The organism is Rhodovulum visakhapatnamense, assembly GCF_004365965.1.
In the GTDB taxonomy this organism is placed as follows: domain Bacteria; phylum Pseudomonadota; class Alphaproteobacteria; order Rhodobacterales; family Rhodobacteraceae; genus Rhodovulum; species Rhodovulum visakhapatnamense.
Map to the genome: position 1 here is coordinate 1 of NZ_SOEB01000013.1, position 57671 is coordinate 57671.

Consider the following 57671-nt stretch of genomic DNA (forward strand, 5'->3'; position numbering starts at 1 on the left):
TGAAACGCGCCCCTCGCAGCCGTCAACGCCATGATTTATATGCGAAATATCACGATTACGACAGCGAAATCAGCGACTTACTTGGAGAATGTGGGCTGAAAGAGGCCTTCAACCAGATCAACCGCTATCACCGCCACAGCTTTGGTGCGGGCAACGCGCTGTTCCAATATGTACAGCTTTTCGTGATCTCGAACGGGGTGAACACGAAATACTACGCCAACAACCGGCATCAGGATTTCAAGCAGACGTTCTTCTGGGCGGATGAGGACAACACCCCGATCACGCGGCTGGAGGCCTTTGCCGACGCCTTCCTTGAGAAGTGCTTCGTGTCCAAGATGATCGCGAAATACGTGGTCCTGCATGAAAGCGACCAGCTGCTGATGGTGCTGCGGCCCTATCAGTATTACGCGGTCGAACGGATCCTCGACCGGGTGATGAAGGGGCGCAAGAACGGCTATATCTGGCACACGACCGGATCGGGCAAGACGCTGACCAGCTTTAAGGCCAGCCAAGTGATCGTCGAGAATCCGAAGGTGGCAAAGGTTGTCTTTGTCGTGGACCGGGCCGATTTGGACTATCAGACGACCAAAGAGTTCAACTACTTCTCGCCCGGCTCGGTCGATGGCACCGACAACACCACAGCGCTTGTGAGCCAGTTGGCCGATCCTGATACAAAGCTGGTCGTGACCACGATCCAGAAGCTGAACACCGCCATCACGCGCGAACGGCACGCGGCGACGATGGAGGCACTGAAGGATGAGCGGATCGTGTTTGTGTTTGACGAATGCCACCGCAGCCAGTTTGGCGACACGCATAAGAACATCGTGGCCTTTTTCGCGAAGGCGCAGATGTTCGGCTTCACCGGCACGCCGATCCTGAAGGAAAACGCCATCGGCAAGCGCACGACCGCGAAGCTGTTCGAGGAATGCCTGCACCGCTATGTCATAACCGACGCAATCCGTGACGAAAACGTGCTGCGTTTCTCCGTCGAGTATTGGGGCAAGCTGCGCCATAAGGACGGGACCTCCATCGCGGAGGAGGAGGTTTCCGGCCTCGATTTGAAAGAATTCTTTGAAAGCGACAGGCGAATTGACGGTGTCGTGGACTGGGTCATCGAGAACCACGACCGCAAGACGCACAATCGCGATTTCGCTGCCATCATGTGTGTGGGATCCGTCGATGCGCTGACCAAGACCTACGAGGCATTTCAGCGCAAGAAGGCCGAGGGAAAGCATGACCTCAAGGTCGCCACGATCTTCACCTTTGCGGCCAATGAAGAAGACGAGGATGCCAACGGCCTGATCGGCGAGCCAGATGTGACTGGCGGTCCAGTTAGCGCGGCGACCCAGCACAGCCGCGACAAACTGGCTGGCTATGTGGCCGACTACAACGCGATGTTCGGAACCAACCACAGCGTGAAGGACGGAAAGGCCTTCTACGTTTACTACAAGGCGCTGGCGAAGCGTATGAAATGGCGAGATCGCAAGGACTACATTGGTGGCCAGGGCATCGACATCCTGCTGGTGGTCAACATGTTCCTTACCGGTTTCGATGCCAAGACCTGCAACACCCTCTATGTCGACAAGAACCTGCGGTATCATGGGCTGATCCAGGCATTTTCCCGAACGAATCGTATTCTCGGTCAGAAGAAATCGCAGGGCAATATCGTCTGCTTCCGCAACCTCAAGGCCAAGGTGGACGAAGCGATTGCATTGTTTTCGAACAAGGATGCCGACGAGACGATCCTGATCGCGCCCTACCAAGAGTACGTTGACCGGTTCAACGAGGCGGTGATGGAATTGCTCGAGATTGCACCGACACCGTCGGCCGTGGACAAGTTGGTTTCAGAGGACGACATCCTCGCCTTCGTGCGCGCCTTCCGTGAGCTGATCCGCATCCGAAACGTGCTGACCAGTTTCACCGAGTTCTGCGATGACGATCTTGCTCTGGACGCACAGCGCTTCGAGGATTTTAAAAGTAAGTATCTCGACATCCATGACCGGATGAAGTCCGACCGCGACGATGACCACAAGGCTTCCATCTTGGATGAGGTTGATTTCGAGCTCGAACTAATCCGCCGCGACAATATCAACGTCGCCTATATCCTGGCGCTCTTGGCTTCTATCGTTGCCGAGCAGCAGGAGGCGGAGGACGCAGTGGACACTGCAAGCAAAACCAAGACGATCCTCGATTTGCTGGGCTCTGAACCTCGCCTGAGGAGCAAACGTGAGCTGATCGAAGAGTTCATCACGACCTATATGCCTGCAATGAAAAGCCCCGAGCAGACGCACGAGGCATTCCAAGGTTTCTGGGCTGAGAAACGTGACAAAGAATTTGATGAAATTTGCGCCGCCGAGAACCTTGATCGAGCAGGGTTCGCGCATCTTCTTGAAGTATACCAATTTTCGGGAAAACGCCCTTTGACCGACGAAGTTGTTGCGATCATGAACGTTTCTCCGGGTATCTTACAGCGCAAAGCATCCGCCGAGCGAATAATGTCCAAGCTTGAGAGCTTTATCGAGACTTTCGATGAAGGGATCGGCGAGATGGAAACTGCTTAGGCCACCCCGCACGGGGCTATGGCAGAGCTGACAAGATACCGCCGGTCATAGCGGACACCAATGCCCCACCTCTGGCTGTTGGGAAGTCTTGCAGGGTTCGCGCGGGACAAATTCCCTGACGATAAAGGGCATTTCAGTTTTGAGCTCAAAATCGCCCCGATAGTTTTCAATGGCTTATCCCAAGCCAAAAGGACAAAATCGGTGACTCTCGACACACTATGCTGCCAATGCACCATAAGCTTGCACGATTTGGCGTTTTTCATGCACACCCCCTGTCAAGAGGCTTGGGGCGCCGTGTCGAAGGTTTCTTCTAGCACACTGGGGTAGAACGGTATTTCAGCATACCCCGTGGCTAGCGGTCACTTACCTCCCTGAGATTTCAGGAGTGCCACAACCGGCTCAACAGCGTTGCGAAGATAGACCGGTCCCACATCCAAGCCGTTCGGACGGAACGGCTGGATACCTTCGTTCTGCAGAACGGCCCGAATCGTGTTCAAATGCGCAGCGGTTTCGGCCGACAGCATCGATGGCGTCGTATAGCTGGCCTCGAACGCAGCGATGTCGTCGCGGCTCATGCGCCATTCCCGACGCCTGGTCGTAGGATTCAAAACCAACATCGCAGGCGTGTAACCACCTTCGATCAGAGCCAGGAATTGACCTTTCCCCCGAATACCCGCCGACCGGGCGAAGGCCGCTGCGGTCACCTCTCCTTGGCTGATCGATGGCTTGCGCTTCGGCGCGACCTTCGCCTTCAACGCTGCAACTTCAGTGATTTCCACCACAAGCCCGTGGTAACCGAACACATCAGGATGCTGACCAAGGCGCAGAGAACCCGTCCGGATGGCCGCAATGATCTCTCCAACAGGAAGGTCCAGCCGCTTGTGAACGCGCTGGATCGTCTCCCACCCTGGCTCCTCTGGGGCAACCGGCTGCGCATAGGCCTCCAACTCCTCGAGAAGAGCGTGGCCGTCCGCAATCCGCCAAGGCGATTTGATCGTTGCGACATTGGTCCTCGGGACGAGGACACCGTCTGCCTTCAACCCGTTCAGTTCGGCCAGGGTTGCGCCGATTGCCTTTCGCAGCGCAATGGGACCAACCAGTGTCGGGATTTCATCAAGAATGTGCTGCCAGGCCTTCGCATCAAAGGTCTTGCGGGCATCGGCACGCTTGTCACCGGGCGCAAACGCGCCCGCTTCTGTCAGGAAATCATCCAGCACAGCCGGGCCGATGCCGGTTTCCTTGGATGCTGACGTGAGGGAGTGGAGGCGCCGCTCTGTCACGGCCTGCCCGAGAAGGTCATCCCCTGGCGCCAACGGCCATATTTCCAGAAAATAGTCACGAAGGATGCTGCGAAAGCCCGCAAAGGTATCGTCATCAAGATAGCTGCCCCTAAGGTGTCGGAGGAGCGGACCCAACTCTCCCTGCGTTACGATGTGGCCTCCGTCCTCCGATCGCATAAGAATGTCCAGAGCCGCTCGGACCCCATCAGGGCCTTGCGAGACATAGGCAAAGCCCGTGGCCTTGGCGCGCCGATCGTCCGGGGCCTTGCCCTGTTTGCGCAGCAAGGCGGAACCGATGAACTCACAGAGTGTGATTGCCGGAAACACCGACTGTGACGCCAGCCATGTGTCGTCCGCAGCGATACCCTGCGATAGACGCTTATCAAGCCAAAGGTCATAGTCGGTAGGATCAATGCGCGCGCAGTCGAATGATCCTGCTCGCAGGTCCGGCAGGATTTCCGCCAATCTCGCTCCAATGTCATCCCGCTCAATGGGGCGCGAGCTAGACCACAAGGGAACCAGCGGATGGTGGTGCTGGTGGCAAATATCAACGCCCCTGCAGAGCCAGTCCCCCCGCAAGGCAATGTGCCGCAATGGATGGGGCTGATCAGCTGCCTGCTCACGCATGCAGTGTGGACAGCCCCGAATGATCGGGTTTCGTAGCGCCCGCGAGACGAAGACTTCCTTCCGAAACCGCATCCGGACGTCTCCAATGCGTTCACCTGTCCAGGAGAGCAGCTCGACGAGCTGCGTGGCCGACACCCCTGCGCGTTCTGCAAAAATCGCGACGGCCTCTTCGTCCTGCTCCAGGATACGCCGAAAGGTGATCCCGAGATCGAGGGCGAAGTTGGCAGCGTCGGTTCCATTCAGGATTGCAATGCGCGAAAACAGCGACGGGAGCGTCTCGCGGTCTACCGGCTCCACCGTAAGGGCAAGTCTCCGCAGCAAATACACCTCCTGTGTTCTCAAACGCCCTATGTGTTTGGATATGCGGTTCCATAGCCGTTTCGGGATCGGAAGCGAAGTCGCCATTCGCTGCAGCCGCGGATGAGACATGTGCAAAGCCGGAGGCTGCTGTGACCTCTGATCGAGCGGCAATTCACGCCTCCCCAGCGACGAAGCAGGTCGGTAACGAACTTTATGATAAGAGGTTTCGGAGAAGACTCGTGTCTATTTCTCCGTCTCCCTGGCGAGCAGATCGCCAAGTGCGGAGCGGCGGATGCGTCCAGCTTTCTTCTTGAACCAGGTCGCAAGACCGGTTGCGACGAGGTCCGGCCCGATGTCGACAAGATCGGCTCCTGCGTGATCGCGCAGGATCTCGTTGAAAGTGTCAGCGTCTTCGTCATCCCCCATGTCGAGAATGGAAAGGGCTTTGCCCAGGGTGCCATTGAGAAGTCCTGCCGGCATACGGAAAGACACCTTCCATTCCCGAGCGACTTCCAGCGGGTCTTCCGCCACCCGCATCGCGGAGATCAGCTTGATGGTTTCGGAAGGGATGCCGCCGGCCGCCGCAAGAATGGCGGACCGCATCGGCTTGGTATCGAGCTCCACCTTTTCGATATGGCTCAGGTGGATTCGGATCATCTCCGCCCCCCAGGCGGTGAGAAACTGGCTCTGTTCGGGCCGCCGCGTGGCGATGTCGCGCATCTCCGTGTTGGCGGCATCGAGAAGGAGAAGCGGGCGAACCTGCTTATTGAGAACCCGCGGCTGATGTTCGAGCCAGGTCAGCGCATCATGCGCCTCCTTGCGATCTTCCGGTGTGAAGACGAGGATCACCGGGTTTTGCGAGGCGCCCTTGCGTTCGACGGGTGCGCGCAATTCGCGCTTGCTGCGCACGATCTCCACGTTGATCCCCTGCTCGGGGGCTCCGGGCAGGTGGCCGGATTCGGCAATGCGCTTGAGCGACGAGCCGACCTTGGAAAGCCCGAGGGCCTCAAGGCCGCAGACGATCTGTCCGGTCGCATCCTGGGGCTGGACGATGCGCTCGATCTGGAGGTCGGTGAGCGGGCAGTAGGAAAACTCGCCCTGGTTGCCGGAGGTGTTCAGTTTGTAGCGCCGCCGATGGACGGAGCGGTCATAGGCTACCTCCGGATCCTTTTCCTCGATTTCGGCGAGCGCATGGTAGATGTCGTCCTCGGAGCCGAGCATGGTCGCGACCTGGCGCGAGCCCAGCAGGTAGCGGAAGCGCTTGGTTCCGGGGATCGGAACGCGGCCGAGAACGCCAAGGTCGAAGAGTTCCTCGAGCAAGGCTTCGAAGGCGGCGAGGGCCGGGATCTCGGAACTGCGCGGCCAGAAGGTGCTCGCCTCGTCGAGAAGCTCGCGTGGATCGAAGCCGGTGACCCGGGCCTTGTCTTCCTGGCCCTCGACGTTGAGCCTGCCGAGCGTATAGGCCACGAGCGCGTAACGTGGATCGAGATTCAGCGTGAGGTGGAACTTGAAGCGGATCCGGTTCTCGATCTCGCCAAAGCCGCGGTGATCAAAGAGGGTGTCGCTCGAGATCGGCCAGAGGGGATCGCCCTCGGGCAGTCGATAGGGCTTGCCCGAACCGCTGCCGTGGAGAGTGGAGAGAAGCCCCTTCATGTATTCCTGGATCAGAGAGGGGTAGTAGTTGGCCCAGGCCAGAATTTCCTCGATCGCCTCGTGATTCTCGAAACGGAAGCCCGCGGCGCGCATCGGCGAGACGACGAGATCATGCGCGGCGCGCTTGTCGTCCTCGGTCCGGTTCAGCGGACCGATGCAGATGGGCAGGCCGAGATGGGCGAGCGGAGAGTTCGGCTGGTGAGACATCCGCTGGACGTTGTGAAGGCCGGCGAAGACGACCTTGAACGCGCGCCCGCTCTCTTCCATCAATTTCTTGAGGCGGGCGAGCTCGGGGTAGTCGTCGCGGGTATCAGCATCCATGAAGTTGTCGGCTTCGTCGAACATGGCGACGATGTGACCCTGTCGATGGTGCATGAGCCAGGCCTTGATGTCACGCGAGACATCCTCGGCGTTGCGGCTGGCGGGACGCACGATCTCGGGTGAAAGCATCGAGGCGAGATGGGACCAGATCTCCGAAGGCTTCTCGGATTTCCCAAGCGGTCGGACCTCGCGCGTCACGACGATCCGGTCCTTCTCGGGGGCATGCTCAGTACGGGCGATATGGCCCAGAAGGGCGGACTTGCCGAGCTGACGCCCGCCGTAGACGAGGCAGCCGTCAGCCGTTTTCGACATGATGAGGCGGATCTCTTCGCTGCGCCCGAAGAACATCTCGGGCGGCAGCTGGCCCGCGTCCGTTGTGTAGGGCTCGACGCGGCCATAGGGCAATCCGCATTCGAAGATGGTCCGGGCCCTGGCCTGACGGCGGGTTCCCGCGAAGGTAATGAGGGTCTCGTCGATGAGGAGTGCGGGGATCGCGTTGTCGCGCAGATGTTCGGCGAGTTCACGCCGCCGCTGGGCATCAATGACGCCGGCGAAAAGAAGGATCGCTGGCATGTCCGAAGAGAGAGTCTTCACGAGGTTCTCGGGAAGGGTATCGCGTCCGATTAGCACGAGATGAGCGCCGGCCCCGTTTGCGGCCTGCGAGCCGAAGACCGGCGGCAGGAACCAGTCGCCGGAGCGGAGGGGTTGGATCCGGCCGCCAAGCTGGGCCTGCCACAGTCCGGAACGGCCGACCGGCCGGGGGTTGTGGATCTTCACGCTGTCGTAGCCGATCTCCTCGAAGAGCACTTTAACCTTCGGCAGGTCGGGCTGCTTCGATTGCATCGAGGTGCCGATGGCGCGGTAGAGATGGATGAGATCAAGGCCGGCGCCGCGACGATCTTCCTCGATATGCAGAGGCCCCGCCGCGGCGACGGTGCGCTCGAGCGCTTCGCTGGTCGTGGGCCATTGCGCAGAGTTCGCATAGGCGAGGAAGTCGGGCAGGAAGTCGGACACGAGCCCGCCAAGTTCGGTCTGGAAGATCGCAGCGGAGCGACCATCGCGAAGTTGCGCGATGCGGTCTTCGGCCGCCTCGACCGTGATGCCGTCGAGAGCCCCGAGCAGGGTGTCGGCTTCTTCCGAGTTGCGGTCGTTGCGGTATTGGTCGATGCGCTGGACCTGGTCAGCGCGGATCTTGGCCTCGATCTGGGCGCATGTGGCGTCGATCTCGGCCGCAGCCGCCGGTAGTTCGGCAAGGTCGTGGACCTCGGATCCGTTGTCGACCGCCGTGAGGCGCCCCAGAAGGATCTCGCAGAGTGCAAGGCGCCTGGAGATCTCTTCCTGGTGCTTGTAGTCGACCTTCGAGAGGGTCTTGAGGCGGCGGACGCGGGTGTTGATCTCCGCGCTCCAGGTTTTCGCGAAGACCTTCATGTCATGGGTCAGGCCGTCCTGGACGTCGATGCCGAAACGGCTGCCGAGACGGGATGCGGTATCGAAGGCGCCTTCCTCGCGCGCCTGGGCCAGGGCGCCTTTGGGATCGGGAATGACGGTTTTGTTGAGAAGATTGCTGAAGGCGTCGAAGCGGCCCTCGGGGATATCGAGCGTGTCACGCACCGAGGCGGGCAGAAGATCGCGTTCCGCGGCGAGCGCTTCATCGAGCGTCGCGAAGGCGCCGGTATCTTCTCCGCGCAGTGCCTGCAGGACTTCGCGGACCTGATCCGCAACCCAGTGGGCAGTTGCTCCAGCAAGTGTGTCGGGGGCGCTTGTCGCCTCCGCCCGCAGCCCGGTTTCGGCTTTCTGGAGGCGGGAGTTGAGGTTGCCGACGATGGTGCGCAGACGCGCCTCGGATTTCTGCCCCTGGCTGCCCTCGCGCATGGTTGCGTCGATCCAGCTGTCGAGAAGGCCGAGGGGCTCCTCGAGCTGGCGCTCGAGATACTCGATCCCCTTGGGGTGCAGGCGGGCCGTGTTGCGCCCGGCCTCGCTCGCGTATTCCGCGGCCAGCGTCTCGATTTTCGAGGCGGAAGAGAGACCGTCGATCGCCTCGCGGGCGAGGCTGGCCGCATTCTTGTTGCCGTTACTGATCGCGGAGAGAGCCGCGCCGATGGGGCCGGCGGGCGAGGCGATGTGGTGCATGATGGCGGTGGCGAAGGGCCAGCGCGAGGTCTTGGCCGACACCGTGTCGGCCCATTTCCCGAGCTGGGCCGCAAGCCTCTGTTTCTGGGGCGTGCGTTGGCCACCGGAGAGGCTCGCCAGCTCGTCGGCGTCGGGCGGGAAGTCGTAATCGAGTTCCGAGATCGCATCGGTGGCCTGCTGCAGGTGCTGCCCGAGGCTGCCGCGGCAAAGCTCGTGGAGAATATTGCGCAGGCTGGAGAGGGAAGTCTCGAGCAGCGCGGGCCGGATCAATGCTCCGAGGAGCAGGATGGATCCGACATCGGATGCGGCGTCACCCGCCCCACGGGTGGCGAGTTCCAGGAACCGCTGGGTGTCAGCCCCGTATTTGCGATGGGGCGTGCGGCTGCCGGCGGCGGCCTCGAGGACAACGGCCCGGATCGGCCAGTGCTTGCCTTCGTGTTCGAAGCTCTTCGCCGCATCAGCGGCGATCCCGAGGAGATTGCGATGGATCAGGCTTGCCAGCACCGAGACTGGGACCGGCGGGGTGGTGTCGATGTCGATCTCGGCCACATAAGTTTCAGGCTCAATCCGAGGGATGAGATCGGGAAGCGCCTCGGGTTCAGAATATCTATCTTCCGCCGTTTCAATGGCAGACTGAATCGGTGCGTCTTCGAGGGGATTCTCGATATCGACGGAATCGGCGTCAGGCTGGGGATCGACGTCCTGCGGTTCGATCTCCTTCGCCGCGCCTTCGTTCTCATCGATGCCTGCGTGAGTGTTTTGCGCCTCGACGGTGTCTTCCTCGTATGCATCGGTGACAGTCGGCTCAGATGTGTTCCCCTCCGCCTGATCGTGCCCAGCGGTTTCGGGATCATCGCTATTCACGACGTCGGAGGAGACGCTCGTGGCGTCGATGGGCGAGTTGTCCTCGACCGCGTCTTCGGGGTCGACATCGTCCGCGGCGGTGTGGTCTTCGACAGGGTTTTCTTCGGCGTCGGGCAGGGTGAAGAGTTCGGATGCCAGGGAAGCATCGGCCTCGGCGTAGTCTTCTGTGTCCGGGTCGTTCTTCTCGATGAAGGCGCGCAGCTCGGCCAGCGCAGCATCCTGATCTTCCGTTGTGCCAGAGACCAACTCGCCAAGGCAGAGAAGAATGGCCTCCTGAACCTCGCGCGCGACGCGCAGGGCTTCCTTCTCCTCCCCCGCCTGCGGCGCGAGGCGGGTGAGAAGGGCGTAATCTTCCTCGGCATTCGCCGCGGCGATCGCCTCCTTGGTTTCCGCGATCTTTTCCTCGAGGTCGGCAATGGCAAGGTCCTGGATACGCACCCGCATGACGAGCCCCGCATCCAGCGCGGCAGAAAGCGTGGCGACCGCTTCGTCGGTGACGAGGTTGAGATCCACCTCGATTCCGAGTTTCCGGACATGTTCGATCACGGTTTCCTTGCGCGGGTTCTGCAGCAGCTTTGCCTGTTTTGCCGCGGCCCCGGAGAGTACCATGATGCCTTCAAGATCGTCGGCGCTGCTCGTCTGCGTGATGTGCTGGCTGAAATGCTTCAGGGTGGCGATGAGGTGGAGATGGAGGTGCTCGGAGACGGCGTCAGGGTAGTCGGACATGAGGGATGAGATCAGGGATGCGTGCTCGTCCCAATCCTGGATGTCATCGATCTGGCCGAGCTCGACCATGATGATGTCGGCAGGGCTGATATCCGATAGGATCTTCCTCGCCTCGATGTAGTGCTCTTCGAAGAGGCTCTTGTTTTCGATCTTCTGGTAGTAGGCCTCGATCGCGTATTCGCAGAAGGCTGCCACGGCGATATCGGGGACGACCGGCGGAAGAAGAAGTTCGCCTGTCCGCTCATGGAGATGTGGGTTTGCCTTGAGACGCAGTTTCGAAAGAGGAAATTTCTGCAGGACGTGGGAAACCTTGTTCTTGTTCTTGAAACCGCCGTTCTTGACCCTTTGCGGTGCGATGATCGTCTCGAGTATTGGAAGAACCCAGGGAGCCCCTTCGGCGCGCTCGAGGATGATGTGATAGATCGCCTCCGCATCGTGATGATCTACGTCGAGGCCGAAGGTCGAGACGATATTGCGGAGGTCGCGCGCCGAGAAATGGCCTGCCTGCGCAAAGTAGGCTGGAGCCTCAGGGCAGATTTCCAGAAGGGGAAAGTCACCGAAGCTTTCGAGCTTTTCCCAGTCCTCGGTCGTCCATCCGGCCATGACGATGCAAGCGGGATGGGACTTCGGGAAATCCGTCTTTCCAGGGGTCTTCCTGGAGATGGAGAACTCCGTCATCGTCGAACGGACAGTTGGATCGAGGGGTTTGTGCTTGAGCATGAAGGCGCCTGTCTGTCTTTCGATGTGTTTCAGATGTCCCATTGCGGGTCAATTTTGACGCCGGCATCGAGCAGGATCGTCTCGATCCATGCCTGGGCCGGGCGGCGATTGAACATGTGCCAGTGGCGCTGGTTCGAATAGTCGTTGAGGCAGCGCGTGCAGCTGGTGATGCAATCGGGGTTGGGACAGTTGAGGATCTTGCGGGCGGAGAGAAGGAGATCTCGCGCGAGATACCCGGTCTCGTTTGTCAACCGCGTGGCGTAGCCCGCCCCGCCGGAGACGGAATCGTAGATGACGACAACGATGAGGCCGTCGAGTTTCTGAACGAGCGCGCGAAGGTCACGCGGATTGGTTTCCAGGAGTTCGGCGGCGCCGAGCCGCAAGGCCTCCTGCAGCGTGCGTTCGAGCGAGTTGTCAGAGGAGATGGCGTCCCCCGAGGGGGTTGCGGGGAGGCTCTCGAAGAGAAGACCGCGGACATCGGTTTCGAAGACATGGGCGAGATCGATCGGCCAAGCCTGTTTGGTGGGATCAAAACGGCAAGGCTGTCCGCTGCGTGGGTTGACATGGGGAGCGAGAAGCGTCGGCTGTTGCCAGGCGAGGTCGGGACCATGTCCATGCGCAGGCACGGCGTGCTCGCAGCTCGGGCACCAGGCGAAGCCGCCGCCATGGCGTCCGCGATTGACGGTGATGATGCGCCCGAGTTCATCCTCGGGCCGGTTCGAGCCCGGCGCGTGGAAGGTCAGGATGCCGGGCAGGTCGGTCGCGGTGTATTTGGAGCGTGGAGCCTCCGTGAGAAGCAGGGCCTCATCGGAGATTGTCGGACGGATCCGGGTCGCGCCCGGGTCGCGCCCCTGACCATCGGCGACGGAAGTGACGAAACCATGGGGCCGGATGAAGGCCCGGGTCGCATTGGTCTTGTGGAACACGGCGCCGCATTGCGGGCAATGCTTCTTTGGCTCCACGCCCTGGAGGGTGATCTGGGGAGAACGGCAGGCACCGCAGACCCGGTATTGGGATCGTTCGATGAAGGCGTCGTCTCCGGTGAATTTCGATCGCTTGGAAATCCCGGCGCTTACCCAGACTCGGCCTCCGGCGACGATCTCGGCGCTCGGCGCGTATTCGGAAATTCCGATCGAGCCGTCGCGGTCGAGTTCGAGCACGGCGGTGTCGGCGGTCTGACCGGCCGTATTGAGAACCTCGAGCGAGACCGAGTGAACCGGAAACGAGTAGGTGGGGATGATCGCTCGCCGCGATAGCTGGTCGATCAGGAATTGGTTCATGTAGAGCTTCTGTTGGGTGCGCAGGGCGCCCAGCGACCGGTCGATCTTGATGAACTTGTCGGCTTCCGTCTTTTGGAGATCGTTTCGGCGTGCCTCGAGGTCGTCGATTGCTTCCTGCATCAGTCCGAAACGACCCCAGGCCATGTCCGCGAATTGCGAGATCCGCTCGCTCAGGGCGGCCTTCAGACCTGCCGCGTCGAGCGCGATCGATCGAAGGGAAGGAGGCAAGCGGGTGGCCAGGTCTGCGGCGGCCTCAAGGTCCGGGTCCGCCCGCTCGATCCAGTCGGCGAAGGAGGTGTCGAACGTCTTTCTGGCCTCCTCTGTCAGGGCATCGGCGAAGACGTCACGCATGCGGGGAGATCCCGTCCGGGTGTATCCCGCGAGGCGGTGTTCGAGGAAGCGCGCGAGCAGCATCGAGAGCTGGTGACGACGGAAAAAGCCCGCGTTGTCAAGGCTGAGGTAGGGGATGATCGGCTGGGCCGCGAGATATTCGGAGAACTTCTCGAAGACTGCCCGGTCATAGCGCCCGGAACGCGCAGTGGTGAGTACGATTGGCGCGACCTGGGCGCGGCGTCCGGCGCGTCCCGCGCGTTGCTGGTAGTTGGCGATCGAGGGCGGGACGTTCTTGCACAGGACCGACTCGAGATCACCGAGGTCGACCCCCATTTCCATGGTGGTCGTGCAGGACAGGAGGTTGACTTCGCCTGCCTTGAATTTCTCCTCGATCTCGGACCTGATCTCGCTGGAGATCGCCGCGGTATGTTCGCGCGCAATGCCCATTTGCGGATGCTCGCGGTAGCGGGCCACGTAGTGGTTGCGAGCATCGAGGGTCTGGCGTTCGTCCCGCGGAACCTCGTGGAGCTTTCCATTGCATCTCATGGACTGGCAGACGCCGGCAGTATCGAATTGGGTTCGCGTGCCGCAGGACAGGCATTGGTAGAGCGACACCTCGGAGCCGGGAAGAATGAAGAGGCCCCGGTCGAGTTTCAGGCCGCGTCCCACACCATGTTTCGAGGTCATCGATTTCGGGTGCTCGATGGCTTTCCAGAATTGGGTCAGAACATCGCGGACCTGGTTCTCGTCGATTGTCGTGCCGCAGGCCTGGGCCATGCGTTCGAGAAGGTTGGTGAAGCGGTTCTGCCGGCCGGCGGTCGGCACGAGGCTGAGCGGAAGGTTCGTGTGGGGATTGCGCTCACGGCTCACGCAGCGGTTCTGTTGTGAGGCGATACGCGTCCAGATCGACTCGTCCTCGAGGTCGATCATGCCGGATTCTTTCTGCGCGATCGCGCGGTGCTCGCGGATCATTTTCAGCAGGTAGCGGACGTAGGTATCGGCGTAGGGTTTCATGGCGTCGGGAAGATCGCGCCGGACCATCTCGACGGGCCGTGCGATGGCGTCATAATCCACCCCGATGAGACCGAAGCCCTCGAGGCTGAGACGTCCCCGCCCGAAGACCGTGATCTCGGCGGCGACGAGAGCCTTGAGGCGGAGACGTTCGTTTTCCCCGGTCTCGCGCTCGGGAACGACGCCGGGACGGTAGAGGCGAAGCCCGTCGGCCTGAAGCTCGCGCAGGATCGCGCCGGTGATGTTGTCGATATCCATGCGCCCGCTGCGCTCGACGACTCGAAGGATCGCACTGCGCACTGCCTGTTCGCGTGATGTGCGCTCGAAGAAAGGGGCGAAGAAAGCGGCATCCTGGCGGTTATCGGAGAAGACGAGGAGATTGCGTCCGCCCATCGGGGGGGTGGTGCCGAGATCGTGTGACGGCATGGATTCGAGGAGGGTCTGGGCGGCGACTGCCGCGATCGCCTCGTCGCCGGGACGTACGGTTGTGATGGGCTCATTGAATCGCGCGGAGCGATGATTGCAGGCCACGCAGCGGTGCATGTAGCGCTTGCCGTCATCGGGATCCTGTTCGAGAGTCACGGCCTCGAGGGCAACCGTGCCGGGTGTTCCCTCCTCCATCGGATGCCCGTTCGAGGGATCGAGATGGACCATCTGGCCGGGAAGGGCGATCTCGGTGTCATCTTCCCCCTCGATCGCCAGCCCGCCCGGCACAAGCCGCAAGAGATGGCGGTCTCCCGCGCCAGGCGTCGGGTCGAGGGAAATGCCGTTGTCCCAAGCTTCGAGGTAGGGCTCGCCGCAGTTGCGGCAGACGTAGAGCTCGTAGACCGGGCGGTCCTCGTCGTCACGTTCGGCCCCGATCAGGACTTCGCGGAGATTGTCAGCGCCGCCGGCCGCAAGCGAAATCCCGGTGCGGTCCGGCGCCCGCGAGATCAGGTGATAGCGGGCAGGAAGAAGCGGAAAGACCGCTGCGTCGGCACTGACGGCGAGAACGCCCACGGAAATCAGCCCGACGAGCGCGGCGACGGCCGCTTCCCCTTCATCGGGAAAGACCTCGCGCGCGAGGATTTCGATTGCGACCGATCCGCCTTCGAGACGCCGGGCGATGCGGTGGATTTCCTCGAATCCGGCGAGCCTTTCGATCAGCGCATCGCCGAGAGAGGGGGCGTCATCGAGGTGCAGTCTGGGAAGGTCGAGAAATTCGGTCTCGAGATTCCAGTCCTCGATCGACATCGGCGTGTCGTTCTGGACCGCGTCGCGCGCGGCTTCGGCAAGATCTCGTGCCCGCGCCCAGTGTTCGGGAGAGAGGCCGCTCGGCATGGCGCCGCCGGCCAGGCTGGGATGGATCTTGCGTTCCGAGGTGATGACGGAGATCTCTCCGGCGAAGGGTTCGCCGAAGAGCCGAGAGGCGAAATCCGCAAGTTCCGACTTGCGGCGGGGATCGAGCGAGGCCGAGGTCCCGGTGCAGCGGATCTGCCCGTCGGGGATGCCGAGATGGGCCTTGAGCCTGCGCAGCAGGAAGGAGACCTCGATCGCCTGGGCGCCGGCATATGTGTGGATCTCGTCGAGCACGATACGGCGCAGGTCAGCGCCGGCCAGCAGTTGCCGATTGGTCGGAAGGAGCAGGATGTGCTCGAGCATCGCGTAGTTGGTGATCAGGATGTGCGGCGGAGCCTCGCGCATCTCCGCGCGGGAAAGGAGCCAGTTCGCGGGCACGTCGGCATCCTCGCCGAATGCCTCGAGGAAACTCGGGGAGGATCGAAGGCGCGTGATTTCCTCATCCCGCGTGGCGCGCGACTTGATCTGGCCCGTGTATCTTCCCAGCGTGATGCCGGGATCGCCTAGGTCGTGAAAGAGGAGCTTCGCTATCCGCCCCAGTTGGTCGTTGGCCAGCGCGTTCAGGGGGTACACGAGGATCGCGCGCACTCCCGGGCGTTCGAGATCCCCCTGGGACAGGATGTCGTTGACCAAGGGGTAGAGGAAGCTTTCGGTTTTTCCTGAACCGGTTCCGGTGGCGACGAGGTAGTTGTCCTGCCGCCTGATTGCCGCTTCCTGGTGAGCGTGCAGGGGCCGGGCGAAGACGGCAGGAGCTGTCGAGGCGAGGGTTTGCCAATGCGGCGTGAGAAGGCCTTCTTCATGGAGTCCGCGGAGAGATTTTCCCTTCTCGAAATCGGGAAGGGTCTCGACATAAGGCCCTTTGACGAAGTCGAGCTGCCCGATGACGTTCCTGAGCTCCTCCGCGAGACGGGGCGCACGGATGTCGTTGATTGGCGAAGACGTCGCGACAAAGCGCGCAAGGACGTTGTTGAGATGCTCGCGGAAATCGTTGGGATTGAGGGTCGTCATGCGGAGGGGGATCCATCCTTGCTGGCATGCGCCCAGAGCGCACGGAAATAGGCGAAAAACTCGACGCCGCCCCTCAGCATGAGGGTCAGTGCCTGCCCGACTTCGCGCCGGGGTAGGCCGGTTCGAAACACGACGTCATCGACGAAGGCGTGAGACCGGCGTTCGGCGCAACTGCGGGCAAGGCGCTCGACCTGCGCGGCGATCCGGGCGGGAAGCGGGTCCGCACCTCCGCCCGTATCGAAGGAGCGAAGTTTCTCGAGGCCTTCAACATGGGCGCCGCAGATCAGCTTGACGGTTCCCGCAAGCGTCTCTTCCCCGACGAGGTCGTGGAGATCGGTTTCCTTGAGCCGCCAGCGCAGGGCCTGGAAGGCATGCTGGAGCCTGTCTGCCTGGAATCCGGTTGGGATGCCAGCACCCGTCGAGACGCGCCCGAGCCAGTCCGAAAGTGGCGTATCTCCATCGACGCGCGGAGGCGGCACGGGCGAGGGTTCTCCGGCCATGTCGGAGATCGGCGCAAGGCCGGTGTCGGTGTCGAGGCCGCCGAAGGCGATCGGGCTTGCCTCGAAGATCCAGGGAGTGGCGCCGACGAGGTCGTGCCGGGGTGGCTGCCGATCCTCCCGGACAACGGCGAGCAGAGGCTTGATCGATCCGAGCATGTGAGACTTGCCGACGTGATCCAGTGCCGCCTCGTAGGCTGGCGAGAGAGCCCGACCGATTTGTCCGCCCAGGCTGTCCGGCTGGGGTTCGGCGAGAAAGCGGGCAAGATCGAGGAGATGGCCTCGCTGCGGCGTGTCGATCTCTCCGGCAAGCCCGATCGCGACCGGTGCATTGCGGACATCGCGAAGCGGAAGGAGTACCCCCGCGTTGTCGCGCAGAAGAAAGGTGGCGCGCGCCGGCGCGGGCAGCTGCGAAGGATCGAGGATGACCTCGACCTGGCTGGTCGCGGGATCGCGCTTGGAGCGAACGCCCTGAAGCGAAGGAAGGTCGAGGGGTGCGCGGCCGAAGGCATATTCCCCCTCGATCAGGGCTCCGCGGACGGGCTCTATGCGAACCCGAAGGGCGTCGCAGTCTGTCCGGGGGGTAAAGCGCAGGCGGATCTCATCGGGGTCTTCGCTGATTTCGAGGCCCGCCGGGTCGGTGGCGCGGCGAAGCCGGGCGAGAAGATCGACGCGCCCGTCCGCCCTCCGCAGGGCAATGCGGTCGTCTTCAGTGTCCTCTTCGAGATCCGCCGCACCGATCTCAATGGTCTGTCGTCGATAGAAGGGACGCCGGGTCTCACGGCCGAGAACGAGAAGCGAGGCGTCGCGGTCCGGCGAGCCCAGGATGAGGGCATCGTGTCGGTTGGCGTGACCGAAGACCAGCGTGGCCCCGCGCGGGACGTAGACCCTGTCGCCGCGGGCCACCCGGAAGTGCCAGAGTTTCTCGCCACGGGCGACAAGGCGAAATTCGTGAACTCTGTCAGGACCGGAAAGCCCGAGGATCGGGGTTTCCTGGTCAGCCTCGGGATCGACCGAGAGGCGCCCGTCGATCGCGCGCAGCCCGGCGCTGCGCGCAGGGTCAAAATTGGCAGGGATCGGGACGTCCGCAAGGTCACCGTCGGGGGCGGAGATGCCGGGCCATATCCAGCAGCGCGTGGTCAGGGCGACCCGCGCCTCGAGGTCTCCGGCCGCCCCGGGCGTAAGGACCTCGAAGAGGACTTCCGCTGGATCAGCGAGGGCTTCGAGATGGGCGTCGGCAAAGGCCATGCGGAGTTCGCCGGTGGCGCCGAGATCGACCTGGTGGAAACGGACCTGTCCGCCGATGCGGGTCCGGATGATCCGGGTTGGCCCGCCGATCTCCGGGTCGATCCGCACCTGCAGCCCGCCGTTGCAGGCATAGAGGGCCCTGCTTCCGTCGCGCCCGAGAACCGGAGCGTCGATCCAAATGGCGTCTTCGACCGGACGCGTGAATGAAAGGTCGGAGCGACCCTCGAAAGCGAGGGTTTCGTCCGCATTGACCCAGGCAATTCTGAAGGACGCATCCTTTGCGGGGATGGCATCGCCGAAAGAAAGGCTTGTGAAAGGGGCTGCGGAAAGGACGATGAGCCGTTCTGCGGCAATTTCCAATTCCCCCTGTTCAGAGGAGAGGCGAGAGAGCATGGCGCCGGTGTCGGCATCGAAGACCAGAACCTCACCTTCCGCAGGGGCAAGGGGGATGTCCCGGGAGAGGGTGCCCGCGGTCCAGCGAATGGTCGGGCGCCAAGGCGGGGGCACCTGGAGGCGTTTGCCGCCAGCAAGTCGAGTCGGGATGGCCCCGAGCCGCAGGGATTGTAGTTCGCGCGACGTCTCGGTTTCGAGGGTGAGGTGATCTCCCGTCCAGACGAGGCGCGGCGGGCCGACGATGTCGGCTCTTGAACGACCAAGGCTTCGTGCCGCCTGATCATAAGCTTCGAAGAGATGGGCTTCGGTATCTCCCACGGGGCTTTCGCCCTGTCGCCAGGCCTCGAAGCGGCGGGCGACATGGGCGGAGGTGTCGAAGGCGATGGTCGCCTTGAGGCGGGCGAGTCCTGCACAGCGATCGGCCACAATTCTTCTCTGCCAGCGCCGTGCGGAAGCCGTATCCTCGATTGCTGGCGGGCCAATGTGGAGGGCGGCACCGACAAAGGCTCGGGCGAGATCACCGTGGTGGGCATGGGCCGGACCGAGTGGTGCGAAAAAGAGGCCTGTCGGCTCGTTGCCGAATACCGGCAGGCCGAGAGCCCGGGCGGTGCGGCGGTAGCGGGTCTTGAGATCCTCGCGGGCCTCCTGTTCATCAAAGCTCTCGCCGACGAAGCGGCTGATATGGCGGTAGACCTCATTGGTCGAGATGCCGTAGTTGCGCGCAAGCGGGATGAGAACGGCCCAGACCGCGAGCGTCGGGGCAGAATTGAATAGGCGCCACAGCGGTATCTCGTGAGCGAAATGTGCCGCCTCGTCGAGGAGATCACCGCGAGTTTGGATGTCTGTGATAAACGGAGTAGAAGTTGGACCGGTCCATGCGGCATTGAAGGCAGTTTCGACCCATGCCAATCGATCAAGCGACACATTACTCTCGGCACTCAAGCGGGAGAACCCTCCGTTTATAATATTGTTTTTACTGATAAAACTGTACATTTCGGTAATGTATTGTTTTTTCGAGTTTAGCGATATTCGCGCACAAGAAAAGAGTTGCGGTGTTCCGCAACTGTTACGCTCATGGTTGAATGTGGTTCACTCTGACGGACAGGTAATCGGCTTGCAAGGGCCGCATCGCCTCGCCGTAGCTCCTGGAGCTCCTGCGCCTGTGGTGGCGCGATGCATGCCTTCAGGCCAAAAGGTCGGGGGTAGATGGTTGGCAGGGCAATAACGGTCGATTTCGCCGATGACAGAAGCGGACGGGTTAAGACACCCCGCGACTGTCGATAGAGCGCGACGGCGAGCTGTCGTTCCAGAGTATGACCTGCTGAAAACGGACATTCGTGCGATGTGCTGCGAATGCCCGCTTCGGCCAATACAAATTGGCGGGCCGCATGGCTCATGCTCTTGGCGAAGTGCGGGCGCCGCCCAAGACACCTGACCGGTCAGTCGGCCTTGTGTTTGCGAAAAACCAAGTCCATTTTTCACAATTATATCAGCACATTAGAATCACTTGCGGTGGCTTGAGCGCTATGGCATGGGCGCTCCGGATAATCGTCCACTCCCGATGGAATGGTGCGTCCCTCCCATGTCTGCTTTCCAGTGAGTGCCCGATGATACCTGCGCTACATACCCTTAGCTGACACTGAACTCTTCCTGGCCGGCCAGCCTCCGGCTCAGAGAGATGTTCGACGCACAGCGAACTCAGCCTTCCCTCCAATCCAAGGCTCTGCCCGCATGACCGCCGTCATGGCGGCTGGCGGAGCCATGACGAAAGCCCCCATCCATGCCCAAAATCCGCTTCATCTTGAGCAAACAGCCCGATCCCGCGCTAGAAGAGGCCGCGATCATCAAGCGTCTCAAGGAATTCCATAGCCGCTTGCAGGACAAGCGGCAGATTTCCGACGGCATCCCCCTGGAAGAGCGCGCTGCCCACAATGAATTATGGCGTTACCCGCAGAATGAGCTCCCGAAGGCGCTCGAGATCCGGATCAGGCGGTGGGCGCAGAAGATCCATCGTAACCATCTGAAGGACGTCGAGCCAACCCGACTTTCACGAGAAGACCGGGCGATGCTGGAAGGATGCCGCGGCGGCGCCGAGATATTCGACCTGCGCTCGGCGCATCATATCGACGAGATCGCAGCGGCGCTTCATGCGGAGTTTCCCTGGATCGCGGAAGCGACAACCCATGTTTGGCGCAGCCTTCATCATAGCCTGGCAAGTGGCATGCCCGGCGCCCGATTTGCACCAATTCTTCTCGATGGCCCGCCTGGGATCGGGAAAAGCGCATGGGCACGGCGTCTCGCGCAGCTTCTGGGAACGCCGGATATGATCGTGGATGCCACCGGAGAGAATGCCAGTTTCGGACTTGTCGGAAGTCAACGCGGCTGGTCAAATGCCGGCCCCGGCCGGCTCGTGAGCCTGATGCTGATGCGGCAGATTGCAAATCCGCTCGTCATCATCGACGAGATCGAGAAGTCCGGCTCGGTCATGTCCGACAAGGGCCGGTCTTTCAGTCTGCCGAATGCGCTTCTCCCGCTGCTCGAGGAAATGACAGCCTGCCGCTGGACCTGTCCATATTTCCAGAACCAGTTCGATATGTCTTTCATCAACTGGGTCTTCACCTCCAATAGCCTGCGCGGACTGCCGGAACCGCTCGTGTCACGGATCCGCGTCGTCAGCGTACCGTCTCCCACCCAGGAACAAATCAATGAGCTCGTCCTGCGTGAGGCCGAGAGGCGGCAGCTTTCCCCGCTCATCACCGCGGCCATCACGACCGCGCTGGCTGAGGCGTTCGAGGCAGGCCATCAGATCAACATCCGGACCGTCAAACGGATGCTGGAGCTGGGCTCGGACCAACAGGGGCGGCCGATGCTCCATTGACTGGAGTGGCCCAGATTATCCATTAAAAATCAGATGGTTGAATGAGTTTTCCACATTCATGAAGGCCTGGCGACGCGTTTTCAATTGGGATTTTCGCCGACTTCGCGGAAAATGAGCGCATGGCCCACCCAAGCACTGTCGGGTGGGTCAGGTCGGAATTTCGCCCAGGACGGGCACCAGAAGCAGAGGTACTGCCGCATCATCACATCTGTCACGCTACCGACAGCGGTTGGGCGTGGCAAGAGTGGCATGTCCTCTTGAAAAGAAACAAAAATGCACCCGGCGCAACGCTGTTCCGGGAACGGAGAAGTCATGTCTGCCGATCAGACTATTGATCATGACAGCTGGAACTACTCGCCGGCGAAGCTGCCCAGGCAGTCCAAGATCAAACTCGGGCGGATCCACGGTGTCCTGCCTTTCACCGGCGTTCGCAATCCCGGCTTCCGGAGCTCGAGCTCGCATCGGGTGTGGATGACGTATAGGACCATCGCGAATGACTTCCAGCCCAAGTCCGGCATTGCCGAAAGTGCAGCGGAAGCCGCCGTCGCCCACGAGCTGCTGCTCTCGCCTCTCCTCTATGATCTGCAATTCCAGCCGCTGACGGTCTATCTGCGTCCTGGTGACCGCAAAGGTCCGAGCTATACTCATGACCTGCTTGCCACTTTCGTGGATGGACGGCGCGTACTCGTCTTTGTCCGCAATTCCGACAGCTTGGAAAAGCCCAAGACATGGCGCGAAATCGAAACGATCCAAGCGGTGACACCCTCGAGCGCTGCAGATAGCATGATCATCGTCGATGCTGGCCGCTATTCGCGACAGCGACGGGAAAACCTGTTCCGGCTGCATGAGGCCGTCCAGACACCCGATCCGGAGATCGACGACGTGGTGCTCTGGACAGCCCGCAGCCATTGTTCACTCTGGCTGATGCGGGATCTTTTTCCGCTGCTCGACTTGCCGCAGAAGACGGTCTTTAAATCCTGCTACCGCCTGATCGCGCGTGGCGCCCTGCGTGCGAACCTCGATCATGTGATCGCGGAATGGTCGCGCGTCGAGGTTGCGTCATGACGATCGCGCCTCGCTACAACTTCGAAGCCGGAACCGAAATCGTGGTCCAGGGGCGTGACCTCTTGCTCCACAAGGTCGGTGCGCAAGGCTATGAACTCGCGGACCCGACGGGCGGCCAGATGAGTATTCTTGGGTTCTCGTCCTTCGTCGAAATGATGAAATCCGGCGCCGTGACTTTCGCCCCTTCCCAGCTTTTGCCAGAGGGGAGTGCCAAGCTGAGGTTGGGTGGTCTGAGCGTTGCGGCCCAACTCTCAGATGAGCAACGGACTTATGGCCGTTTCCACTACGCGTTATGCAGGGCGATCGACGAGCTCCATCGGCACCGAACCATTGTCGAGGGCAATGAGGACTTCCGGATTTCCATCGGCGCCTTGAACGACCCCGCGAACAGGAAGTTTTTGCGTCCGCTCGTCGAAGCCTTTTTTGGCGAGCGTGTGCATCTTGGAGCAGCCACCTTGAAGGGCGGCCGGCAGAAGAGCTGGTTTCTCTACAAAGGGCGGACGCTAAAGAAATACTACGGGATCTATCAGGGTCTCCAGGACGGTGATGATGTCATCGCTGGGCTGGCAACACTTGATCACCTCAAAGGCAACGAGAAACCGCGTCTGCCCTTGCGTCTGAAAGAACTCATGACAGCGGCGTGGGAGGAGATCGGCCTGGATCTCAAGGGACCGTCGGTGGCGAATGTGCATGGCTACCTTGCAGCACTGATCAACAGGGAAAACGGGCAGCGGGCGCTCAACGACCTCCCCGCGCTCCCGGTCCCATCCCATCAATCCGTTCTTCGTCACCGCAAGGAGCTACTCACGCCGACCGAATACATGGTCGCGACGAAGGGCGAGCGGCACGCGCGCAACAAGCGGGGCCGCGGCAGTTCTGACGTGCGGGCGCTCATGATCGGCGAATTCTGTGAGATGGACGAGTGTCGGGCGTCCCTGATTACCTCGGCCAAGGCCAAAGGCTATTGGCATACGCTCTCTGAAGACATGAAGAAGGCCATGGAATGGGCGGATGAGGAGATCCGCAGCCGCCTCAGCATCCTTGTCATGATCGATGTCGCAACACGCATGCCGCTGGCCTGGGTTGTCAGCGACCAGCCAAAAGCGGAAGCCACGATGCAGCTGCTGCGGATGGCAACGCGCGACAAGACCCGCGAAAGGCGCATCTACGGTTGCGAGGGCGAGGCTATGCCGGGCATGGGGCTCGGCATGGTGCGCAACGACAACGGTACCGGTCTGCGGAACGCCGAGGTCAAGTCCGCGCTCATGGGGATCGCATCGGCGAATACCGATGTGCGGACCCACGCCTCCGCCGACAAGCCGTATGTCGAGCGGATGTTCGGCACCACCGAATCCGTCTTGTTCAAACTGCTTCACGGCTACACGGGTCGCAAAGCAGGAGAGCTGCCTGGATATGACGCCAAGAAATCAGGCGTCCTGGATATCGATCTCCTCTATGAAATCCTGACCAAGTTTTTCATCGACGAGTACCCGTCCCTGAAACACATGGGCGTCGGTATGAGCGGGCGCCGCCCAGCAGAGGTCTATCAAGAACTGAATGAGACCAGGGAGACATTTCGTCTTTTGGATGAAGATCTCCGTCGCATTCATCTGGGCTGGCCATTCAAGGTGCAACCCAACGATGAGGGTGTGCGTGTGCTTGAAGGCCTCTTCTATTCGTCAGACGAGTTCCAGACTGCCCGCGAACACCACCAGGGCAAGGTCACCGTTTATATCGACCCGGACGATCTGAGCTTTGCGACCGCAGTGCTTCCGCGAGATCCCGACCCATACAGGCTGGCACTCCAGACGACCGTCTTCGCAGATCTGACCGTGTCCGAATTCTTGGAGTTGATGACGCAGTACCGGCGCGAAAACCCCGAGTTGACAACGCTCTATGAAGATCGGATCGCAAAGGTTCGCCTCGAGAGACATGAACAGCTCAAGAAAATCGGCGTCGAGCGACGGCTGCCCAGGAGCTATGTCAATGTGGGTGAAGCCCGCAAGATGGCCAAGAGCCTGTTTGCCTCATCTCGGCTGGTCACCACGCACGTGCCGGTCGACACGGTCGCCCCAGGTACTCTGGCCACCGCGATCTCGGGCCCGGGGATCCTGCCACTCGGCGGAGCAAGCCTCATCGATCACGCGCCTGTGGAGACGACCTCTACGCCAGCACTACCAGCCAGGACATCGAAGCCCAAGGCGGAGAAGCCGTCGTCGGAGCCCCCTGTCCGGCTCGGCCGCCCCGCCCAGAAGGGCGAGCTCTCGTAACTACCGCCATCTCAACGACGTCCAGCAATTCAAGGATACCCATGGGTTTCATCGACCAGAACCGCGTCAACGCATCACTTGCTCTGCAGCGTGGCCACTATACCTTCCCGCGCGCGGCAAAGCTCCGCGAAGCTTTCGAAAACTGCCTGCACGACTACTACGTCAAGGCCTCCATCGGCGGGCATTTCGAAGTACGCGGCATGCTGGTCACCGGAGAATCCCGGGTCGGCAAGACTTCCGAGACAGTCAGGCTCATAGAGGAATTCAACGCCAGCATGACGAAAATGCCCAACGGGAAGGTTGGCAAGATTATCTACTGCAAGCTGGATGGGTCGATCAGCTGGAAGGATCTGGGTCACAAGACTCTTGAGGCACTCGGTTACCCCGCGAACCCCCGGCGCACCCAAGGGGAACTCTGGAACATGGTTCGCCACCAGTGCCGCGAACAGGGCGTCATTGGCCTCTACTACGACGAATGCCAGCACGCCTTCACCTCCGGAAAAACGTCCAACGAGAAGCTCCTCGACCGTTTCAAAGCACTGATGAAGGAGCCGGATTGGCAGTTGATGCTCATCTTGTCAGGCGTCCCGGTCTTGGCCAAACATGTGAACTCTGAAGAGCAGATCGCCCTTCTCCTCTCCCATATCCATTTCGATGAGATCCACCTGGGCAGGTTCGCTGATCCGACAAGGGATCCGGACATGATCGAACTGAACAAGCTCGTCTACACCTATGCCGAACGCGCCGATATCGATGTCGAAGAGCTTGTTGATGTCGATTTTCTGCAGCGCCTCGATTTTGCCTGCGCTTCCAGGTGGGGCCTCGTCATCGAGCTGCTGATCCGCGCCTTTGGCTTGTGCCGACTTCGCGGCCAGACGACCGCCACGGTCAAAATCTTCTCCGAGGCCTATGCCCAGAACTCCCGCCTGCCTCAGGGCCTGTGCCCCTTCACCGCACCCGGTTATCGCGACATGATCGACGGCGACAAACTCATGGAGATGGTGCTGGACGATTAGCGGCTGGCCAATACCGGTGTGGACGTTTCAGGGCTCGCATTGCGGGCCCTTTTTTTGGCCGTAGCCGTGCATGCTTATGTGTCAACTGTGCATGCTTATGCCTTGCGGTGAAGAGCGCCCTACGGCAAGCACCTGAAATAAATAACATATTTATGTACAACACAGCTGCCGAATCATCTGGGCGTGCAAGCTTATGGTGCATTGGCACACTATTGCCAATGCACCATAAGCTTGCACGATTTGGCGTCTCTCATGCACACCCCCTGTCAAGAGACTTGGGGTGCCATGTTGAAGATTTCGCCTAGCACACTTAGATAGAACGGTGTTTCGGCATAACCCGTGGCTAGCAGTCATTTTTCTCCCTGAGTTTTCAAGAGTGCCACAACCGGCTCAACAGCCTTCCGAAGATAGACCGGCCCGGCATCCAAGCCGTTCGGTCGGAACGGCTGGACCCCCTCGTTCTGGAGAACGGCCCGGATCGTGTTCCTATGCGCACCGGTTTCGGCCGACAGAACCGTTGGTGTCGTAACTCACACTGTAGTCGATCAGTTGGGCGAACTGCCCCTTGTAGTGCGGATAAACCTCATTGAAGCGGTCGACGATGAACCGGGCATGCTTGCTGTTCTTGGCGAAGATGATCGTCTTGCCAAGCCGGTCACCGCCTTCGACTTTGATCCCGTTGCCGGTGGCCATTACCAGAAGAGCTTTACGTTGGGCATCCCGCTCGATGGCCTCTCCGACCCTGCGGATGGCCCGCTGTTGGTAGAGACGCCCGCCATTGTCCTCGGACCAATGGCGGACAATGGCTCACTCCGCTTGAGCTTGGCGTCCTCGGCCTCGAACTCCCGCAGCCGCTTGGCGTCAGATGCTTCCATCCCGCCGAACTACTTCCGCCACGTATAGAACGTCGCCCTGCTGATCCCGTGTGTCGTGCGCCAGGGACGCAGCCACGGCGGCCGCGTCGACCGCACCGCAGCGCAGACGCCGCAGGCGAGACTTTGATCCTCTACCTGTTTGCGCGATCGGCCCGGAGCTTGCCGACGCGATCCCGGGGTCCGAGATCGGTCAGAGCACAGGGTCCCCGCCCGCAACCGGCCCCGGGATCGGCCCCCGCGTTGCGGAAGGCACTGGCTCCGGGCGCGCGGCGCCGCTATCTCTGCGCCATGCTCGCGACACATGTTCACGGCGATGCCACAGCCGCCGCGCCCCTTCTGATCGTCCATGGCCTCTTCGGGTCTGCCCGGAACTGGGGCGCCATCGCGCGGCGCCTGTCCGACAGCCGCCGGGTGATCGCAGTCGACATGCGCAACCATGGCGACAGCCCATGGAGCTCGACCCACAGCTATCCGGACCTGGCCACCGATCTGGCCGAGGTGATCGAGGCCGAGGGCGGGCGCGCGGACGTTCTGGGTCATTCGATGGGGGGCAAGGCGTCGATGGTGCTGGCGCTGACGCGTCCCGAACTGGTCGACCGGCTGATCGTAGCCGATATCGCGCCGGTGGCCTATGACCATACCCAGCTCGGGCTGATCCATGCGATGCGCGGGCTCGACCTGTCCGCCATCGAGCGGCGCGGCGACGCCGACCGGGCGCTGGCCGCCTCGGTCGAGGATCCCTCGACCCGGGCCTTCCTGCTGCAATCGCTGGATCTGCGGGCCGACCCGCATCGCTGGCGGCTGAACCTCGACACGCTGGAGGCCGAGATGCCCCGGATCATGGGCTGGCCCGAGGCCATCGACGGGCAGTTCGACGGCCCGACGCTGGTTCTGGCCGGGGCGAACTCGACCTATATCCGCCCCGAACATCGCGACCGTATCAAGGCGCTGTTCCCGGCCGCGCGCTTTGCGAAGATCCCCGGCGCGGGGCATTGGCTCCACGCCGAGAAACCGAGAGAGTTCGAGGCGGCGGTGCGCGCCTTCCTCGACCTGGCGCCTAGCCCTCGGCCTTGAGCATCCGGGTCAGGGTGCCGTCCTTCTTGATGTATTGCCCCATCAGGGCGGCCGCCACGTGCAGCAGGATCAGCAGCACCAGGATCACGCGAAACCCGGCATGCAGCCCCGCGGCCAGGCCCGAGCCCAGCGACCAGGCCAGCATACCCGAGACGGGCAGCGCCACCATCAGCACGTAAAGCCCGCCATGGATCACCCGTGCCAGCAGGACCTGCGCGGGCGAATGGGCCGGATCGGGCGCAGGCACCCCGTGCAGGAAGCGCAGCCCCAGCCGCCAGAAGGCCAGCACCAGGATCGACAGCCCGATCAGGATATGCAGCCCCACCAGAAGGCTGAAACCCTTCTCGCCCGTGTCCATGTATTGCCCGAAGGCATGGCCCATGCCGTTCCCGAACAGGAACTGCACCACGACCAGCCCGAACACCGCCCAATGCAGGCGGATTTGCATACTTGAATAGCCCTTGACCGACATCGATGGCCCTCCGATCGTCCTTTGCCCGAAACGACCGCCGGCATCGCGGGCGGTCGGAAGATGGCCCAGCGCCATTCGCCAGAACGCCGGCACGGCCACCGCCTGCCTCGCCGCTGCGGCGGGCGAAAATCGGTATCGGCGTGCCGTCGCCCGGTGCGGAGACGGCGGCAAGGCTCACACCCGGAAAGGTAGAGGAATTCCGCGCGGCGGGCAGTGCGGCTTGGCGAAGCATCCAGCCGGTCGGGGGCGCGCGGGCCGGTGGGAACACGCCGCCCCGCGCGACCGTTCAGAACGACCAGACCCGGCTCTGGCGGTCCAGCAGATCGCGCGCCATGGCATCGGGTTTCGCGACGCCCACGCCCTCGATCAGCGCCTCGGGTCCGGCGGCCCGCCCGGGCAGGTAGATCGCACAGACCTCGGCCCGGGCCCCCTTGCCGATGGCCGCCGCAAGGGCGGCCTGCGGGCTCATCCCCGCCGGGGGCTGGGGCTCTGTGGCCGCCGCGGGCGGGTCTGCCAGCGCGATATCGCCCGCAGGCCCGCACAGCAGGACCCTGACCGCCGCCCCGCGCTCAAGCGCCTGCAGCGTCAGGACCAGGCCCATCAGCTGGGTCTGCGGGTTCGGATCGGTCAGCACGGTGACAAGCGTGCGCACATCCCTGGCCGCCGCCGGGGCCGCTGCCAGCGCCAGTGCGACCGCCGCGATCAGGGCCGTTTTTCGGGGTGTCATGAGGTCTCTCCCTGTTTTCGAAACTCTTGCGCAGAGGGAATAGACCGCCGGGCCGGACCGGGCAGTGACTAAGGCACAGAGGCGCGGTGACAAGGCCGGGCCCGGGGGCTGACGCGCGGAAAAACACTTGACCGGAATCAAACGGACAGCACGGTATCCATGCTAGACTTGGCTTGGCGCATCAGGGGAAGACAGGGATGATTTCGCTCGACGATATCGAGGACATGACCAGCCTGACCCGCGACGAGATCGCGGCCATCGCACTTCACGAGCATGTGCCCGAGGCCGATGCCTCGCTTTTGGGCGAATACCTGATGCATGTCCATAACGGCCCGCAACGGGTGATGGCCATGATCTGCGACGACATCCGCGCCGCCCTGCATGCCGACGATCTGGAGGGTGCGCGCGCGCTTTACGGGGTGCTGCATGCCTTCCTGATCGCCCATCCCGACGCCGCCCGGGGTGCCAGCTAAGACCCCGACAGCGCACCTGCCGGGGCCAATCAGACGGTCGGTCAGACTTCGGGCAGGCCGCCCCTCAGGCGGTCGGCCTCGGCGCGTGTCGGCCAGCGCGGATCGGATTGCTTGATCCGGCGCGAGACGACATAGGCCGCGGGCCAGGCCAGGACACAGCCGATCCCGGCGCCGATGGCGACCGCGATCCAGCTGTAAAAGCCCAGCGAGAACATGACGATCACCAGCATCCCGGTGATGACGGCCCCGGTCATCGGGGTCAGAAGCAGGCTCAGACGGTCCATGAATACCCTCCCTTGTCATGGGTCACGCAAGGGCACTACGCAGACGGGGCCACGGCGGATGCATCGGCCGCGGCCACGGCGCGTCACGAAGCGGTGAGCGTTGGGGAAAAGGCCCGGCGCTAGGGCACGGCGGGCAGCCGGGCGGTGACCTCGATCTCGATCTTCATCTCGGGCTCCATCAGCCCGGCCAGGATCATCGTGGCCGCGGGCCGGGCCCGGGCAAAGGCCTCGGACAGGACCGGCCAGCAGGCGGGCCAGTCGGCCCGGTCGGGCAGGATGTAGCGGACCCTGACGACATCGTCGAGCGAAGCGCCCGCCTCGGCCAGCGCCGCCGCGATGGTGGCCAGCGCATTGGCGCATTGGGTCTCGACCGCGGCGGGCATGGTCATGGTGGCATAGTCATAGCCGGTCGTCCCGGCCACAAAGACCCAGCCATCGGCGATGACCGCGCGGGAATACCCGATCTTGGCCTCGAAGGGCGAGCCGGTCGAGATCAGACGGCGGGCCAAGGCTCAGCCCGCGGTCTTCCCTTCCTTCTTGCTGTCGGCATAGATCATCAGGGGCGCGGCATCGGCATTGACCGCTTCCTCGTTGACCACGACTTCCTGCACCGCATCCATGCCCGGCAGATCGAACATGGTGTCGAGCAGGATATCCTCCATGATCGACCGCAGGCCGCGCGCGCCGGTCTTGCGCGCGATCGCGCGCTTGGCGATGGCGGACAGGGCATCCTCGGTGAAGGTCAGCTTGGTGTCTTCCAGTTCGAAGAGCCGCTGATACTGCTTGACCAGCGCGTTCTTCGGCTCGGTCAGGATCTGCACCAGCGCCGCCTCGTCCAGATCGGTCAGCGTGGCGATCACCGGCAGACGGCCGACGAATTCGGGGATCAGCCCGAATTTCAGCAGGTCTTCGGGTTCCAGTTCCTTGAACGTCTCGCCGACGCCGCGCGAGTCGTTGTCCTTCACATCGGCGCCGAAGCCGATGGCAGAGCCCTTGCCGCGCTGCGCGATGATCTTTTCAAGACCGGCGAAGGCGCCGCCGCAGATGAACAGGATGTTCGTCGTGTCGACCTGCAGGAATTCCTGCTGCGGATGCTTGCGCCCGCCCTGGGGCGGCACCGAGGCGACGGTGCCTTCCATGATCTTCAGCAAGGCCTGCTGCACGCCCTCGCCCGACACGTCGCGGGTGATCGAGGGATTGTCGGACTTGCGGGTGATCTTGTCGACCTCGTCGATATAGACGATGCCGCGCTGCGCGCGTTCCACGTTGTATTCCGACGCCTGCAGCAGCTTGAGAATGATGTTCTCGACATCCTCGCCGACATAGCCCGCCTCGGTCAGCGTGGTCGCATCGGCCATGGTAAAGGGCACGTCGAGAATGCGCGCCAGCGTCTGCGCCAGCAGGGTCTTGCCGCAGCCGGTAGGGCCGATCAGCAGGATGTTCGACTTGGCCAGCTCGATATCGGCGGACTTGGCGCCGTGATTGAGCCGCTTGTAATGGTTGTGCACCGCAACGGACAGCACACGCTTGGCATGCATCTGACCGATCACGTAATCGTCCAGCACATCGCAGATGTCGCGCGGCGTCGGCACGCCGTCGGTGGCCTTCAGCCCCGAGGTCTTGGTCTCCTCGCGGATGATGTCCATGCACAGCTCGACGCATTCGTCGCAGATGAACACGGTCGGCCCGGCGATCAGCTTGCGGACTTCGTGTTGGCTCTTGCCGCAGAACGAGCAGTAGAGCGTGTTCTTCGAGTCGCTGCCTGAATTCGTCGCCATGTCGGTCCTCTGCGGTCGTCGTCTGTGCCGCCCTGTCCGGGCAGAAGCGGCTGGCTTACCTCGGTTGCCTCGGCCTCGGGTCAGCGTAGGCCAAGGCGCACCGGGGCACAATGTCAAATTCCGCACCATGCGGCGGGGCCGGATCGGGCCCCGCGCCGGGCGAAAGCGGTTACTTCGCGTCCTCGACCGCGCTGCGGCTTTCGACGATCTCGTCGATCAGGCCCCAGGCCTTGGCGGTTTCGGCATCCATGAAATTGTCGCGTTCCAGCGCGTCGATCACCGACTGAAGATCCTGCCCGGTATGCTTGACATAGATCTGGTTCAGCCGGTCCTTCAGCTTCTGGGTTTCCTGGGCATGGATCATGATGTCGGTCGCCTGCCCCTGGAACCCGCCCGAGGGCTGGTGCACCATGATCCGGCTGTTGGGCAGCGAGAAGCGCATGCCCGGCGCCCCGGCGGTCAGCAGCAGCGAGCCCATAGAGGCCGCCTGCCCGACCACCAGCGTCGAGACCTTCGGCTTGATGTATTGCATCGTGTCGTAGATCGACAGGCCCGAGGTCACAACGCCGCCCGGGCTGTTGATGTACATCGAGATGTCCTTCGACGGGTTCTCGGCTTCCAGATGCAGAAGCTGGGCCACGATCAGGCTCGACATGCCGTCGTGAATCGGGCCGGTGATGAAGATGATCCGCTCCTTCAGGAGGCGCGAGAAGATGTCATAGGCCCGTTCGCCACGAGAGGTCTGTTCGACCACCATGGGCACCAGGTTGTTCATGTAATGCTGGATCATGTCGGTCATAGTCGCCTGCCTCTGGGTACGTTCGGCCGTTGGATGCTGACGGGCGTGGATGCGCCCCGCGTGTCAGAACGAGTCTTAGTTTCGCGCCAGACCCCCTGCAAGGGCCATGGGATCTTTTCCTTTCCGCCGTTCCCGCCCCCTGCCCCGCCCGGGGTGCGGCCGCACAGGTCGGGGACGGCCTGCCCAGGCTGCGCCGCGGCGCGTTAACGATCCGCTTCCACGGGCGGTCGGCGCCCCGGACTGCTGCACCTCGACGCAGCGTCGCCGCGCGCGGCTGCCTATTCTTCGGGCAGGGTTTTCCGGATATCGCCCAGATCGAGGACGGGCGCCGCATCGAGATGCCCCGCATCCAGCAGCGCCGCAACCCGTTCGAGCGCGGCGACCAGCATCGCCTGTTCATAGTCCGGCAGCTTTTCGAAGGCGGTGACATAGCGGTCATGCAGCGGATCGGGCGCCCGGTCGATGGCGGCCCGGCCTTCGGGCGTGATCGCGATGTTCATCTGACGGCGATCGGCTTCGGACCGGCGCCGGTCGACCAGACCCTTGGCCACCAGCCGGTCGATGAGGGTGGTCATCGTCGCCTGCGACACGCCCATCCGGGTCGCGATCGTCTTGGGCGTGCTCTGCCCGGTCTCGGCCACGATCTGCAGCACGCGGATCTGCACCGCGGTCAGCCCGGCGGCGCGGGCCAGTTCGCGGCCATAAAGTTCGGTCGCGCGGAGGATCCGGCGCAAGGCGATCAGGCTCAGTTCGGACCGTTTCACGACCCCTCCATGGTTCGGCAGCCCCTTGACGGCGCACGGTTTTCACCAAACGGCGCCGGGCGCAAGAGGCATGCGCTTCGCATGACAAAATTCCCTGGAACAATGGCAGCAATTCAGGGTTGAAATTCCGTAACGCACTCGATGGCTCGTAGTTCATTTTTGCGGCAATACGTGAAATTTTGTGCCTTTTGCATCGGCATATTGAAATTTCGTATGGCTAACTATATTCCAGACCCGTGCGACGCAGCCCGTGCCACAAGGAGGACAGCAGAGCCATGACGACCACGATCCAAGCAAGCCCCCGGCGCCCGAAGACGCCGATCACCTTCCGATCGCCCACCGGCGCGGACGGGCCCGCCGTCTGGGCATTGATCCGCGCCTGCAAGCCGCTCGACGAGAATTCGATGTATTGCAACCTGATCCAGTGCGATCACTTCGCAGAGACCTGCATCCTGGCCGAGATGGACGGCGAGATCGTCGGCTGGATCTCGGCCTATCTGCTGCCGAACGATCCCGAGACGCTGTTCGTCTGGCAGGTCGCGGTGTCGGACAAGGCACGCGGCCACGGACTGGGGCGGCGGATGCTGTTCGAGCTGCTGGACCGCGAGGCCTGCGATGGCGTGATGCGGCTGAAAACCACGATCACCCGTGACAACGATGCTTCCTGGGGGCTGTTCCGCGGCATCGCCCGTCGCCTCGGTGCGCGCATCGAGGACGAACCCCATTTCACCCGGTCCGACCATTTCGACGGACGCCACGCCACCGAACACATGGTGACGATCCGGCTGGCCGAGGCCCTGACCCGGGCGGCCTGACGACGTTCTTCGTGCCTTTCGCTTTCCCGTTTCCAGAAACCCGAGGACATTCCCATGTCGACTGTTGAGACAGCCGAAACCGCCATTTACGACCGCCGCGAATCGGAGGTCCGGTCCTATTGCCGGAATTTCCCCGTCAGCTTCGCCCGCGCCGAGGGCGCGACGCTGACCGATGCCGAGGGCAATGCCTATACCGACTTCCTCGCCGGGTGCTCGTCGCTGAATTACGGACATAACGATCCCGACATGAAGGCCGCGCTGATCGCCCATATCGAGCGCGACGGGCTGGCCCATGCGCTGGATCTGCATACCGAGGAAAAGGCTGCCTTCCTGACGGCCTTCGAACACCACATCCTGCGCCCGCGCGGCATGGACCATCGGGTGATGATGACCGGCCCGACCGGCACCAACGCGGTCGAGGCGGCGCTGAAACTGGCGCGCAAGGTCACCGGACGGCGCAACGTGATCGCCTTCTCGAACGGCTTTCACGGCATGACGCTCGGCGCGCTGGCGCTGACCGGCAATGCCGGCAAGCGCGGCGGCGCGGGCGTGCCGCTGCCCGACGTGACCCACATGCCCTTCGAGAACTCGATGGGCGATCTCGACACGCTCGACTATCTCGACACGATGCTGTCGAACCCGTCCTCGGGCATCGACGCGCCCGCCGCCTTCATCGTCGAGCTGGTGCAGGGCGAGGGCGGGCTCAATGCCGCCTCCTGCGAGTGGGTGCAGGGTCTGGCGCGGCTGGCCGAGAAGCACGGCGCACTCTTCATCGTCGACGACATCCAGGCCGGGATCGGCCGCACCGGCAGCTTTTTCAGCTTCGACCATATGGGCATCGAGCCCGACATGGTGACGCTGGCCAAGTCGCTGTCGGGATTCGGGCTGCCCTTCGCCTGCGTGCTGGTCCGGCCCGACCACGACATCTGGAAGCCGGCCGAACACAACGGCACCTTCCGCGGCAACACCCATGCCTTCGTCACCGCCCGCGTCGCGCTGGAGAAGTTCTGGGCCGATGACGACCTGCGCAACGAGGTCGCGCGCAAGTCGCAGGTGCTGGAAGAACGCCTGAGCCAGATTGCCGGGCGGATCGAGGGCGCGGCGCTGAAGGGCCGCGGCATGATGCGCGGCATCGACGTCGGTGACGGCGATTTCGCGGCCCGGATCTGCGCCGACTGCTTCCGGCGCGGGCTGATCATCGAAACCTCGGGCGCCCAGGACGAGGTGGTGAAGGTGCTGGCGCCCCTGACCATCCCGATGGAGCAGTTCCGAAAGGGGCTCGACATCCTCGACGCCGCTGTCGAAGCCTGCGCCCCTTTTCCCATCGCAGCGGAGTAAGACAATGATTGTACGCGATTTTCACAAGCTCAAGGATACCGATCGCGCGGTGTCGGATGCGCGCTGGACCTCGGTCCGGATGCTGCTGGCCGATGACGGGATGGGCTTTTCCTTCCACATCACGACGCTGCAGGCGGGCTCGGAACACACGTTCCACTACAAGCACCATTTCGAAAGCGTCTACTGCATCTCGGGCAAGGGCTCGATCACCGACCTGGCCTCGGGCGAGACCTTCCAGATCCGCCCCGGGGTGATGTACGCGCTCGACCAGCACGACCACCACACCCTGCGGGCCGAGGAAGAACTGGTGATGGCCTGCTGCTTCAACCCGCCGGTCACCGGCACCGAGGTGCACCGCGAAGACGGGTCCTACGCGCCCGTCGAGGAACTCGCCGACTGACTCCCAATACAGGACGCTCCCGGGGCAACCCGGCGGGCGCGACACACAGTGACCAAGCGACATCATACCGTCGAGAAGATCGGCGGCACCTCCATGGCGCGGGTCCACGAATTGGTGGACACGCTTTTCACCCGGGGCCGAGAGGCGCCGGAGTACGGCCGCATCTTCGTGGTCTCGGCCTTCGGCGGCATCACCGACCTGCTGCTGGAACAGAAGAAAACCGGCGAGCCCGGGGTCTACGGGCTTTTTGCCAATGCCGATAACGACCACGCTTGGTCGGACGCGCTGAACCGCGTCGCGGGCGCGATGCGCGAGGCTCATGCATCGGTCCTGGGCCATCCCGCCGACATCGCCGCCGCCGACGATTTCGTGCGCGAACGGATCGAGGGCGCGCGCTCCTGCCTGATCGACCTGCAACGGCTTTGCTCTTACGGGCATTTCCGGCTGGCCCATCACATGGGGCTGATCCGCGAGCTGCTGTCGGGGCTGGGCGAGGCGCATTCCGCCTTTGCCACGGCCGCCCTTTTGCGGCGGCGCGGGATCGACGCGCGCTTCGTCGATCTGTCGGGCTGGCGGGACGAAACCGAATGCACCCTCGAAGACCGCATCGTCGAGGGGCTGCGCGATGTCGACATCTTCCACGAGATGCCGATCGTGACCGGCTATGCGCAATGCTCCGAAGGGCTGATGGCCGAATTCGACCGCGGCTATTCCGAAGTGACCTTCGCCCGGATCGCGGCCCTGACCGGCGCGGGCGAGGCCATCATCCACAAGGAGTTCCACCTGTCCTCGGCCGACCCGAAACTGGTCGGCGCCGAGGCGGTGGTGAAGCTGGGCCACACCAATTACGACGTGGCCGACCAGCTGTCGAACATGGGCATGGAGGCCGTGCACCCCAAGGCCGCCAAGATGCTGCGGCAGGCGGGCATTCCGCTGCGCGTGACCAATGCCTTCGAGCCCGAGGACCCGGGCACGCTGATCGACGATGCCGAGGCCGAAACCGCGCGGGTCGAGATGGTGACCGGGCTGGGCGTCTATGCGCTGGAGCTGTTCGAACAGGACATGGTGGGCGTCAAGGGCTATGACAGCGCGATCCTCGACGTGCTGACCCGGCATCAGGTGCGGATCGTCGCCAAGACCTCGAACGCGAACACCATCACGCACTATCTCGATGCGCCGCTGAAATCGGTGCGCCGGGTCGAGCGCGATCTCGAGGCCAAGTTCCCGGGCGCCACGCTGACCGCGCGCAATCTGGCGGTGGTGGCCGCCATCGGGCGCGATCTGAAGGGGCTGAAGGTGCTGGCCCGCGGGCTTGCCGCGCTCGACGCGGGCGGGATCGACCCCGTCGCCGTGCAGCAGACCACCCGCGATGTCGATGCCCAGTTCGTGGTGCCGCGCGAGGCCATGGACGACGCAATCCGCGCGCTGCACAGCGCCCTTGTCTCGGAGGGGCGGCAGCCCGAGGCGCTGGCCGCCTGACCCGCGCCGTGGCAATGGCCTGCCGCCCGGGCCCCGGCGGCCCGGGAGCGGAAAGGCGGGAAAGGAACCGTCGGCGAGGCTGCGCCTAACCCGCGCAACTTGACCGAATGATCTGGAAAAAATGACTGGACCCCGTTCGGACGCATCCTTTCCCGGGCACAGTGTCTCGTGACGCCGCCTGCGAGGCAACTTGGGGAAAACCCGCAGATCCGCCCCCGGGAGGGCAATTCAGGCCACTTTCAGACCCGGTCGAGCGGGCGGTGCGGCCCGGGCGGCAGCTCGACCCCGACCGGATCGCCCGGCCGCAGCTCTCCGCCGGTCTCGACCACGCCCATCACCCCCGCCTTCCGCCGCAGGCTTCCATCCGCCCGGTGCTCCAGCACTTCGGCCAGAAGCCCCGGCCGAAAGCTCTCGATCTGGGCGCAGGGATTGCGCAGCCCGGTCAGCCGGACGCGGGCTGTCGCGCCCAGATGCAGCACGGTCTCTTCCGGCAGGCCCAGAAGATCGAGCCCCCGCGTCAGGACGTTCTCGCCCAGATCGCCCGGCGCCAGCGCAAAGCCCTTTGCGGCCAGCGTTTCCAGCAATTCGGCTCCGATCAGGTGAACCTGCCGCAAGTTGGCCACCGTCGGGTCCCGCCGGACCCGCGACCGGTGCTGCACCGTCACCCCGGCATGGGCGTCGCCCTCGACGCCAAGCCCCGCGATCAGACGGATCGACGGTTGGCAGGTCTTGGAAAACCGGTGCGTTCCGTCCCGGGCGACCGTCACCACCTTGCCTTGCATCCTCGCCCCCTTACCCTGACAGATGACACTTGCGGGGACCGCTCCGGTCCCGGCGGGACGGGTTTACACGGGCTTGTGCGACAGGTCCGTTTCATTTTTGATCTTTCCCGGCCCCCGCGCCGGGCCGCCATGAAGGAGACTGCCGCATGCGCCTGACCGCCTCCCGTCTTGCCCGGGCCTGCCTTCCGGGCCTGCTGACCGGACTTGCGCTGCCTGCGCTGGCCGCAGGCCCGGACCCGGACCCGGCCGACTGGCCCGCCGTGCTGGCCGAGGCCCGGGGCCAGACCGTCTACTGGAACGCCTGGGGCGGGGCTGCGGCCACCAACGATTTCATCCGCTGGGCCGCCGGCGAGGTCGGGGACCGCTACGGCGTGACGGTCGAGCATGTGAAGCTCGCCGATACCGCCGATGCGGTCAGCCGGGTGCTGGCCGAAAAGACCGCCGGCAAGGACACGGGCGGCGCGGTCGATCTTGTCTGGATCAACGGCGCCAATTTCGCCGCGATGAAAGAGGCGGGGCTCTTGTTCGGCCCCTGGGCCGGGGATCTGCCCAACTGGCGCTTCGTCGATACCGTGGGCAAGCCCGCCGTGACCGCCGATTTCACCGTCCCGACCGACGGGTTCGAGGCGCCCTGGGCGATGGCACAGGTGGTCTTCTATCACGACACGGCACGGCTCGGCGATCCGCCAAGGACCATGCCCGCACTGCTGGACTGGGCCCGCGCCCATCCGGGCCGCTTCACCTATCCGCAGCCGCCCGACTTCCTCGGGACCACCTTTCTCAAGCAGGCGCTGTACGAGCTGGCCCCCGACCCGTCGGTTCTGCAAACCCCCGCCGACGAGGCCGGATATGACGCCGTGACCGCACCGCTTTGGGCCTTTCTCGACGATCTGACCCCGCATCTGTGGCGGCAGGGCCGGGCCTATCCGCAATCCGGCCCGCAACAGCTGCAACTGATGGCCGATGGCGAGATCGACCTTGCGATCTCGTTCAGCCCGGGCGAGGCGTCGACCGCCATTGCCAATGGGCAACTGCCCGACACGGTGCGGACCTTCGTGCTGGAGGGCGGCACCATCGGCAATGCCAGCTTTGTCGCCATCCCCTACAACGCCTCGGCCAGGGCGGGCGCGATGGTGCTGGCGAATTTCCTGCTGTCGCCCGAGGCGCAGGCCCATGCCCAGGACCCCGACATTCTGGGCTATGGCACGGTGCTGGCGATGGACAAGCTCGCCCCCGACGACCGCGCCCGCTTCGAGGCGCTCGATCTTGGCATCGCCACCCTCTCGCCCGCCGAGCTTGGCCCCGCCTTGCCCGAGCCGCATCCCTCCTGGGCCACCCGGATCGAGGCCGACTGGACCGCACGTTACGGCACGGCCCGGTAGCCCATGCGCCCGCTGCGCGCCGCGCCCGCGCTGACGCTTGTCCTGATGCTGGGGCCGGTATTGGCCGGACTTGCCGGAACCCTCGCCCCGGCGCTGGGGGTCTTCCCGGCGCTGGGCGGCCACACGCTCAGCCTCGAGCCCGCCCGCGCGCTTGCCGCCTGGCCGGGCCTTTGGCAGGCGGTGGCGCTGTCGGTCGGGACCGGCCTGGCCGCGACGCTGATCGCGCTTGGCGCGGTCACGCTGTTTGCCGCCGGATGGGCGGGTACACGGGCGATGGGCCTGCTTGAACGGCTGCTCTCGCCGCTTCTGGCGGTGCCGCATGTGGCCGCCGCGCTGGGGCTGGCCTTCCTGATCGCCCCCTCGGGCTGGATCGCGCGCGCCCTGTCGCCCTGGGCCACCGGCTGGCAACGCCCGCCCGATCTGCTGATCCTGCAGGACCCGATGGGGCTGGCGATGATCGCGGGGCTCGCCGCCAAGGAGATCCCGTTTCTGCTTCTGATGACACTGGCCGCGCTGCCGCAGGCGGCACCCGCCCGGCGGCTGACCATCGCGCGCGCGCTCGGATACGGGCGGACGACCGGCTGGCTCAAGGCGGTCTTTCCGGCCGTCTATGCCCAGATCCGCCTGCCGGTCTATGCGGTGCTGGCCTATTCGATGTCGGCGGTCGATGTGGCGATCGTGCTTGGCCCGTCGACGCCGCCGCCGCTGGCGGTGCAGGTGGTCCGCTGGATGTCCGATCCCGACCTGAGCCTCAGGTTCCGGGCCGCCGCCGGAGCGATCCTGCAACTGGGGCTGGTCCTCGCGGCCCTTGCGCTCTGGCGGCTGGGCGAGGTGGGCGCGGCCCGTCTCGGCCGCCGCTGGGCCGAGGGCGGTGCGCGGCACATGGCCGAGCCGGTGCTGCGCGCCGCCGGTCTGGGGCTTGCGGCGCTGGCGGCGGCGGCGGTGATCTTCGGGCTTGCCGGGCTCGCGCTCTGGTCGGTCGCGGGCTTCTGGGGCTTTCCCGACGCCCTGCCGGACGGCATCGGGCTGCGAAGCTGGGCGCGCCACGGCCAGGCGCTGATCGCGCCCGCGCGCGAGACCCTGCTGCTGGCCGGTCTGGCCACCGCGCTGGCGCTGGCCCTGACGCTGGCCTGCCTCGAGGCCGAGCATCGCTTCGGGCTTGCCCCCGGCAGTCGCAGCCTTTGGCTTCTGTACCTGCCGCTGCTGGTGCCGCAGGTGGCCTTCCTGCCGGGGCTTCAGACCCTTGCGCTGAGCCTCGGCGCGGGGACCGGGCGCGGCACGGTGGTGCTGGCCCATCTGGTCTTCGTGCTCCCTTATGTCTTTCTCGCGCTCTCGGCGCCCTGGCGGGCCTGGGACCCGCGCCACGCCACCGTGGCCGCGGCCCTTGGCGCCGGTCCCGGCCGCATCTTCCGGACCGTGCGGCTGCCGATGCTGCTGGCGCCGGTGCTGACCGCCGCAGCGGTAGGCTTCGCCGTCTCGGTCGGGCAATATCTGCCGACGCTGCTGCCCGGTGGCGGGCGGATCAGGACGCTCACGACCGAGGCGGTGGCTCTGGCCGCAGGCGGCGACCGGCGGATCATCGGCGTGACCGTTCTGGTCCAGACCGCCCTTGTCGCAGCCCCCTTCGCACTGGCTTTGGCCGCCCCCCGGCTGATCTACCGCCACCGCCGCGGGATGCGGGGGGCCGGATGACCGGGCTGCGGCTTGAGACTATCGTCCTCGCCCGGGGGGGCGAACCGCTGATCGCGGTCGAGGCCCATGTCGCCCCCGGCGAGGTTCTCAGCGTGATGGGGCCCTCGGGCTCTGGCAAGTCGACGCTGCTGGCCGCAGTGATCGGCACCCTGCCTCCGGCCTTCACCATGACCGGCCGCGTGGTGCTGAACGGGCGCGACGTGACGGCCCTGCCGCCCGAAGACCGGCGGGTCGGCATCCTTTATCAGGACGAGCTGCTGTTTCCCCATCTCAGCGTCGGCGGCAACCTCGCCTTCGCCCTGCCCCGCGCACTGCGCGGCCGCAAGGCCCGCCGCGCGCGGATCGAGGCCGCGCTGGACGAAATCGGCATGGCGGGGTTTGCCGACCGCGACCCGGCCACTCTGTCGGGCGGCCAGAAGGCTCGGGTCGCGCTGATGCGGATGCTCCTGGCCGAGCCGCAGGCGCTGTTGCTGGACGAGCCCTTTTCGCGGCTCGATGCGACGCTGAGGGATCAGATCCGCGCGCTGGTCTTTGCCCGCGCGCGGGACCGGGGCCTGCCGGTCCTGCTGGTCACCCATGACCGGGCCGATGCCGAGGCGGCAGGCGGCCCGGTGATCGCACTGTCAGATCAGATGACGACGACGTCCAGGGGCGGGAAACCGTTGAAACCGACCGAGGAATAGCTGGACGTATAGGCGCCGCAGTTGCGGATGATGACCTTGTCGCCCGAGCGAAGACCCACCGGCAGCTGGACCGGACGCTTTTCGTACAGCACATCGGCGCTGTCGCAGGACGGACCGGCCAGGATGCAGGGGCCGGTCGCCTCATGGTCGCGATCGGTCGCGAACTGGTAGCGGATCGCCTCGTCCATGGTTTCGGCCAGCCCCGAGAACTTGCCGATGTCCAGATAAACCCAGCGATAGGTGTCGTCGTCGGATTTCTGCGACACCAGCATCACCTCGGCCGCGATGGCGCCGGCCTCGGCCACCATGCCGCGCCCCGGCTCGGCCATCACCCGCGGCACCGCGCCGAAACGCTCGGTCACCAGGCGCATCACCTCGGCCGCATACAACGCGGGCGGCTGCACGTCCTCGCCGTAATAGGCCGGGAAGCCGCCGCCAATGTTCAGGAGGTCCAGATCATAGCCCTCGGCGCGCGCGGCATGCCAGATCTCGGCCACCTCGTTCAGCACCGGCAGCCACATCTCGGCGCGGCGGGTCTGGCTGCCGACATGGAAGGACAGCCCGGCCGGACGCAGGCCCAGCGCGACGGCGCGCGCCATCAGCGGCGCGACCTTCGCGGGCGCGCAGCCGAACTTGCGGCTGAGCGGCCAGTCGGCCTGCGAGGCGGTGACGAGCACACGGATATAGACCTCGGCGCCCGGGGCATGTTCGGCGATCTTGTCCAGCTCTTCCTCGGCATCGGCCGCGAAGAGGGTCACGCCCGCGCGATGGGCGAAGGCGATGTCGGCGACGCGCTTGACGGTGTTGCCGAAGGAGATCTGGTGCGGCGCGGCGCCCAGCCCGAGGCACAGTTCGATCTCGCCGCGCGAGGCGGCGTCGAAATGGCAGCCGAGGCCGACGAGGCGCTCGATCACTTCGCGGGCGGGGTTCGCCTTGACCGCGTAATGGATGGCGGCCTGGCCGAGCCCCGCGCGCAGCGCGTGGAAGCGGTCGGCGACGCGATCGGTGTCAAGCACCAGGGTCGGGCGCTCGAAGCTGTTGGCACGAATGTAGGATTCCACGCGGGAAGTCGACAGCACATCAGTGCCGCCGACGAAGTCGGCTTGCGTAGCGTACATGGTCATCTCCAATAGACCCGGCCATCTATGACCGCTCAGTTCCAAGGGAGACGTTACCGTCGCTACGTGACCATGAGGGCCAGAGGCGCGTGCGTTGGCGTCTGTAAATCGGCCAAATAGGGCCGGACCTGAGTCGACGCAAGAGGAAATCTGAGACGCGTTCCGGTTTTTTTGCCCCGACACGAAAGCGTGATCCGAAGCGCACGGGACCGGCCGGAGAATCGGGTATTTTTGCCAAGAAGAACCGAGGTTTGTTTAAGTTTCCGTTACGCCCGGGGCCGCTGGCAGTCAGACCACGCCCGGTTGTATCGCTGTCAGAAAGGAGAGGCCGATGAAGGTTGGGATCGTGGGTGCGGGCATGGTGGGGTCGGCGGCGGGCTATGCGCTGGCGCTGACCGGGGCCGCCAGCCGGATCGTGCTGGTCGACCGCAGCGAGGCGCTGGCGCTGGCCCAGGCCCAGGACATCGCCCATGCGGTGCCCTTCGCCTCGGCGGTCGCGGTCGAGGCGGGCGGCTACGAGGCGCTGGCCGGGGCCGATGTGGTGATCCTGGCGGCGGGCGTCGGGCAGAAGCCCGGGGAAAGCCGGCTCGCGCTGCTCGAACGCAACGCCGCGGTCTTCGAGGACGTGATCAAGGCGGTGCTGCGGGCGGCCGTCGATCCGATCCTGCTGGTCGCGACCAATCCGGTCGATGTGATGACCCATGTGACGGCGAAGCTTGCCGGGCTTGCCCCGGGACGGGTCTTCGGGTCGGGCACGATCCTCGACACCGCGCGGTTCCGCAGCCTCGTCGCGCATCACCTCGGGCTCGCGCCGCAATCGATCCACGGCTATGTGCTGGGCGAACATGGCGACAGCGAGGTGCTGGGCTGGTCGGGCGCGCGGGTGGGGTCCGAACCTCTGGCCTCGGTCGCGGCCCAGCTTGGCTGCGCCATCACCGCCGATGTGCGCGCCCGGATCGACGACGGGGTGCGGCGCGCGGCCTACCGGATCATCGAGGGCAAGGGCGCCACAAATTACGGCATCGGCGCGGGGCTGGCCCGCATCGTGCAGGCCATCGGCCGCGACGAGGGCGCGGTGATGTCGCTGTCGCTGGTCACGCCCGAACTCGCGGGGGTGCAGAACGTGGCGCTGTCGCTGCCGCGCGTGGTCGGCGCGCAGGGCATCCGCTCGACCCTGATGCCGACGCTCGACGCCGACGAGATCGCGGCGCTGACGGCCAGTGCGCGGATGCTGCGCGACACCTCGGACGCGCTGGGGCTGTAAGGCGCCTCAGCCGCCGATCCGCGCCCGCACCCGGGCGATGAAATCCTCGCCGCGGCGCTCGAAGCTGTCATACTGATCGAAGCTGGCCGCGGCGGGAGCCAGCAGCACGACCTCACCGGGCTTGGCCTCGTCGGCGGCGCGGGCGACAGCGGCTTCCATCGTGGTGCAGACCTCATGCGGGATGTCCTTGAGGTGCAGCGCGAAACCCGCCGCCTCGCGGCCGATCACATAGGCCTTCGCGACATGGCCGAGATAGGGCAGAAGCGGCCCCAGACCGCCCTCCTTTTCCAGCCCGCCGCAGATCCAGCGGATCTCGGGGAAGGCCGCCAGCGCCATCGCGGCGCTCGCCGCATTGGTGGCTTTGCTGTCATTGACGAAGCGCACGCCCTCCGCCTCGGCCACCAGCTGGCTGCGATGGGGCAGCCCCGCGAAGCTGCCCAGCGCCTCCTCGATCTGTTTCGGCCCGATCCCCAGACAGCGCGCCGCGGCATAGGCCGCACAGGCATTCTGGTGGTTATGCGCCCCGGGCAGTCCGGCGATGGCGCGCAGGTCGATGCTGGCCACCTGCCGCCCCTTGCGCCATTCGGTCAGGAAGCCCTTGCGGGCAAAGACCAGCCAGCCCGGCCCCGACAGCTTCTGCCCGGACGAGATCCGGATCACCCGGTCATCCGCCGCGCCCTCGGCCAGCTGGTTGGCCAGGAACATCCCTTCGGGCTCGTCCACGCCGATGATGGCGCGGTCCGGCCCGCCCTCGGCAAAGAGCCTGCGCTTGGCCGCGAAATAGCCGCCCCGGCCGCCATGCCGGTCCAGATGGTCGGGCGAGAGATTGGTGAAGACCGCGATGTCGGGCGTCAGCGCCCGGGCAAGATCGGTCTGGTAGGACGAAAGCTCCAGCACCACCGCCGCGCCCTCTCCCGGCGGGTCGATATCCAGCACGCCCCGGCCGATATTCCCGGCCAGCTGGCTGGGCCGGCCCGCGCTTTCCAGCACGTGATGGATCAGCGCCGAGGTGGTCGACTTGCCGTTCGAACCGGTCACCGCGATCACCTTGGGGGTCGCCTCGAGCCGGTCCCAGTCGGGCGTCGCGAAGGACCGGAAGAACAGCCCGATATCGTTGTCGACCGGCACGCCCGCCGCCCATGCGGCCGCGATCACGCGGTTCGGAGCGGGATAGAGATGCGGGATGCCGGGGCTCACGATCAGCGCGGCCACGTCCTCGAAGGCGCCCGCGCGGGTCAGATCGACGGGCTGGAAGCCCTCGGCCTCGGCGGCGGCGCGGGCCGTCTCGTTATCGTCCCAGGCCAGGACCTCGGCGCCGCCCGCGCGCAGTGCCCGCGCGGCCGACAGGCCCGAGCGGCCCAGCCCCAGCACGGCCAGCCTCTGGCCCTCTACCCCACGCACCGGAATCATGCCCTGTCCTTTCGCTGTCAGCGGCGCGACGATGCCCCCGGGCACAGCCGGGCGCAAGCGGCGGCGGGCCGGGCGACGGCCCCGAACACGGGATGGCGGAACGGACAGGCGCCCGCTCCGGTCAGGAGGCGGGCGCCAGGGATCACGCGTCGCAACGCACCTCCGGGGCCGACCCCCGGACCGGGACCGGAAAACTCAGCCCAGCAGGTAGGACCAGCCCAGCATCACCGGCGGCACGACCGCCACGGCGAAGGAAAAGGCCAGACCGGTGGCCTTGTTGCCGCCCATCCGCTGCACCGCGCCCGCAAGCGCCGGGGCCAGGATGATGCCCGCCACGAAGATCGGGATGATCTTGCCGAAGATCGGTGCGCAGTTCTGCGGCTGGGCGAAATTCGCCTCGCAATAGGGCACGATCTGGTCGGAGAAGATCACCGCCAGGACCAGCAGGTAGCCAATGCCTGCCCAGACCGCATAGGGCGGAACGCCGTTCCAGGACCTGAGCTTCACGTCGGGCGTGACCGCGTGCAGGGACGGGGTGCCGAGCCGCGCGGCCGGCGCAAGATAGTTGTAGGTGTTTTCGACCGGGTTCATCTGCATATCTCTTCTCCTCGGACCCCCGCCCGACCACTCACCGGACCTTGAGGGTCGCCAGACCGATCAGCGCAAGGATCAGGCTGATGATCCAGAATCGTATCACGATCTGGGGCTCGGCCCAGCCCTTCTTCTCGAAGTGGTGGTGGATGGGTGCCATCAGAAACACACGTTTCCCGGTCGCCTTGAAGTAGGCCACCTGGATGATGACGGACATCGCCTCGACCACGAAAAGCCCGCCAACTATGGCCAAAACGATCTCGTGCTTGGTCGCGACGGCAATGGCGCCCAGAGCGCCGCCCAGCGCCAGCGACCCGGTATCGCCCATGAAGACGGCGGCGGGTGGGGCGTTATACCACAGGAACCCAAGCCCCGCGCCGATCAACCCTGCGGTGAAAACCAAGATCTCGCCGGTGCCCGGCACGTAATGCACATCGAGATACTCGGTAAAGTCGACTCGGCCGACCGCATAGGCGATCACGCCCAGCGCGCCGGCCGCGATCATCACCGGCATGATCGCCAGCCCGTCCAGCCCGTCGGTCAAGTTCACCGCGTTGGCCGAGCCCACGATCACCAGCATCGCGAAGGGGATGAACAGCACCCCCATATGGATCAGCGTGTCCTTGAAGACCGGCATCGCCAGGTTGTAGCTCAGATCCGCCGGATGCGCCCAGGCCGCCCAATATCCGGCAATGGCCGCGATCAGCAGCCCCAGCCCGAAGCGCACCCGCCCGGGCACGCCCTTGGTGTTGTTCTTCGACACCTTGGCATAGTCGTCGGCAAAGCCGATGGCGCCGAAGGACAGCGTCACGAACAGCAAAAGCCAGACATAGGCATTGTCGAGCCGCCCCCACAGCAGCGTCGACACGATCAGCCCGCCCAGGATCAGCACACCGCCCATGGTGGGGGTGCCCGCCTTCGAGGTGATATGGCTTTCGGGGCCGTCCGCCCGGATCGGCTGGCCGTTTTTCTGCCGCTTGCGCAGCAGGTTGATCAGCGGCCGCCCGAACAGGAAGCCGAAGACGAGCGCGGTGAAGAACGCGCATCCTGCCCGGAAGGTGATGTAGCGGAACAGGTTGAAGACGCCACCGCCATCGGACAGGTCGGCAAGCCAGTAGAGCATTACGAAAGATCCTCGTCGGAGCCGGAGCCGCCTTGCCCCAGCCTTTTCAGCGCGTCGACCACGACCGACACGCGGCTGCCTTTCGATCCCTTGACCAGCACCACATCGCCGGCATCGACCAGCGAATGGACCTTGGCGGCCAGGGGATCGGCTTCGTCGAACCACTGCCCTCTCTGCGAGAGCGGCAGGGCAAAATAAAGGGCGCGCATCCGCGGCCCGACGCAATGCACCAGATCGACGCGCGCCATCGCGGCCAGATCGGCCAGGCCCGCATGCATCGTCTGTTCCTCGGGGCCAAGCTCCAGCATGTCGCCCAGGATCGCGATCCGCCGCCCGCGCGCCACCCGCCCAAGCCCGTCGGTCGGCCGGGTGGCGGCCAGCACCTCGAGCGCAGCGGCCATCGAGGCCGGGTTGGCGTTGAAGGCGTCGTCGATGACCTCGACCGACAGGCTCTCCTCGACCGGGTCGAGCGGGATCCTCAGCCGCGCGCCGCGCCCGCCGGGCGGGCGCCACTGGCCCAGATCGCAGGCCGCGACCACAAGATCGATGCCCAGCGCCTCGGTCACCGCCAGCACACCCAGCGCATTGGTCGCGAAATGACGCCCGGCGGCGTGGATCTTGAACAGAATCTCGTGCCCGCGCGCCTCGGCCTGCACGACCGTCGAGTGGGCATGCAGATCGGCCCGCATCAGGCGGAACTCGCAGCCCTCGGCGGCGCCGAAACGGGTCTCGGCCGCGGCATGGGCGGCGGCGCCCGCCGCCAGCACCGGGCTGGTGTCCAGATCGCCCGGATAGATCGCGATACCGCCCGGCTCCACCCCCTCGAAGATCGCGGCCTTCTCGGCGGCGATGCCCGCAAGCCCGTCGAAGGCCTCCAGATGCGCGGGCGCGATGGTGGTGATCAGCGCCACATGCGGCCGCGCCAGCCGCGCCAGCGGCGCGATCTCGCCGGGATGGTTCATGCCGATCTCGAGCACGGCGAACTGGGCGTCGCGCGGCATCCGCGCCAGCGTCAGCGGCACGCCCCAATGGTTGTTGAAGCTCGCCTCGGCGGCATGGACCCGCCCCTGCCCGGCCAGCACGGCGCGCAGCATCTCCTTGGTCGAGGTCTTGCCGACCGACCCGGTGACAGCAACGACCCGGGCGTCGCTGCGCGCCCGTCCGGCCCGCCCCAGCGCGCCCAGCGCCGCCAGCACATCGGGTACGATCAGCAGCGGCGCGGTCTCGTCCACGCCCTCGGGCAGCCGCGACACCAGCGCAGCCCCCGCGCCTCGCGCCAGCGCATCGGCGACGAAATCGTGGCCGTCGCGCTGATCCTTCAGCGCAACGAACAGATCGCCCGGCTTCAGGCTGCGGGTGTCGATGCTGACGCCGGTGACCGACCAGTCCCGGGTGACGCGCCCGCCGGTCGCCTCGGCCGCCTCGGCCGACGTCCAGAGCGCGGTCACGAAAGCCGCCCGTCAAGCGCCGCGACGGCCACGCTGGCCTGTTCGGCATCGTCGAAGGGATAGACCGCGTCGCCGACGATCTGGCCGGTCTCGTGGCCCTTGCCCGCGATCAGCAGGGCATCGCCCGGCTCCAGCGCATCGACGCCGCGCAGGATCGCCTCGGCGCGGTCTCCGACCTCGATCGCCTCGGCGCAGCCTTGCAGTATTTCTGCACGGATACCCTTGGGTTCTTCGGATCTCGGGTTGTCGTCTGTCACTATCACAACATCCGCCTGTTCGCAGGCGACCTGCCCCATCAGCGGCCGCTTGCCCCGGTCACGATCCCCGCCCGCGCCGAAAACGACCACGATCCGGCCCATCACATGGGGCCTCAGCGAGGCGATGGCGGCGGCCAGAGCGCCCGGCTTGTGCGAATAGTCCACAAAGACGGTGGCCCCGTTCGCACGGGTCGCCGCCAGCTCCATCCGCCCCCGCACGGTCACCAGCTCGGGCAGGGTCGCGAAGACCCGCCCGGGTGCCTCACCCGCCGCGATGACAAGCCCGGCCGCGGCCAGCACGTTCTCGGCCTGGAACCCCCCGATCAGGTCGAGCCGGATCTGCTGCGGGCGGCCCTCCCAGGCAAAGCGCAGATCCTGGCCTGTGGCGTCGTAACGCTGCGCCAGGATGCGCAGATCCGCCTCTTCGGCGCGGCCAACGGTCAGGATGGTCTGGCCGCGCGCCCGGGCATGGCCCAGCATCTGCGCACCGCGCGGATCGTCGATATTGATCACCGCGGTCCCGTCCTCGGGCAGCACCCGGTCGAACAGCCCCGCCTTGGCCGCGAAATATTCCTCGAACCCCGCGTGGTAATCGAGGTGATCCTGGCTGAAATTGGTGAAGGCCGCCGCCTTCAGCGCCACCCCGTCCAGCCGCCGCTGTTCAAGCCCGTGGCTCGAGGCCTCCATCGCCGCATGGGTCACGCCCGCGCGCGCCATCTCGGCCAGCAGCCGGTGCAGGGTGATGGGTTCGGGCGTGGTATGCGACAGTGGCGCCTCATAGGCGCCCTGCACCCCCATCGTCCCCAGATTGCAGGCCGCGCGACCAAGCCCGGTCCAGATCTGACGGGTAAAGCTCGCGACCGAGGTCTTTCCCGCGGTGCCGGTGACCGCCACCATGGTCGCGGGCTGGGCGCCGTAAAACAGCGCCGCCGCGCAGGCCAGCGCCTGGCGCGGGTCCTCGGCCACCACCAGCGCGGCCTCGCTGCCCGCCAGCGCCTCGGCCGCAATGCGTGCACCCGCGCGGTCGGTCAGCACCGCCACAGCCCCCATCCGCAGCGCGAAGGACACGAATTCGGCGCCATGCGCCCGCGTCCCCGGCATCGCCGCGAAAAGATGGCCCGGTTTCGTGTGGCGGCTGTCGACCGACAGCCCCGTGATATGCGCCTCTCGCCCGCCCTGGGCCGTCAGCCCCAGGTCGGCGAGCGTCGTTTCAGTCCGGATTGTCATGATCCCCGCGCCTTCAGTTCGCGGTCAGTGTTACCCCGAAGCCCTGCGCCTGTTCAATCTCCGGCCGGAGCCCCAGAAGCGGCGCGGCGCGGCGGATGATCTCGGCGCCGACCGGCACGGCGGTCCAGCCCGCGGTGCGGCGCGGCTGCGGGCCGGTGGTGTCCTGCGGCTCGTCGAGGGTGACGATCAGCACGTATTGCGGCGCCTCGGCCGGGAACATGCTGGCGAAGGTCGCGATCACCTTCTTCTCGTAATAGCCGCCGGTGGGCTTGGGCTTGTCGGCGGTGCCGGTCTTGCCGCCGACCCGGTAGCCTGGCACGTCGCCGAAGGTCGCGGTGCCATGCACCACCACCTCGCGCAGCATCGAGCGGATCTGGCGCGAGGTCTCTTCCGACACGACCCGGTCGCCCAGCGTCCCGCCCCCCGCCAGCAGCGTCGGCCGCACCCGCTGGCCGCCATTGGCCAGCGTCGCATAGCCCGCCGCCAGATGCAGCGGGCTGGCCGACAGACCGTGCCCGTAGGAAATCGTCATGGTCGAGATCTCGCTCCATTTCGCCGGGAAAAGCGGCTTGGCGCCCGCCGCCTCGACCAGTTCGACCGGCGTCGGCTCCAGAAGGCCGAGCTTGCCAAGGAATTCCTTCTGCCGGACCCCGCCGATCCGCTGGGCGATCCGCGCGGTGCCCACGTTCGAGCTTTTGACCAGCACCGTGGTCACCGACAGGCTGGACCCGTAATTGTGCAGATCGCGGATGCGGTAACGTCCCCAGACCAGCGGCCCCTTGGTGTCGATCATGGTGTTGGGGTTGACGATGCCCTCGTCCAGCGCCTGCGACAGGGTGAAAGTCTTGAAGGTCGAGCCCAGCTCGTAAAGCCCCTGCACCGCCCGGTTGAAAAGCGGACTGTCCGAAGGATCGCCCGTCACCTGCTGGCGGGGCCGCTCGTTCGGGTCGAAATCGGGCAGCGAGACCATCGACAGGATCTCGCCCGTATGCACATCCATCAGCACGGCGGCCGCGCCCTTGGCATCCATCAGCTTCATGCCGCCCGCCAGCACCCGCTCGACCGCGGCCTGCACCGTCAGATCCAGCGACAACCGAAGCGGCTGACCGCCATTGGCCGGGTCGCGCAGGTAGTCGTCGAAGTATTTCTCGACCCCGGCGACGCCGATCACCTCGGCCGACTGCACGCCCTCGCGCCCGAACCCGGCGCCCCCGAGGATATGCGCGGCCAGCGCCCCGTTGGGGTAAAGCCGCATCTCGCGCGGACCGAAGCTGAGCCCGGGATCGCCGATATCGTGCACCTGCTGCATCTGTTCGGGGCTGATCTTCTTCTTGATCCAGACGAACTTGCGGCTGCCGGTGAAGTCCTTGACCATCCGCGCCTCGTCGAGATCGGGGAAGATCCGGGCCAGTTCCCGCGCCACCGCCTTAGGGTCGATCATCAGCGGCGGCTGGGCGTAAAGCGAATGGGTGGCAAGGTTGGTTGCAAGAATGTTGCCGTTCCGGTCGACGATATCGGCCCGCTGCGCCACGATCGAGGCGCCCGGGGCGATGGCACGCGGCTCGGACGGGTCCGACCCCGCCAGAAGCCCCATCCGCACCCCGACGACGGCGAAAGCCGCGAAGAACACCACGCCCAGCACCAGAAGCCGCCCCTCGGCCCGGACCCGGGCCTGATCGCGCATCGTCTCGTGGCGCAAGCGCTTGTTCTCGCGCTCGATGGCGTCGGGATTCTCGCCCCGGGCGCGGGCCTCGAGAATGCGGGCCAGCGGGCGCAGCGGCGTGCGGATCATTGCTCGGCCTCCTCGTCCTGGGCCTCAAGCGCCTCCTCAAGCGCCTCGGGCACGGCCGAAGCAGAGGCCGCCTCCTCGACCGGCACGGTCGGGCTGGCGCTCTGGGCCGGCTGGTCGGCCTCGGCCAGGATCGACTTGAACAGCTCGTCGGGCAGGACGATGTCGGGCAACACCATTTCGGGGTAGGAGACCTGGTCGATCTGGCCGAACTGCTCGGGCGCGAGGGGCCCAAGCGCCAGCCGGTCATAGTTCAGCGCCGCCAGCTCGCGCAGCCGCTCGGGCCGGTTCAGATAGGCCCATTCGGCATTCTGCATCGCCAGCTGCTCGCGCAGCGATCCGATCGCGCGGTTCAGCCGCTCGACATTGTCGAGCGCGGCCTGGGTGCGGTAATTCTCGCGATAGGCCCAGAAGGCCAGCGCCATCACCGCCAGGGCCGTCAGCACATAGACGAAGCTGCGCATCTAGTCCTCCATGATCTTCGGCAGCCCCAGCAGACCGCGGTCGACCGGCCCCGCCGGGGCGTCGGTGCGGACCCCGACCCTCAGCTTGGCGGATCGCGCGCGCGGGTTGGCGTCCAGCTCGGCCGGATCGGGGGCCACCGCGCGGCGGGTGAGCAGATCGAACCGCGCGGGCTCGGGCTTCGCCTCGGGCGCGTAGCGGCTGCCGCCCGCGGCCTGACCCGACCGGACCTGCAGGAAGCGCTTGACGATCCGGTCCTCCAGCGAATGGAAGGTGACGACCGCCAGCTTGCCGCCGGGGTTGAGCGCGCGCTCGGCCGCTTCGAGCCCGGCCACCAGCTCGCCCAGCTCGTCATTCACCGCGATGCGGATCGCCTGGAAACTGCGGGTCGCAGGGTGGCTCTGGCCCGGGCGCTGCGGCGGCAGGCAGCGGGCCACGACCTCGGCCAGTTGCGCCGTGGTCACGATGGGTGCGACCGTGCGGGCCTTGACGATGGCGCGCGCGATCCGGCGCGAGGCGCGTTCCTCGCCGTAATGAAACAGAATATCGGCCAGCGCGGCCTCGGAGGCGGTGGCGACCAGATCGGCGGCCGACATCCCCTCGGCCCCCATCCGCATGTCGAGCGGTCCGTCCTTGGCAAAGGAGAACCCGCGTTCGGCCTGATCGAGCTGCATCGAGGACACGCCCAGATCCAGCACCACCCCGTCAAGCGGCGCCTCGGCATGACGGTCAAGGTCCGAAAAGACGCCCTCGACCAGACGCAGCCGGTCTCCCCAGGCCCCGGCCCAGGGCGCGGCCAGATCGGCGACACTGGGGTCGCGGTCGACCCCGATCACCCGGTCCGCGCCCGCATCCAGCAGCCCGCGGCTGTAGCCGCCCGCGCCGAAGGTGCCGTCCAGCCAGAGCCCCGTGACCGGCGACACCGCCTCGAGCAGGGGGCGCAGCAGGACCGGGATATGCGGCGGATCGGCGGGAACGGAGCGGTCCGCGGCGGCCATGGCCTCAGCCATCCCCGGCCGGACCGGCCACCGCCCCGGCACCGTCGAGGAAGCTCAGCGGATCGACATCCTCGGGCAGGTCGTCCAGCCAGGCCTCGGTCTTGGCCAGTTCCTCGGACTCGTAGGTCTCGGGCTTCCAGATCTGGAAGGTGTCGCCCGAGGCGATGAAGAAGGCCTCGCCTTCCAGCCCGATCTTGTCGCGCAGCTTCTGCGGCAGGGTCAGACGGCCGTCATTGTCGACCTCGGTCGGGTGCGACTGGCCATGGAACATCCGTTCCAGCATCCGCCGCTGCATCGACCCGCGCGGCAGCGCCGCGATCTTGTCATCGACCTCGTCGATGGCCTCGATGGTGTAGCATTCCAGATATTTGCGGCGGTGATCGCCATAGACGATGACCAGTTGCGGGCGGAGCCCCTCGGTCCAGTCCGGGTCGCAGGCCTCGAGCACACGGCGAAAGAGGGCCGGGATCGACACCCTGCCCTTCGCATCCACCTTGTGCTGGCTTTCGCCTCTGAACCTGCGCGCCACCTGTCCGACGCTCCCTTGCCTCGCCGTCCGCGACCGCCGCGCGGCCGTTTCAACGAAAACGGCGGATTGGGCTGCTGCCACCGCCCAATCCGCCGCCCTCGTCCCGTTCCGGGGTGCCCGGCTGCGCGTGCCACCTGGGGGATGTCTGCTCGCCCGCGCGCCGGATCTCGTATGGAGGCAATGGCGGGTGCCTGTATGAAACTGCTTTCTTGTCGTTGGGAGGCTGTATCCGCCCCTTGATCCGTCCGACCGCCATCGCCTTTGTGTGATCGTTATGCCATGGGATTTCATGGAGATCAACTGACTTTGGCGGGAATATGGTGGACCCGGCCCCCTCCAAAGGCGGAAATACGCCTTGCCCGAAAAGCGCTCGGAGCAGCCGGAACACCGCCAATTGCGAGTGCCGGGCCTCAATCCGCTAGATGTCGTGGTTAACGGCCATTCTGCGACGTTTGCGCGAAGTTTGAAAAATTTCTTCGCGCCATGGTTGCGAAAAATGCGCCCCACCCGGCTGACCGGGCCATTCCCGGCCCCACCCCGCGAAACTTCCCGGAAAATCGCACCGAATCACGCGGGCGAGAGGCTGGTTCCGTGCGGGGCCATGAATTCCCGTAAGACCCGGCCCGATCCCGGCCAGGAGGCGTCCGGTCCCGCGCGGGCCGCGATATCAGGCCATGCCGCCGCCGATCAGACGGGCGGCGATCCGCGCATAGGCGTCGGCCATCGGGCCGTCGTCCAGCGCGACCGGATGCCCGGCATCGCCCGCCTGCCGCACCTCCAGCGCCAGCGGCAGCGCGCCAAGGAAGGGCAGGCCCAGCTTGCGGGCCTCGGCCTCGACGCCGCCATGGCCGAAGATATGCGCCTCATGCCCGCAATTGGGGCAGATATAGGTGGACATGTTCTCGATCAGCCCCAGAACCGGCGTGCCGAGCTTGGCAAACATGTCCAGCGCCTTGCGCGCGTCCAGAAGCGCCACGTCCTGCGGGGTCGAGACCACCAGCGCGCCGGTCAGACGGGTCCGCTGGCACAGTGTCAGCTGGATGTCGCCCGTGCCCGGCGGCAGGTCGACCACCAGCACGTCGAGCCGCCCCCAGTCGACCTGGCCCAACAATTGCTGAAGCGCGCCCATCAGCATCGGGCCGCGCCAGACGACCGCTTCGTCCTCTTTCAGCAGCAGCCCGATCGACATCATCGCCACACCATGTGCCCGGACCGGCTCGATGATCTTGCCGTCGGGCGAGGCCGGCCGGCGGGTCGTGCCCATCATCCGCGGCAGCGAGGGGCCGTAAATGTCGGCATCCAGCAGACCGACGCGCCGCCCCTGCCGCGCCAGCGCGACCGCCAGGTTGCTGGCCACCGTCGACTTGCCGACCCCGCCCTTGCCCGAGGCTACCGCCAGGATGCGGTCGACGCCCGAGGGGTTGCGCGGGCCGTCATCGGGCGTCGGGTGGCGGCCGATCCGCGGCCCGGGCGCAGGGGCCGCAGGCGCACCGCCCTGCCCCCTGTCATGGGCGGTCAGCACGACCGAGGCCCGGCCAACGCCGGGAATGGCCTCGATCGCGGCCTGGGCGGCGGCCCGCACGGGCTCCATCCCGCGCGCCATCTCGGCCGAGTCGGCCTCGATGACGAAGCGCACCGTATCACCTTCGACCGACAGCGCGCGGATCAGGTCGCGCGAGACCAGATCGCCCCCGCCGGGCAAAGCGATTCGGGACAATTCGGCAAGGATGGCATCATTGGAAAGAGGCATCTGAGACTCCGTTTCACGCGAGGCTTCCCATTTACTTGGCCGGATACCCCAAAAGGGCAAGAGTCGTTTCACCGTTGCCCGATCCTGCACCAGCGGCCCCGAACTCGCCCAAAACAACGTCAGAACGACTTATGCATTTTCCGCATGGCAGCAATTCAGCCGCCAGCCATTGTGCAGGTGCAGCAAAAGCGTATTTATAGGACCAACGGCGCGGTTGGGACTGCCCGGCACAGCCGAAGGTTCCCCGCCCAGAGATAGGAAACCCCTCCTCCTCCCTGGGTTTCCTCATCTCGCGGCGACACCTACCTCCTCCCAGGTGTCGCCGCACTTTTCATTCGGGGCCCCGGCTCCATCGGAATACGGCAGTTTGTCTCCTCCTCCCTGACACTGCCGTTGTGCGGAACGGCGGCGCCCCTCCTCCCTGGCGTCGCCGTTTCTCTTTTCAGCAGTCCTGTGATCGGAAGCCGGTCAGCGGCCGCGTCAGGCGGCGGCGCCGACCCCCGGGCCGTGCTCGAACAGGGCGCGCCTCGCAACTGCGCAGCACCGGGCGGACCGGCGGCGGTTGCACGGCCTCGCCCGCGTCGAGGTCGAGATCGGGGAAAAGCCCCGGAATCTCGCGCGCGAGCGGGTCCGGCGGCACCGGCCGGGCTGAGCGGTGGCGGAAGAGATCGCCGAGGAAAAGACTGCCGCAGGCCACGTCCCCGGCGCGCACCAGTTCATGCCGTGCAAACAGCAGATGGACAGTGCGGATCGTAGCCGGAGCCTCGCGCAGCGCGGCGCCGCCGACGCCCAGCACCGCCAGCACCCACGCGGGCACCAGCACCTCGCGCACCCCGACCAGGGACTGCGCCCGGGGCGCGCGATAAAGCCCCGCGCCTGCCGGGCCGACCATAGCCGACGCGTATTGCCGAAGGCGCCGGGCGGGATCTCGACCGGGGTCGAGCGGCCGCTGCCCGGCATCGCACGCTGCCCGACCCAGACCAGCATCTGCGGCCCATGATCCACCGTCTGGGCGGTCATGCCCGGCACCAGGCTCGCGGCCCGCACCGGCACGCGCGGGGTCGCGATCGCCGTCTCGCCGGGGAAACAAAGCCCGGACAGCCCCGGATCGCCGCCCGGCCGGGCGTCATGGACGAAAAACGCAGGCGCATGCCCGCCCCGAGCATGGGTGCGGTACCAGGCAGCCAGGTCGACGCCGGGGGTCCAGACCACCTGAACCGGCGCACCGGTGCGGTCGATGCCCTCGAAGACCACCGCATGCCCGGCCCCGTCGGCCGCCTCATCCGACCGGATCACCGCCGCATCGCACAGCTCCTGTCCCCCCCTGGCCCCGCCAGACGAGATCCTGGCGGTCGCCCGGCTCGAACGGCCCGGGATCGGGGTCGCCCGGCCGCGCGGTCACGACCAGGCCACAGGCCGCGCCCGGCGGGCCGTCGAAAATCGACGTGTCCGCGCCACCGGCATTGCTGCCGACATTGGCGCCGCTGGAGATCGCGAATTCTGTGTCCCGGACCGGAAAGCTGATACGCATCGCGCCCCTCCTCCGGCCGACTGTTGCCCGGCGCCTTCGAAAGAAGGGTTAACGCTGCTCGCCATTCGGGCGCGGTGCGCGGGATCGCTGCCGCGCCCCGGCCCGATACCTGTAAGGATGGGCCTAGAGAGGAATGTCGTCGGCGCTGGCCGCGGCGACCACGAATCGGGCCACGACCTTTTTGCTCCCCGCCTTCTCGAAATCGATGTCGAGCTTGTCGCCCTCGATCCCGGTCACGACGCCATAGCCGAATTTCTGGTGGAACACCCGCGTGCCGGTTTCGAAGGCCGGGACCGCCTCGGCGTCGATCACCATGTGGCGGGCCTGGCTTGGCTGCGACACCGGCCGGGCGGCGCTGCGCGCCTGCAGCCGCTGCCAGCCCGGCGACTTGTAGACATCCGCGCGCGAGGCGCGCTCTTCGATCCCAGAGCCCCCGCCATGGGACGGCGCCGCCGCGCCATAGCCGCCGCCGCAAAGCCCGGGCGGCGTCAGCACGTCGACATGGGACGCGGGCAGTTCGTCGATAAAGCGCGACGGCAACTGCGACTGCCAACGACCGAAAACCCGGCGGTTGGCGGCGAAGGAAATCGTGCACAGCTCTTCGGCCCGGGTCAGCCCGACATAGGCCAGCCGCCGTTCCTCCTCGAGCCCCTTCAGCCCGGTCTCGTCCATCGCGCGCTGGCTGGGAAGCAGCCCGTCCTCCCAGCCCGGCAGGAACACCACCGGAAATTCCAGCCCCTTGGCGGCATGCAGCGTCATCACCGAAATCTTAGCCCCGGCCATCTCGCTGTCTTTGTCCATGATCAGCGCGACATGTTCGAGGAAGCCCTGCAGGTTG

General features: G+C 65.2%; 41 protein-coding genes and 3 pseudogenes (1 of these 44 running past the window's edge). 15 read left to right on the forward strand and 29 right to left on the reverse strand.

What is annotated here, in order from left to right; translation table 11 throughout:
* A partial coding sequence (locus EV657_RS12475) for a type I restriction endonuclease subunit R (RefSeq protein WP_134078090.1) occupies nucleotides 1–2561 on the forward strand: 2561 nt, incomplete at its 5' end.
* Between the two features lie 359 nt (nucleotides 2562–2920).
* Here the strand turns inward: EV657_RS12475 and EV657_RS12480 are convergent.
* The 4 genes from EV657_RS12480 to EV657_RS12495 form a co-directional block, all read right to left on the reverse strand.
* Complete coding sequence (locus EV657_RS12480) at nucleotides 2921–4789, reverse strand: TniQ family protein (protein WP_166673701.1); 1869 nt, start codon at nucleotides 4787–4789, stop codon at nucleotides 2921–2923.
* 222 nt (nucleotides 4790–5011) lie between these two features.
* A complete protein-coding gene (locus EV657_RS12485; protein ID WP_134078094.1) occupies nucleotides 5012–11182 on the reverse strand; it encodes a hypothetical protein in 6171 nt (2056 codons plus the stop codon).
* Nucleotides 11183–11211: 29 nt separating this feature from the next.
* The gene (locus EV657_RS12490; protein ID WP_134078096.1) at nucleotides 11212–16152 is read right to left on the reverse strand and encodes a DEAD/DEAH box helicase; all 4941 of its coding nucleotides are present in this window, start codon (nucleotides 16150–16152) and stop codon (nucleotides 11212–11214) included.
* The gene (locus EV657_RS12495) at nucleotides 16149–19283 is read right to left on the reverse strand and encodes a hypothetical protein (RefSeq protein ID WP_134078098.1); all 3135 of its coding nucleotides are present in this window, start codon (nucleotides 19281–19283) and stop codon (nucleotides 16149–16151) included. Before EV657_RS12495 ends, EV657_RS12490 begins: the two co-directional genes overlap by 4 nt.
* A 787-nt stretch (nucleotides 19284–20070) precedes the next feature.
* Between EV657_RS12495 and EV657_RS12500 the strand changes: the two genes are divergently transcribed.
* The 4 genes from EV657_RS12500 (at nucleotide 20071) to EV657_RS12515 (ending at nucleotide 25519) form a co-directional block, all read left to right on the forward strand.
* Nucleotides 20071–21168, forward strand: a complete 1098-nt coding sequence (locus EV657_RS12500; RefSeq protein WP_134078100.1) for an AAA family ATPase — start codon at nucleotides 20071–20073, stop codon at nucleotides 21166–21168.
* A 312-nt stretch (nucleotides 21169–21480) separates the two neighbouring features.
* Entirely contained in the window at nucleotides 21481–22233 is a 753-nt protein-coding gene (locus tag EV657_RS12505; protein WP_134078102.1) for a hypothetical protein, read from the forward strand.
* Entirely contained in the window at nucleotides 22230–24503 is a 2274-nt protein-coding gene (locus EV657_RS12510) for a hypothetical protein (protein ID WP_134078104.1), read from the forward strand. The genes EV657_RS12505 and EV657_RS12510 overlap by 4 nt, the downstream gene beginning before the upstream one ends.
* A gap of 41 nt (nucleotides 24504–24544) precedes the next feature.
* Nucleotides 24545–25519: an AAA family ATPase gene (locus tag EV657_RS12515; RefSeq protein WP_134078105.1), complete on the forward strand. Its 975-nt coding sequence runs from the start codon at nucleotides 24545–24547 to the stop codon at nucleotides 25517–25519.
* 486 nt (nucleotides 25520–26005) lie between these two features.
* Here the strand turns inward: EV657_RS12515 and EV657_RS12520 are convergent, their stop codons facing one another.
* Both EV657_RS12520 and EV657_RS22215 read right to left on the reverse strand, forming a co-directional pair.
* Nucleotides 26006–26212: a hypothetical protein gene (locus EV657_RS12520; protein ID WP_113670284.1), complete on the reverse strand. Its 207-nt coding sequence runs from the start codon at nucleotides 26210–26212 to the stop codon at nucleotides 26006–26008.
* A 119-nt stretch (nucleotides 26213–26331) separates the two neighbouring features.
* A pseudogene (locus tag EV657_RS22215) lies at nucleotides 26332–26445 on the reverse strand (transposase); the annotation flags it as partial.
* A 237-nt stretch (nucleotides 26446–26682) separates the two neighbouring features.
* Between EV657_RS22215 and EV657_RS12525 the strand changes: the two are divergent.
* On the forward strand, nucleotides 26683–27468 hold the full coding sequence (locus EV657_RS12525) for an alpha/beta fold hydrolase (protein WP_134078194.1): 786 nt from the start codon (nucleotides 26683–26685) through the stop codon (nucleotides 27466–27468).
* On the opposite strand, the gene EV657_RS12530 is transcribed toward EV657_RS12525, so the two are convergent.
* Both EV657_RS12530 and EV657_RS12535 read right to left on the reverse strand, forming a co-directional pair.
* A complete protein-coding gene (locus EV657_RS12530) occupies nucleotides 27452–27916 on the reverse strand; it encodes a cytochrome b (RefSeq protein ID WP_165828154.1) in 465 nt (154 codons plus the stop codon). The genes EV657_RS12525 and EV657_RS12530 overlap by 17 nt on opposite strands.
* Before the next feature lie 310 nt (nucleotides 27917–28226).
* The gene (locus EV657_RS12535) at nucleotides 28227–28667 is read right to left on the reverse strand and encodes a DsrE family protein (protein WP_075785298.1); all 441 of its coding nucleotides are present in this window, start codon (nucleotides 28665–28667) and stop codon (nucleotides 28227–28229) included.
* A 197-nt stretch (nucleotides 28668–28864) separates the two neighbouring features.
* Here EV657_RS12535 and EV657_RS12540 point away from each other — a divergent pair, with 197 nt between their 5' ends.
* Nucleotides 28865–29140 carry a hypothetical protein gene (locus EV657_RS12540; protein WP_113670280.1) on the forward strand — a complete coding sequence of 92 codons (276 nt, stop codon included), beginning with the start codon at nucleotides 28865–28867 and terminating at the stop codon, nucleotides 29138–29140.
* A 41-nt stretch (nucleotides 29141–29181) separates the two neighbouring features.
* Here the strand turns inward: EV657_RS12540 and EV657_RS12545 are convergent, their stop codons facing one another.
* The 5 genes from EV657_RS12545 to EV657_RS12565 form a co-directional block, all read right to left on the reverse strand.
* A complete protein-coding gene (locus EV657_RS12545; RefSeq protein ID WP_075785296.1) occupies nucleotides 29182–29424 on the reverse strand; it encodes a hypothetical protein in 243 nt (80 codons plus the stop codon).
* Nucleotides 29425–29543: 119 nt separating this feature from the next.
* Nucleotides 29544–29933: a RidA family protein gene (locus EV657_RS12550; protein ID WP_075785295.1), complete on the reverse strand. Its 390-nt coding sequence runs from the start codon at nucleotides 29931–29933 to the stop codon at nucleotides 29544–29546.
* Nucleotides 29934–29936: 3 nt separating this feature from the next.
* On the reverse strand, nucleotides 29937–31202 hold the full coding sequence (gene clpX, locus EV657_RS12555; RefSeq protein ID WP_075785294.1) for an ATP-dependent Clp protease ATP-binding subunit ClpX: 1266 nt from the start codon (nucleotides 31200–31202) through the stop codon (nucleotides 29937–29939).
* Nucleotides 31203–31371: 169 nt separating this feature from the next.
* Nucleotides 31372–32001, reverse strand: a complete 630-nt coding sequence (locus EV657_RS12560) for an ATP-dependent Clp protease proteolytic subunit (RefSeq protein WP_075785293.1) — start codon at nucleotides 31999–32001, stop codon at nucleotides 31372–31374.
* A gap of 278 nt (nucleotides 32002–32279) precedes the next feature.
* The gene (locus EV657_RS12565) at nucleotides 32280–32765 is read right to left on the reverse strand and encodes a MarR family winged helix-turn-helix transcriptional regulator (protein ID WP_075785292.1); all 486 of its coding nucleotides are present in this window, start codon (nucleotides 32763–32765) and stop codon (nucleotides 32280–32282) included.
* A gap of 275 nt (nucleotides 32766–33040) precedes the next feature.
* Between EV657_RS12565 and ectA the strand changes: the two genes are divergently transcribed.
* Genes ectA through EV657_RS12585 form a run of 4 tightly spaced genes read left to right on the forward strand, consistent with a single transcriptional unit; the run spans nucleotide 33041 to nucleotide 36797 of the window.
* A complete protein-coding gene (gene ectA / locus EV657_RS12570; protein WP_113670278.1) occupies nucleotides 33041–33580 on the forward strand; it encodes a diaminobutyrate acetyltransferase in 540 nt (179 codons plus the stop codon).
* Nucleotides 33581–33634: 54 nt separating this feature from the next.
* Nucleotides 33635–34918, forward strand: coding sequence for a diaminobutyrate--2-oxoglutarate transaminase (gene ectB / locus EV657_RS12575; protein WP_113670277.1), 1284 nt, complete (start codon nucleotides 33635–33637; stop codon nucleotides 34916–34918).
* Nucleotides 34919–34922: 4 nt separating this feature from the next.
* Complete coding sequence (locus tag EV657_RS12580; protein WP_075785289.1) at nucleotides 34923–35318, forward strand: ectoine synthase; 396 nt, start codon at nucleotides 34923–34925, stop codon at nucleotides 35316–35318.
* A gap of 48 nt (nucleotides 35319–35366) precedes the next feature.
* Nucleotides 35367–36797 carry an aspartate kinase gene (locus EV657_RS12585; RefSeq protein ID WP_075785288.1) on the forward strand — a complete coding sequence of 477 codons (1431 nt, stop codon included), beginning with the start codon at nucleotides 35367–35369 and terminating at the stop codon, nucleotides 36795–36797.
* Nucleotides 36798–37036: 239 nt separating this feature from the next.
* On the opposite strand, the gene EV657_RS12590 is transcribed toward EV657_RS12585, so the two are convergent.
* The gene (locus EV657_RS12590) at nucleotides 37037–37579 is read right to left on the reverse strand and encodes an MOSC domain-containing protein (RefSeq protein WP_134078109.1); all 543 of its coding nucleotides are present in this window, start codon (nucleotides 37577–37579) and stop codon (nucleotides 37037–37039) included.
* A 146-nt stretch (nucleotides 37580–37725) separates the two neighbouring features.
* Here EV657_RS12590 and EV657_RS12595 point away from each other — a divergent pair, with 146 nt between their 5' ends.
* Genes EV657_RS12595 through EV657_RS12605 form a run of 3 tightly spaced genes read left to right on the forward strand, consistent with a single transcriptional unit; the run spans nucleotide 37726 to nucleotide 41336 of the window.
* Entirely contained in the window at nucleotides 37726–38961 is a 1236-nt protein-coding gene (locus EV657_RS12595) for an ABC transporter substrate-binding protein (RefSeq protein WP_134078111.1), read from the forward strand.
* Between the two features lie 3 nt (nucleotides 38962–38964).
* Nucleotides 38965–40653 (forward strand): ABC transporter permease, encoded by a 1689-nt coding sequence (locus EV657_RS12600; RefSeq protein ID WP_134078112.1) that lies wholly within the window; start codon nucleotides 38965–38967, stop codon nucleotides 40651–40653.
* The gene (locus EV657_RS12605) at nucleotides 40650–41336 is read left to right on the forward strand and encodes an ATP-binding cassette domain-containing protein (protein ID WP_134078114.1); all 687 of its coding nucleotides are present in this window, start codon (nucleotides 40650–40652) and stop codon (nucleotides 41334–41336) included. Before EV657_RS12600 ends, EV657_RS12605 begins: the two co-directional genes overlap by 4 nt.
* Here the strand turns inward: EV657_RS12605 and EV657_RS12610 are convergent.
* The gene (locus EV657_RS12610) at nucleotides 41282–42454 is read right to left on the reverse strand and encodes a type III PLP-dependent enzyme (RefSeq protein ID WP_371412617.1); all 1173 of its coding nucleotides are present in this window, start codon (nucleotides 42452–42454) and stop codon (nucleotides 41282–41284) included. The two genes, EV657_RS12605 and EV657_RS12610, sit on opposite strands and share 55 nt — an antisense overlap.
* Before the next feature lie 331 nt (nucleotides 42455–42785).
* On the opposite strand from EV657_RS12610, the gene EV657_RS12615 reads away from it, so the two are divergent.
* The gene (locus EV657_RS12615; RefSeq protein WP_134078116.1) at nucleotides 42786–43718 is read left to right on the forward strand and encodes an L-lactate dehydrogenase; all 933 of its coding nucleotides are present in this window, start codon (nucleotides 42786–42788) and stop codon (nucleotides 43716–43718) included.
* Nucleotides 43719–43724: 6 nt separating this feature from the next.
* On the opposite strand, the gene murD is transcribed toward EV657_RS12615, so the two are convergent.
* The 14 genes and pseudogenes from murD to EV657_RS12680 all read right to left on the reverse strand — a co-directional run.
* Complete coding sequence (gene murD, locus EV657_RS12620; RefSeq protein WP_134078117.1) at nucleotides 43725–45128, reverse strand: UDP-N-acetylmuramoyl-L-alanine--D-glutamate ligase; 1404 nt, start codon at nucleotides 45126–45128, stop codon at nucleotides 43725–43727.
* A 195-nt stretch (nucleotides 45129–45323) separates the two neighbouring features.
* The gene (locus EV657_RS12625; protein WP_075785280.1) at nucleotides 45324–45725 is read right to left on the reverse strand and encodes a hypothetical protein; all 402 of its coding nucleotides are present in this window, start codon (nucleotides 45723–45725) and stop codon (nucleotides 45324–45326) included.
* 31 nt (nucleotides 45726–45756) lie between these two features.
* A complete protein-coding gene (mraY, locus tag EV657_RS12630; RefSeq protein ID WP_134078119.1) occupies nucleotides 45757–46842 on the reverse strand; it encodes a phospho-N-acetylmuramoyl-pentapeptide-transferase in 1086 nt (361 codons plus the stop codon).
* A complete protein-coding gene (locus EV657_RS12635; RefSeq protein ID WP_134078121.1) occupies nucleotides 46842–48290 on the reverse strand; it encodes a UDP-N-acetylmuramoyl-tripeptide--D-alanyl-D-alanine ligase in 1449 nt (482 codons plus the stop codon). Before EV657_RS12635 ends, mraY begins: the two co-directional genes overlap by 1 nt.
* Entirely contained in the window at nucleotides 48287–49774 is a 1488-nt protein-coding gene (locus tag EV657_RS12640; RefSeq protein ID WP_134078122.1) for a UDP-N-acetylmuramoyl-L-alanyl-D-glutamate--2,6-diaminopimelate ligase, read from the reverse strand. The genes EV657_RS12635 and EV657_RS12640 overlap by 4 nt, the downstream gene beginning before the upstream one ends.
* Before the next feature lie 13 nt (nucleotides 49775–49787).
* Nucleotides 49788–51566 carry a peptidoglycan D,D-transpeptidase FtsI family protein gene (locus EV657_RS12645; RefSeq protein ID WP_134078124.1) on the reverse strand — a complete coding sequence of 593 codons (1779 nt, stop codon included), beginning with the start codon at nucleotides 51564–51566 and terminating at the stop codon, nucleotides 49788–49790.
* Nucleotides 51567–51745: 179 nt separating this feature from the next.
* Nucleotides 51746–52027: pseudogene (gene ftsL / locus EV657_RS12650) on the reverse strand (cell division protein FtsL); the annotation flags it as partial.
* Entirely contained in the window at nucleotides 52028–53023 is a 996-nt protein-coding gene (rsmH, locus tag EV657_RS12655) for a 16S rRNA (cytosine(1402)-N(4))-methyltransferase RsmH (protein ID WP_113670295.1), read from the reverse strand.
* Between the two features lie 4 nt (nucleotides 53024–53027).
* Entirely contained in the window at nucleotides 53028–53552 is a 525-nt protein-coding gene (gene mraZ / locus EV657_RS12660) for a division/cell wall cluster transcriptional repressor MraZ (protein ID WP_134078126.1), read from the reverse strand.
* Between the two features lie 667 nt (nucleotides 53553–54219).
* Nucleotides 54220–55302 carry an Mrp/NBP35 family ATP-binding protein gene (locus tag EV657_RS12665; protein ID WP_134078128.1) on the reverse strand — a complete coding sequence of 361 codons (1083 nt, stop codon included), beginning with the start codon at nucleotides 55300–55302 and terminating at the stop codon, nucleotides 54220–54222.
* Nucleotides 55303–55744: 442 nt separating this feature from the next.
* The gene (locus EV657_RS22220; RefSeq protein WP_243837589.1) at nucleotides 55745–56194 is read right to left on the reverse strand and encodes a Hint domain-containing protein; all 450 of its coding nucleotides are present in this window, start codon (nucleotides 56192–56194) and stop codon (nucleotides 55745–55747) included.
* Between the two features lie 29 nt (nucleotides 56195–56223).
* A pseudogene (locus tag EV657_RS22735) lies at nucleotides 56224–56598 on the reverse strand (Hint domain-containing protein); the annotation flags it as partial.
* Complete coding sequence (locus tag EV657_RS12675) at nucleotides 56582–56833, reverse strand: hypothetical protein (protein WP_134078129.1); 252 nt, start codon at nucleotides 56831–56833, stop codon at nucleotides 56582–56584. The pseudogene EV657_RS22735 and the gene EV657_RS12675, both read right to left, overlap by 17 nt.
* A 123-nt stretch (nucleotides 56834–56956) precedes the next feature.
* Nucleotides 56957–57671, reverse strand: the 3' end of a protein-coding gene (locus EV657_RS12680) for an ATP-dependent helicase (protein WP_134078131.1). Its footprint extends 1766 nt past the window's final position; only the last 715 of its 2481 coding nucleotides appear in the window; its start codon lies beyond the right edge, outside the window; the stop codon is at nucleotides 56957–56959.

Excerpts from the sequence above, each read along its gene's own strand:
- EV657_RS12500 (WP_134078100.1), top strand. The coding sequence starts at position 20,071 with ATGCCCAAAATCCGCTTCATCTTGAGCAAACAGCCCGATCCCGCGCTA.
- EV657_RS12540 (WP_113670280.1), top strand. The coding sequence starts at position 28,865 with ATGATTTCGCTCGACGATATCGAGGACATGACCAGCCTGACCCGCGAC.
- EV657_RS22220 (WP_243837589.1), bottom strand. The coding sequence starts at position 56,194 with ATGGTCGGCCCGGCAGGCGCGGGGCTTTATCGCGCGCCCCGGGCGCAG.
- EV657_RS12530 (WP_165828154.1), bottom strand. The coding sequence starts at position 27,916 with ATGCAAATCCGCCTGCATTGGGCGGTGTTCGGGCTGGTCGTGGTGCAG.
- murD (WP_134078117.1), bottom strand. The coding sequence starts at position 45,128 with ATGATTCCGGTGCGTGGGGTAGAGGGCCAGAGGCTGGCCGTGCTGGGG.
- EV657_RS12675 (WP_134078129.1), bottom strand. The coding sequence starts at position 56,833 with ATGCGTATCAGCTTTCCGGTCCGGGACACAGAATTCGCGATCTCCAGC.
- EV657_RS12645 (WP_134078124.1), bottom strand. The coding sequence starts at position 51,566 with ATGATCCGCACGCCGCTGCGCCCGCTGGCCCGCATTCTCGAGGCCCGC.
- EV657_RS12525 (WP_134078194.1), top strand. The coding sequence starts at position 26,683 with ATGCTCGCGACACATGTTCACGGCGATGCCACAGCCGCCGCGCCCCTT.
- EV657_RS12490 (WP_134078096.1), bottom strand. The coding sequence starts at position 16,152 with ATGACGACCCTCAATCCCAACGATTTCCGCGAGCATCTCAACAACGTC.
- EV657_RS12515 (WP_134078105.1), top strand. The coding sequence starts at position 24,545 with ATGGGTTTCATCGACCAGAACCGCGTCAACGCATCACTTGCTCTGCAG.
- EV657_RS12485 (WP_134078094.1), bottom strand. The coding sequence starts at position 11,182 with ATGCTCAAGCACAAACCCCTCGATCCAACTGTCCGTTCGACGATGACG.
- EV657_RS12665 (WP_134078128.1), bottom strand. The coding sequence starts at position 55,302 with ATGCCTCTTTCCAATGATGCCATCCTTGCCGAATTGTCCCGAATCGCT.
- clpX (WP_075785294.1), bottom strand. The coding sequence starts at position 31,202 with ATGGCGACGAATTCAGGCAGCGACTCGAAGAACACGCTCTACTGCTCG.
- EV657_RS12505 (WP_134078102.1), top strand. The coding sequence starts at position 21,481 with ATGTCTGCCGATCAGACTATTGATCATGACAGCTGGAACTACTCGCCG.
- EV657_RS12625 (WP_075785280.1), bottom strand. The coding sequence starts at position 45,725 with ATGCAGATGAACCCGGTCGAAAACACCTACAACTATCTTGCGCCGGCC.
- ectA (WP_113670278.1), top strand. The coding sequence starts at position 33,041 with ATGACGACCACGATCCAAGCAAGCCCCCGGCGCCCGAAGACGCCGATC.
- EV657_RS12605 (WP_134078114.1), top strand. The coding sequence starts at position 40,650 with ATGACCGGGCTGCGGCTTGAGACTATCGTCCTCGCCCGGGGGGGCGAA.
- EV657_RS12615 (WP_134078116.1), top strand. The coding sequence starts at position 42,786 with ATGAAGGTTGGGATCGTGGGTGCGGGCATGGTGGGGTCGGCGGCGGGC.
- EV657_RS12535 (WP_075785298.1), bottom strand. The coding sequence starts at position 28,667 with ATGACACCCCGAAAAACGGCCCTGATCGCGGCGGTCGCACTGGCGCTG.
- EV657_RS12545 (WP_075785296.1), bottom strand. The coding sequence starts at position 29,424 with ATGGACCGTCTGAGCCTGCTTCTGACCCCGATGACCGGGGCCGTCATC.
- EV657_RS12595 (WP_134078111.1), top strand. The coding sequence starts at position 37,726 with ATGCGCCTGACCGCCTCCCGTCTTGCCCGGGCCTGCCTTCCGGGCCTG.
- EV657_RS12510 (WP_134078104.1), top strand. The coding sequence starts at position 22,230 with ATGACGATCGCGCCTCGCTACAACTTCGAAGCCGGAACCGAAATCGTG.
- rsmH (WP_113670295.1), bottom strand. The coding sequence starts at position 53,023 with ATGGCCGCCGCGGACCGCTCCGTTCCCGCCGATCCGCCGCATATCCCG.
- EV657_RS12640 (WP_134078122.1), bottom strand. The coding sequence starts at position 49,774 with ATGACAATCCGGACTGAAACGACGCTCGCCGACCTGGGGCTGACGGCC.
- EV657_RS12600 (WP_134078112.1), top strand. The coding sequence starts at position 38,965 with ATGCGCCCGCTGCGCGCCGCGCCCGCGCTGACGCTTGTCCTGATGCTG.
- EV657_RS12560 (WP_075785293.1), bottom strand. The coding sequence starts at position 32,001 with ATGACCGACATGATCCAGCATTACATGAACAACCTGGTGCCCATGGTG.
- EV657_RS12495 (WP_134078098.1), bottom strand. The coding sequence starts at position 19,283 with ATGTACAGTTTTATCAGTAAAAACAATATTATAAACGGAGGGTTCTCC.
- EV657_RS12580 (WP_075785289.1), top strand. The coding sequence starts at position 34,923 with ATGATTGTACGCGATTTTCACAAGCTCAAGGATACCGATCGCGCGGTG.
- EV657_RS12610 (WP_371412617.1), bottom strand. The coding sequence starts at position 42,454 with ATGTACGCTACGCAAGCCGACTTCGTCGGCGGCACTGATGTGCTGTCG.
- ectB (WP_113670277.1), top strand. The coding sequence starts at position 33,635 with ATGTCGACTGTTGAGACAGCCGAAACCGCCATTTACGACCGCCGCGAA.
- EV657_RS12590 (WP_134078109.1), bottom strand. The coding sequence starts at position 37,579 with ATGCAAGGCAAGGTGGTGACGGTCGCCCGGGACGGAACGCACCGGTTT.
- mraY (WP_134078119.1), bottom strand. The coding sequence starts at position 46,842 with ATGCTCTACTGGCTTGCCGACCTGTCCGATGGCGGTGGCGTCTTCAAC.
- EV657_RS12520 (WP_113670284.1), bottom strand. The coding sequence starts at position 26,212 with ATGGCCACCGGCAACGGGATCAAAGTCGAAGGCGGTGACCGGCTTGGC.